This window comes from Oceanobacillus sp. NCCP-135 (genome assembly GCF_059698015.1).
In genome coordinates this window covers 1-57,671 of the sequence record NZ_BAAKSZ010000001.1, presented here as the reverse complement: position 1 = coordinate 57,671, position 57,671 = coordinate 1, and the positions used below count along the sequence as shown (strand labels likewise).

Sequence of the window (57,671 nt, the reverse complement as noted above, 5' to 3'; positions counted from 1 at the left end):
TACATTTTATTCACACCCGCTTCTGTCGCCTCAAAATCATATGCACTCTCCATTTTTATTCCAATACTACTTGCTTCCTTTACTGCATCCATGTTTGCACCTAAAAATATAAATTCCCAATTGTGTTTTTCCTGTTGATTGATGATGAGTGTTTTTACTTTTTCATAGGTGAACTCCTTACTCGCATTTTCCAGGCCATCTGTTGTAATTACAACTATTATCTTGCCAGGTCTTAGTGCTTCAACTGTTTCACTTAATCTATTTCCAACAGCCACAATCGTTTTTCCCACTGCATCCAATAGTGCCGTATATCCTCTTACATAATATTCTTTCTCTGTCAGTTTTGTAGTTTTCACATCCATTCCACTCCACAATATTTCATACTCATGATCAAAAAGCACCGTTGTTAACAGTGTATCCCCTGGCTGATTGGCTTGGTTTTCAATCATCGAATTAAAACCACCAATTGTATCCTTTTCAAGCCCTGCCATTGAACCACTTCTATCCAGCAAAAATATAATTTCCGTCAGTTCCTTATTCATCAAAATCATCCTTCCATTATAATTATGCTATAATTATAATAGTAGTTTTCCATCAATCGGTCGCCTGCAAAGGGACATTTAGGGAGGTGCTGACATTGCTGAATCAGAAACTCTTTAATGAGCTGGAAGCTTACATACAATTGCATTTGGAAGAAGACCATGTATTATACAATAAAGCTAGTGAAGAAATCGAAAGTGACCTCGATATACAGGAAAATAAATTGGATGATTACATAAAAAATAACCGGCAGCCCACAGTGCAGCAAGTATTATTTGACTTCATTGATCAATCAGGGCTTAGCGAACCTGAAGTTTATCATAAAGCTGGAATTGATCGTAGGCATTTTTCCAAAATAAGGAGCAACGCAAACTACCTTCCAAGGAAAAACAGTCTAATTGCTCTTGCCCTTGCACTTGAGTTAAATAAAGAAGAAACAGATAGACTCCTAAGTTCTGCTGGCTATTCCTTATCTAAAAGTAATGAAAAAGATTTGATCCTGCAATTCTGTCTTGAGAAAAAAATGTATAATATCCATGATGTGAATATGGCTCTGGATCATTATGGTTTGGAGCCATTATTGGGGTAGGACTTTTGTGTAGTAAGCAAAAAAGAATGACTGCAACCGGAAATTGTTACAGTCATTCTTTTCATTCCTATTTTACTTTCAAACACGCTCATTCTTCGCCATCAATTCAACCTACTTTACAACCATACCATCTTTCGCAAAAGGTGATAGCCGTATTTTTTAAGCAATCCACTATAGTAAATATCGACCGTTATGTACGAAATCTGATCTAAGAATCATTGGTTATTAAGCTATTCTGAGATAAAAGTCTCTCTGGACATTAGACAATATCAATCGTAAATGTGTATTTTTCATAAATTTGATCGATTTTCTCTTCATCATCCTCTAAGATAAGATAGTAATTTTTTCGTTTATCATAATAGGTTGATTTGAACACAAATTTCACACGAAATGCTCGCTCTGTTGCCTGGGATGAGAAACTATCTGCAATTAATCTATTTTCATTCGACACCCTCTTGCCAACTTCATCAACAAAATAGGCGACTAAATATCTTGGTCGATTTTTATTCTCCACTTTAGCAGTTTGGAAAAATTCCAAGTAAGTAATGGGATTTGTAATTTTCCTTGTTGGTGTTGTTAATTTTACATCCACTTTCACAGACGCATTAACGGATGATTTGCTTCGATCATTTTTAAAGGTAATAACTGGAACCACAATCTCCTGAAGCATGGCACCACCATGAACATAATTTGCACCAGCTCCTTGAATGGCAAATCGGTTAATCCCTTTTGGAATGGTAACAAACAGGTTCTTTTCCTGCTTCAAAATATATTCCATGGAATACGTTAACGTTCCCTCCACTTCTGCCTGTTTATCCGATACAGAAAATCTCCGCTTCGTTAGGATCGTATCTTCCATGTTATTTGGCAGCTTTTGACTCTCAGCAATCGGCTTACGTTGATAAATAAAGCCATGATCTGCTGTAATTAATATATTGGAAGCACTCGTATCCACGACTAACCGATTTACAAGCAAACGAATGTCTTTTATGGCATCTTCAGCTGCTGCAAAAACTTCCATCTCTGTTGCAGCATTATCCCCTTTTGCATCAATCGTATTATGATAAATATAGACGACCTTTTTCCCTTGAATGGTTTGTCGAAAGGCTGCTCGATTCATTCCTGCAATATCACTAAATTTTACTGCCAACGAATCCTGTCTATTTTGCTCTACTATCTGATTCCGATTGATGATACCAGAAGAATTCACACCATTGATGGAAATCTTTCCATCATCCGTAAATTCCATCTGTTTGTATGGCAATAAGGCGGCCATTCCAAGAGCAGTATATGATGGCAGTACACTTTGAATTGCAGCAATTTCTGTCGTTGCTTTACGTTCATTATTTAATACATTCATTAGTTCTTTTGCTGCTTCATATCTTAATGCATCTGAAATAATCACAAATACTCGTTCATCATTTGATTGAAAGCCCTGAACCCAATCACGATAAAAATCTTTCTGTTGAAGGGTACCGGGGATCGGCCATCCTTTATCCTCTGTTCTCTCCAAGCTTTCGCCCCATTTCAGTGCCAGTTCCTCAATAAAGCGATTCGCATACAGGTTCTCAACCTTTTCACATAAGACAAATATTCGCTCATTTTCTTCTATCTGGTCATAGGCTACATAAAATTTCCGATAAGCCATATCTATCTTATAATAATCATTAACATATGCCTTGAACAGCTGACTTGCAGATTGTTCTGGAATAAAAGAATCGATGTCATGCATGCGACGGATTATTTCTGATGCATGATAAATTGCTTCATATTCATGTTCGTATTCCGGGTACCAATGTAGTCTGCGTCGTTCAGCTATAATCTCAGCATAGTAATCAAAATGAGTTAAGTTATTCGTCAATTGGTCAACAAGATACATGATTATCTTTTCATCAAAATTCCTAAATGCATCCATGTGAATCATGTCATTTATATCCCATTGACTAATGTAATCAGCTGCTTGAATTGTTTCTGCAACCCGATTTGACAGTTGATTATATACTTGACGTTCATCACGATGGTTCATCCACTGATCCATAAATACAATGACATTTGCTGGTCGAATACTTATATAATTTTGCCAGTGTTCTGGAAACTCCACTGCTTGATTTTGTTGCGAAAGATACGTAATGATTAAAAAAGTCAGAAGTGAATCGATTGATTTTTCAGGAAGAGAATAACCATAATATTTCTCCATCAACTGCCAGAACTTCACTTCCCCCCCATACTTATGGATGTTTTCCCAAACAGTTTGATCGCCGGCCTTTTGTTTACGCAGCAATGCTTTCAAAATATCATCCATCGTGTTTGTCGTGCTTTTACTTAATGCTGCCAGTACGTTTAAATCAACCGCTTCTTCGGTATATGTATTTACAGGAAACTTACGAAAGGCTTGAAATCGAGACTTATTATTAAAAAAATGTTTATATGCTTTAAACGTTTCTCTGAGGCTGTCATCGGTTATATCCAATTCACGCATAATGACAGTTATTTTATCCGTAGCAAATTCATAACCTAATTTATATAAATCATACAACCAATCTTCACGTGGGTTTGGCTTTGGCATGTTCGCATAAAGCAGAAAGTGGCTTTTTGTATCCTTCTTTTCCAGCTCGTATTTCGTAGCAAATAAATTATCTGTGGTTACTTTCCACACTCTAATATTATCCAACTGGATCCAGTCGATATCATCAATGAATTCACCTTCTTCGTCGTACCAAAATACAATATGACGCTTCCTTCCATTCGTTAATTCTTTTTGATACATATCATTTAATACACGATGTATTTCTTTTAAATTCATATCCAACCCTGCCTTTGTAACAGAAGTCGGAGGATAGAGGTTGGAAGTCAAATAAAAAAACTCGACCATCCCCTACTCTCCTTGTCAGTAACCTCTGAATGAATTCTTTCATATCTAATTCGGTTTTATATTTTAGCAAGTACATTTGCCTTTAGCGATGTCTTGCCTTCACCACGCGGAATCTCTACACCTTGAAATTTGCCATAATTCACTTTCACACCATCATCCAGATCTAAATTGAGCTTTTGATTTGCTACATGAGCGATAACCTGATCATAGCTTTGACATTCCAATAATTGCGTTTGTAGTTTTTCTTTTTGCTTCTTTGCTCTCGTTTTCTCTTGTTTGGAAACATCTGCTTCAAGCATGATATCCATTCGGTTCATTTCTTCTTCATATTTCCTTTGCTGTGCATGTAAATACTCTGTTCTTACCCGAGCAACCAACCCTGGCTCATAGCGATGTAAGTAGACAAGTGCTTTAAAGCCATCCTGCTTTCCACTGTCAAATAACCAGTAAATCGGCCGCTTTTGGTAGGTTTGCACGTGGTCTTTGTAAAATTCTTTTAGGAAATAGCGACGAATCCGCTGTCTGGACGTTTCGCTAGCTCTTTTGGTCAAAGTGTCTGCAATGAAATCCAAATTTTCTTCCAGGTTTTCTTGTCCAAAAATTGTTTTCATGATTGTAATAAAACGGGAAACAATATCATCTTCAAAGTAAGCATCATCTGTAATTGGGATAACATTGTCTGCGTCAACCTTAAAGGATTTGTATTTATCCAGGTCGAATTCACCACCTGCAAATGCGAGACCCTCTTCGTCCAGGGAATAACGTCCAAGCATTAAACCAACTGCATAGGATAGGAAGGTTTTCACATCACGCAGCTGATCCGCACGTCTAACTGTGACCTCTTTCTCTTCCACTTCTGATGTAAGCTCATCCTGCAAGCCGTATAGATCAATAAATATCCGGTTTAGTTCTTCTTCATTGGCTTTTAATGTTTGAAAACGTTGTTCTGCTTCTTGCTGCCAGTTTGAGTATGCTTCAGCAATTTTGGTTCCACCCATTTTAAATTCGATGAATGGATGGGTTTTGAAATCCCAGGATGTTTCGAATGAGTCCCAGTCGGATTTTGAGATTGAGATACAATCTATTACTAATAAATCTATTTCTTTTTCAATGCTATCTATATAAATAAAAGGTATATTTCCAATATCTCTTACATTAAAGTTTAATGTAGGTGATAATACCTCTAACAACTTTATACTAACTTTAGAATTTAGCAATCCCTGAATATAATGCTTATTTTCACTTTCAAACATACAAAAACCAGCATTAGAAAAAAGAAATCCTGCTTTAAAGTCTCTAACACTTAATGAACCACTAGTTATCGCTGTCCAAGTCAACCCTTCCTTAAAGTAAAATTCGATATTAGTAATTGTCCTTGTTACAGAATTGTATTTTTCCATAGCCAGTTGTTTCATCTCATATCCATCATTCTCCCAATTAACAACTGATTCATTGTTACCATAATATTTTCTAAATTCACCACCGTGGTTAATTGGAAACCATTTCTTATTTGACTTATTTGCGGATTCAAGACTATTAGAATCGAAACTAATAAAATTTCTATTTACTTCAGACCAGTTCTTAATAAATTTGTTATTATTTAAGGTTTTCATACCTTGCCTTGGTTTTGATACAGAGCTTATCCTTCTATTATTATAGAAAGCACTTCTTAAACTATCACTTGCCCAGTACGCAATTGGCGAACCAGGAATATCTGAAAACCCATCTTGAGTTCTATTATAGTGCAAATTATTATTATAAAATGCTTTTTTCTTTACTTCTGCATCATGAATTTCAGTAAGACGGACAAAAGTAGCTATAAAATCAGTAATTTTTCCCTTTTTCAAAACAAAAGATGTTGTTTGCACTACTTCTCCACCAATTTCAGAAAAAGCTTTAGTACCCAAATGAATCATAGAAAGAATTTGCTGATCACTTAAAATGTTTTTCCTTAAGTCCTCAAATGATGATAGAAACATCCATGAATGTTGATTGACAATCCCTATTAGTCCATTTTCTTTAGCAAAATGGATAGCGACTTCAATAAATACAGCATAAAGATCAGCACTGGATTCTTTATGTTTTTCCCTAACGAATTTTAAAAGCTCTACGTTCATCCCTCTTTGACCCATATAAGGCGGATTCGTCACAACTACATCATATTTCGTTGCAAGAATTGCAGCCTGGTCAATTAATCGTTGAATAACCGGCAGCGAATGATCCTTAAAATCCATTTCAAACATATCATCAAACTCATTTTCTTTTAACGCAGTAATGCGTTCCTTCAAAGCTACTAAATTGACCTCTGGAACTTCAATAATTGAACCTAATAATTTTCCATCCTTGAATGTATCAATTAGCACTTCGACATCATCTTGAAGATCTGTATCTCCTGCAAATATATCTACATCCTCATCAGACACCACGTCGCTTTCTTCAATCCAATGAAGATTACTTGCTATTTGTGTATCAAACAAACGATAATTATAGCTTCTTGCTTTCATCATCACAGAAAAATGTGCCAGTTGCACTGCACGTGGATCGATATCCAATCCAAACAGGTTATTTTCGATAATTAATTTTGGTATATCCTGTTCCCGATATCCTTGTGATTTATAAAGTTCATAGAAAACTTCAAATGCATAGACCAGAATATGACCGGAACCCATACATGGATCGAAAAATGTAATGGTTTCAGGCTTTAAATTAGCATTCTTTAATTGATTCAAATGTCGGGCAACACTCTCTGGTTGCTCAGCAGCTTCTAAATAATATGGGAGCTTCTCCTGAAGAGCATGATCAGGATGAGATTCTAACCATAAACGACCAAGAGAATTATCTACCATGTATTGTACAATCCATCTTGGTGTAAATAATTCCGTTGCTGCAGGGATATTTTCCTTACTAATTTTTTTGTTTTTCTTCAAATCAGCAAAAACTTCGGTCTTTTTCTCGGAAATATAGTATTGATAAAGCCAGCCGATAATCTCTACTTCTTCTGTCCAATCTTCTTCTGGAATCAGTGTGACCAGATCATAAACAACAGAAGTCTCTGCTAATAATTGATTGGGAATAAGAAGTTCCGTATAATCTTGAATTTCTTCAAACATCATCGGCATAATCTCGCCCAACTTATTACACTGCTTAATCAAAATGTATTTAAACAAATCCTCGGTCTCATTTGCGTCCTGCAGTTCGTACACTTTTTGCTCATCAAGATCTAACTCATCAACAAGCATAAGCACTTCTGTCAATACATCCGGTTCTTTTTTACCATCTTCAATCGAAGAAAACACTCGAATACCAGTCGGCAGGTAGTCATTTGCTTCCATAAATCTGAGTGCAATAAACCGATTAAACCAAGTGTATGCTGCTTCTTCAATTACCTGTTCATAGCCTTTTTGTCTCATTTCACGGATCAGTTTTTCCCGTTGCTTAATTTCATATTTCTTATAAAATTTTTGATTGATTAAGAAGCCGTCCTGATAGATCTCCGCATGCTTTATCGCAGCCTCCGTAATCCCTAATTCAAAAGCTTTTTGGGCAACTGCTTCCATTAACTTATTTCTTGCAGTGACGGCAAACTTCTTGATTGCACCTTTATCCATGGCTATCCTCCAATATCATTAACAATTCATAATATATTAACCGAGAATGTACTTTGGAAATCGATTTTCACTCTTAATAAATTCATTCGTTTTCTTTAAACGTTCCCTCGGTTTTATATTATTTTTAACTGCATTTTCATACACGTCTTTCCAATCTTCTACACGTTGCCAATACATTATTAATTCTAACAAAATATACAATTTCACTTCTTCAATTCTTTGAATAGCATGCCTTTTGTAAAAATCCACTGCTAGTTTGTATTCACCTAACATACTTTGTGTCATAAAGATCATTTCAACCAAATCGTTAATATATTTTTCATCATAGTAATCAATTGATTTTTTGTTTAACTTGCCGGCTTTTTTTAGGCTCGTTTGTTTTTCCTTGAGAAGCTTTTCAGCAATCTTCACCATTCTTTCTTTCAGCGGGGCATTGTTTAAGGTTTCCAGCAAAGAAACCCATAAAGAACTTGTTAAGGTATCACGGTCCACTCCATTTTCCAGCACAAGTTTCAGTGAGTCAGTGATCCATTTGTCAGGTTCATCTACACCCTTCTTCAACAATACAACTCGTTTCAGAAAATCCTCTTGAGGTATTTTCAGCGTATAGAAAGGTTCATCACTCGCAAATACATAATGTCCGGAAGCATAACAGAACAGTTTGTATAATTCTTCCATAAGTAATGCACAAGCTTCTTGATGTTCAGGTTGCCCTGAGAGTGCAGTTACCTGATCAATTAATTTTTTCGCAGTAAACCGCCAACCCGATCGTTCCTTTTTTGAGATAACCCGATTTGGAGCAAAATAATTCTGTGCACGGGCATTTTCTAAAAAAATATGCACCTCATGTTCTACAGAGTCAAAGTCCACGTTTGATACAGTTCGTGTAGTATTTTTCCTAATTTTTTTTAAGCTCTCCGGATTTTCAATTAATTGATCGATTTCCTTTGCTTCACGCATTTTTTTCGGAAATTGCTTATACATTTCCACTATCAACTGCTGCAACTCGTCCTTCTTTCGATTCTTGATCATCCCTCGCAATTCATTTACTTTCATAGCTTTTACAATCTCCTTTGTTTCACACTAAATTAATCGTTGTATCTTCTTCTAGTTCATTAAGAAGCTTCGTTCTAAGCTCTTCCACCAAACTATCAATATCTTCTTCTGATTTAAGCATTTTCGTTCCTTTTAAAATCCTATTTTTGCTTAATGTTTTTGTTTTTCTTGGACGAATAGATGGTTTTTCATCCTCCTCATCAGGGTCACCATCTGGATTTATTGGTGGAATGACGCTCGCTTTTTCTCGTTCAATCTCATCCAAACAACGCACCTTCAACCGATCACTTTCCACTTGCATGGCTACTGCTTCATAGAGATTGTTCGTATGATCAAGTCTCTCTTCCAATGTTTGGAACCGAATCCTGAAAGTTCTCAGGAAGATTGCATTCATTTTTTCGTCTTTCTCCAGTTCATCCAAAACCTCCTGCAAATCTTCTCTGATTGCCGCTTTCACAGGTTTACATTCTTCTTCTAATAACTCAACAAAATGTTCATCAAACGTTTGATATAATCCAGGCAATTCCTGAATCATATCAAATGGTTCTGCCTGATGGATAATTTTATCTATCCTTTCTACCGTTTCATTAATCCCCTTATCCGTCACATAGGTACGATTATTTTCAAAGATAGTAAGCCGTTTCATTGCTTCATCGAATTTATCTCGCTGATTTTCAAAAAACCCTTTTATTTCTTTCACATTATTCGCATATTCCTTTAACGCACGACGGACTTCCAGGATTTTTTTATAATACGTTGCGGTATCCTTTATATTTAATAACGATTCAATGATTTGTTTACCTTCTTTTATTACTTCTTCACCTGGATAATATTTATTTCGATAGTTTGCCAGCAAATCGACGAGCTTGTCCTTTTCCTGATGAAGCAGTTCATTAAATCGGTGCTTAAGTCCATCTTCATCTGTTGGCAATGCAGAAACACCAAATAACTCTTTACTTAAATTGCGAACATTTTTCAGTAAAATTGGCGTGATCCGTTCTCTTTTATTAACAACAACCCGATCCACATAATCCCGTTTTGTCATATAATTGATTAAACTGATCTCTTCTAGCTGCAACTGTCTCCCAGCTAATTGTAATTTGATTTCCTGTGCTTTAAACAAATGCAACAAAAGGGCTGTCGTATCCATTTCCAGCCAGCCATAGGGTTGTTTGGCAAAGGTTGTTGTGATACTTTTTATCGTCATTTGCTGATTTCTAGCGGTTAAACGAGCCACATAATTATCTACTTCTTTGATTGCCAGGTGATTTGACTCATTATTATTATCCATGGACAGCTGTTCCGATGAAGTGATTATCGATTGTAAATCTTTTGGAGTATCAACAAATTCAGTAATGTAATCCAGTTTATTGTACAGTGATTTGATTAGTGTTCGAAATGCATCATTGATTCGATCTGCAGGACTTTTTTTATTAATGTCCATCTGCTGTGAGTTTACAAAAACTTCCCCCTTTTTTAATGCTTCTGTTAAGTAGGTGGTAATTCGCTCACGACGGGTGGTTACTTCCCTTGTCTTTCGGGTTTTAATATCTTCAACCGCCTGTGACACAGAAGCACCACTTTTTATTTTTAAATAGGCCCCGATTTTTAAAATTTCTTCCATTTCCTCCAGATAAGATGTATCCTGCGGCAGTTTTAAGATTACGTTATTTTCCCTTATTGATAACATTTTCAATTCGGATGCATTATAATCTATGGAAGCATCTGCATAAGGGGTCAGAACTCTTACCCCAATATCATTGGATTGTGTACGAATAGGGCGATCATCAATAAATGCATTAAATGCAAAATGATGTTTCGCTGAATAGCGATACTTTCTATCTTTATATATTCCTTCAAAAATTTCTTCGCCTATCTTCTGAATAACTTCCGATGTTTCCACATGCATACTTTTAATTTCACGGTTTACATCCTGTTCATCATTTGTCAGGAAAATATATTCATCGCCATTTTTCTGGATTAATGTTTGACCAATCAGACGTGATAAGGATTTTTCAATGTCTTTTTTTAGTTCAAGTTTATCTACATCCATATGATCCACCATTAATGTAGCGATATTTTCCAGATTTGCTGGCAGTTCTTTTACATATTTAATGAGGAACAGAAGTTTAAGTAATTTCACATCAAATGTATCCAGCTTCGAATTCGTACGCGCATGTATAATTACACTACGAATACTATGATCTAAAAAAGATTCAATTGTTTCGTAAAATGCTGCAAATGGTACAAGTGTCCCTTCCTCCCTATCAGCAAAATGAATGGCTGACTCCTGAAAGGCACTTAATAAGGAACGTTCCCCTTCTGCTAAATGACGGCCAGAGGCTCCATGAATTCGCACACCAGCAAATACCTTTTGCAGTAAATTAAACTGATATGGGATAAATGGGTATACATCAATAAAGTCATGTTCATTCGTATATTTTTTCATTTCCGCACTGTTATCCGTGAAGGTTAATAAGTTATGTAAAATCGCACTATTTTTCCGATATACTTCTTCTAATGTTTGCTTTCCAGCTTCATTTTTCATTAAGATACGCTTTTTAATAACCTCATCAACAAATGCACTGGACAAACTTAGCTTCGTATCAAAGCGACCCTGGATTTTGGAAAAGTCATTGCCTTTGACACTTAATACCGAGTCGATATCTTCTTGACTTGTTACGGCAATCCATGCCCTCCCCTTACACTGGCGGCCAAGTTCATGTACGATCGTTTGTAAATTAAGCATCGCATTGGAATTATCCCCGATATATTGACCAACTTCATCAATTAAAAAAGCAATGTGATGATTTTCTCCTTTGGATTCAATATATTCTTTAACACGTTTAACAAACCGCTCAATGCTGATGGTGTAATCCTGCTCTGCGCGCTCAAACCAATTTCTGGCGGCTTCTTCACTCATTTGTGTTGTTTTCGAAAGTGCTTCAATGATTGCATCCTCTTCGTAGTAAAAATCTTCCCGAGCCTCTTCCCACTGATTTCCGGAAATGTCTCTGAATGTAGCCTTAAAGCCTTCATAGGTTCCGTCATTATGCATATTTCGCTCAATTTCAGCAATCCACGGAATAGCACCACAGAAGCCCTGCATTTCATTAAATACTTTATTTAACACTTTTACAATCGAATCCTTATCTGCCATGGAATCCGATTCACTTTTTGCGTCAATATCAAAAAGAACAACATCTGTTGTAATGTTGCCTGCTTTTTTTAAATCTTCCAGAATCTCTGGATCCTGAATTTTATCATCAAAGAAGTCAACTGCATGTGTATCATGAATCATTCGATTTTCTATTAAATAGGATAGTATTTTTAAAAAGTGTGATTTACCAGATCCGAAGAACCCGGAAATCCATACACCAATCTTATCTGTCGGGCTGTCAATCCCTTTTCTATATGCTGCGAAGAAATCGCCAATGTGTTTATGTAGTTCATTTGTTACAACATACTCCTCAAGCTCCTGATAGATATTCTGATCATCATCTTGTCCAACCTTAACGACACCTTTAATGTCACGATCGATTCTACGATCAAACATTTTCTTTATCTGCATGATAGCTCCCCCTTTAATAATCCACTAGCTGAAATGCTCGGTAGTAATTATCATCTTTTATTTCACCGAAAAGCCGAAGTTCCTGGCCATTATATCGACCTGGGAAAAACAGTATGACGGGAATCTGCCCAACTGCTTTATATAAATTATTTAATATAACGTGGGATCGAATGATTGGAAATGCCTTGCCAATTCCTGTGATAAATATAATGTCATTTCTCTGAACCTGTTTTGCTATGTAATTGATAACTAAATCATTGTTCAATGTTAACCTGAGTGATTTTCGGGTTGCATTAAGTACATGCTGACTTCCTTTTTTCTGTTCCATTTGGAAATTCTTCTGTAAATATCCCTTACCATCTAAAATTTCAAGAATGACTTCATATAAATCAAATTCAATTATTCGTTTCATTGATGACTCTTTGTTTACTTGTTCCTTCAAAAAGGCCACATGATTTCTAACGATCATCTCGTATTCCGGCTGATAATCAAAAATATGGTAGCCGACTTCATTTCCCAGTCCCTTATTTTCTTTAAAGGAAGGGTTCATGATCTTTGGCAGTATTTCATCAAGTCGTTCATGAATTGTTTTCATTACTTTGATTCACCCCCAACAATTACATTTATTAACCTTGGTTCATCTGTAGTACGAATATAATCCAAAATATCGGGATCCATGATTGGCTGCACAATTTCCCTGTTTTTTTTCTGATTTGTTAACAATCCTGCTTCAACAAGGATTCTGATGTATACCTGCTGTAATTTATAAAAGGTATTATCTTTCCAGTGAGCAACCGTTTGACTTTGTTGCCGTTTGGCTTCAAAGAACCGATTAAAATCACTGTCTGTAATGACTAAATCACGATAAGTGAATTTTTCAAAATATACTTCATTTATAAATTCATAAAATAGCCTATCCGTTTTGAGTATGGAAAAAAGTACAATAATTTTACTTGTGTTTATACCGCTTGTTGTAATTTTTGTAATCAAGTACATATCCAGGACTTTTAATCGTTTGAGGATGGTTGAAGCAATTTCTCTTTTTCGAGCTTCTGATTTTACCTGGAATATATTCTGATCAATTACTTGTTTCTTTATCTCCATTTCGCTTAACCCTTGTAATATTAGCTCTGCAAGCTTTTTTGTTTCTATATAGAAAAAAGCTCGAGATTTTATTGTCGACCGATAAGCTAATTTGTTTTCCATTTTTATACATTCCTTGGTTCGGTATTTAGTTCTATTTTATCATGTTGTGTGTTGTGATTCTACATATAAAATATGGGCGGGATTTATTTTTCTGATTAATTTGATATTTTATTATTTTTTAAGTAATGTGTTATAAAATTATGATACGAATTACATTCAATTTTTTATACAAATTTCAGTTGGAAAAACATTATTATTGATGTTTGCCCCTGACGGCTTAACAGTTAGCCATAATTCCCCTGTGAACCTTGATGTGATATGATTCTAACAAAGATAATGACTCATCAAATGCGGCCATAATTCCCCTGTGAACCTTGATGTGATATGATTACCCGTTTAAGTCAATCTTACCGCTGTAGCCATAATTCCCCTGTGAACCTTGATGTGATATGATTTTTGCCAGGATGCTGTGGAGTTCATTGTAGCCATAATTCCCCTGTGAACCTTGATGTGATATGATAGCATTCTCCTCACTTAATCTAGCAATCTGGCCATAATTCCCCTGTGAACCTTGATGTGATATGATTCAGTAGTAGAGGAGGCCTAAAACATGCGAGCCATAATTCCCCTGTGAACCTTGATGTGATATGATCATACGTGTCTTTTGTTTGATTCCATCTAAGCCATAATTCCCCTGTGAACCTTGATGTGATATGATACCACTACATTCCGTGATGTCTTTGAAACGGCCATAATTCCCCTGTGAACCTTGATGTGATATGATAACTCTTCAAATACAGCCGGAACAGGGAGTGCCATAATTCCCCTGTGAACCTTGATGTGATATGATCATTATTGATGGTTTCCAAGGTGCGGGCGGGCCATAATTCCCCTGTGAACCTTGATGTGATATGATGATTGATAGTGTCATGACAGCGCATGGGAAGCCATAATTCCCCTGTGAACCTTGATGTGATATGATTGTAGCATCTGCTACTCCTGTACCGCCGGAGCCATAATTCCCCTGTGAACCTTGATGTGATATGATGGAGGCATAATTCATCCCAATTCTTAATGGGCCATAATTCCCCTGTGAACCTTGATGTGATATGATATAAGAGTATAAAGACCTGGTTCATTCACGCCATAATTCCCCTGTGAACCTTGATGTGATATGATGGTTCTGATGAGTGAACGGTCGGAAGAGATGCCATAATTCCCCTGTGAACCTTGATGTGATATGATAGTTTATTTATTGGTAAGAATTGTGAGAAAGCCATAATTCCCCTGTGAACCTTGATGTGATATGATGCTGTCTGTGATGGGGATTCTCCCAAATAGGCCATAATTCCCCTGTGAACCTTGATGTGATATGATGTTGCGTGTGAGGCGCAGGGTATGAACGCAGCCATAATTCCCCTGTGAACCTTGATGTGATATGATGGGGAAATTAAAAGAAGCCTGTTCGAAAACGCCATAATTCCCCTGTGAACCTTGATGTGATATGATTCTTTCCAATTCCTCCACACGCTTTGCCTGGCCATAATTCCCCTGTGAACCTTGATGTGATATGATGGTTCAAGAGGGGACACCTCGATAACCGCGCCATAATTCCCCTGTGAACCTTGATGTGATATGATTGCAGGATTAGCAGGAACAGGATTATTTGAGCCATAATTCCCCTGTGAACCTTGATGTGATATGATATTATTTGCCAGTCTTACAGAAACACTAGCGCCATAATTCCCCTGTGAACCTTGATGTGATATGATCTTTCCCCAACCAATAGCATCAGTTTTTAAGCCATAATTCCCCTGTGAACCTTGATGTGATATGATTTCTAATAAATTAAACTGAGTAACCTCGTAGCCATAATTCCCCTGTGAACCTTGATGTGATATGATAGAAAATGTGAGAACTCTTGAACTGGAGGTGCCATAATTCCCCTGTGAACCTTGATGTGATATGATAGAAGCAAGGAAAGATAAACTATATTATGAGCCATAATTCCCCTGTGAACCTTGATGTGATATGATTGATGACGGACTTACACCTGCTTGGGATGTGCCATAATTCCCCTGTGAACCTTGATGTGATATGATGTTTGATAAGTCTGTATGGGAGATGGATGAGCCATAATTCCCCTGTGAACCTTGATGTGATATGATGGGGAGTTTGTATATGTCTGAGAAACTAGAGCCATAATTCCCCTGTGAACCTTGATGTGATATGATTGGACAGTCGGTCAAGAGATAGGCTTTGAAGCCATAATTCCCCTGTGAACCTTGATGTGATATGATAAGACTTATTTATAACATCATCCCGCCTGAGCCATAATTCCCCTGTGAACCTTGATGTGATATGATTTGCAAGCTCGTGTTCAAGAGGAAGAGTCGCCATAATTCCCCTGTGAACCTTGATGTGATATGATCTCGGGTATGATGCAGAATGGCAAGTGCTTGCCATAATTCCCCTGTGAACCTTGATGTGATATGATTAACAAAAACTATTCGCATTATCCCCAGCGCCATAATTCCCCTGTGAACCTTGATGTGATATGATCCGGACTTCGGTAATAAGCACTTGTGTAATGCCATAATTCCCCTGTGAACCTTGATGTGATATGATGTTTATGAATGGGAAGTATATGCCGTCTTTGCCATAATTCCCCTGTGAACCTTGATGTGATATGATCGAGCCGAAAAAGAAAAACGTAAATTCATAGCCATAATTCCCCTGTGAACCTTGATGTGATATGATAAGCAAACGAAACATTAGAGCAACACAACGGCCATAATTCCCCTGTGAACCTTGATGTGATATGATATTTTTGAAAAGAACTTTAAGGCAAAAGCAGCCATAATTCCCCTGTGAACCTTGATGTGATATGATTTTTATTTGGTTTAACAGGTGCTTGCTCCGGCCATAATTCCCCTGTGAACCTTGATGTGATATGATTCAATTCGTTTTGGCGCAACACGTGGTGGAGCCATAATTCCCCTGTGAACCTTGATGTGATATGATATCCGTATTCGTGCATACGACGGTACTTCTGCCATAATTCCCCTGTGAACCTTGATGTGATATGATGTAACTATAACGGACAACCTCGCCAAAATTGCCATAATTCCCCTGTGAACCTTGATGTGATATGATAAAAGCAAAGATACAGTTTTAGCATGGAGCGCCATAATTCCCCTGTGAACCTTGATGTGATATGATAGCGAGTAATTGATTACTATCTAGCCCATCGCCATAATTCCCCTGTGAACCTTGATGTGATATGATCGGTACTTGGGTACACCTGTTGATGGTGTGGCCATAATTCCCCTGTGAACCTTGATGTGATATGATACATGGCGCTAAAACCCTTGATTCTTCCCCGTTTCAAGGGTTTCTTTCTATTAAAAATGGTAATAGATTTGACTGAAAGTGATCATTAATTTTATTTTTTCAATAAAATAACAACAAAAAAATACCTGCAAATTATTTTGCAAGTATTTTTTTAAAAGAAATCTATTTTATTTGAACCTAATTCTTCTTCGGCTGTCGATGTCCCCAGTAAAATTTCCATATTTTCAAATTGTTTTTCTGTAATCTTCATTGCACGGATTGCTCCATTTACAGGTGGAAGATTTTCGTGTAATCTTTTCATATGCTTTTGAACCCCATCATTCCCATTGCAAATTCTTGTGTAAACAGAAAACTGAAGCATTGTATACCCATCTTCCAATAAAAACCTGCGAAATCGTGCATATGCCCTTCTTTCTCTTTTTAATACCACCGGCAAATCAAAAAAAACTATTATTCTCATGAATCTACTCATATGCGTGGGTAGCTAAATTAGTTAATTCGGGAAGTAATAATAAGTTTGCATCCTGCTGCCGGCAAGCTGAAACAAAACTCTTTATCATATTATCAACTCCATGCGTAACACTTAATCTTTCTTCTTTCCAAATTGCTTCAATATCTAGCACTTGAAAAAGCATTTTACGGATTGCTGGTGACCATTCCAATTCATCAGTAACATTAATTGCAATTATTACATCTACAAATGGTCTCAATACTTCCATAAAATCATCAGCTAAATTAAAAGCATTGGTCTGGCTGTCATGGAATACCCCAAAGCTAGGAGTAAATCCATATCTAATAAGTGCCCTTGCTACCAGTGAGCGAATAATGCTGTATCCATAATTCAACGAAATATTATAAACATTCTCTTCCCTTCGCTGGAATCCATCACCGAATAATGCTTCAAAATATAACTTTGCCCCATATGCTTCACGATTTGTACGATCGCCAGAATCCACACTTCGACTGATAGCATATAACTTCTGTGCTTCTTCGCCTTTATGTATTAATTCTAAACACCTTGCTTGATTCTCTAGTTTTCGAATAACAATTTTTTGCCAGATCCGCTTTCTAAATGGTTTCCCTATAGCTAGTTGCATTTCCAATACGGATTTTTGCCTGGAATGCCTGTGAAAAGGTTGTATAATTCCACTAGGCATTCGCTTTTTGTCACAAATGATAAGTTCAACATGATATTCGGTACACTTACTCAAAAGTACATTTGTTATAGTAATTGCAGGATCTTCTAGTGTTATTGTTACTATATCCTCTAAAGGTATTTTAATAGATTCTTCCTGTTTAATGACCAATTGCTCATGAACTGTCGATAATTTTGCTGGATTTCGTATTATAAGATGTCTAAACGCCATAACGTTTTTCCTTATGAACTCTAGTCAAATCACCTAGAGGGCTAGTTTGGTATTTTTCTAGCATTTGCATTCCTTTAGATCCAATAGCATCCTTATAACTGTTCATATGATCAATAATGTTAATTTGGGCTGTTCCGGTATGGACTCCTTTATAATAAAAGATTCCTTCAGTCCAAACTATAATTTCACCATTATTTAATTTTGAAGTTTTTTCCCTAGGCATTCTTAGTCTTATTATATCGTTAGGGAATAAATTGAATAGAAACTCATAATCTGATGTTATCATATCCCACTCATTGTAAGGTTTTAACGCAGTAATAAATCTATCAGGTACTCTCTTAGATAAAACATCACTCACATAAACCGGAGCCAAATAAAACTTTCCATTTACCTTATGCCTAAACACTTCCGTCCTAGCAATACTCGCATTTTCCGCAACCGTTTTATCATCCAAATGAAACACCTGATTAGCGGTTGTTTCAATCTTTACACTGCGAATAATCGGGGCATTTTCAGGTTTCTTAGACGGTTTATAAAGTACTGTACTGAATGCTTTGGATGCATCTTTTTCACTTTCTAAATATCTATTTTTAATTGCTTGATATGTTTTAGGATCTGATTTTCTTCCATACATTGGAAAATCGCCATTTTTATCAAATTTAATATCTGCTAAAGCATACTTCTTCACCATTAGATTTAAACCTTTTTCAGTAAACCCACGGTGCCTTCTAATTGTCTCTTCATGTATCTGACCCTTTACAGACCGCTTTGGCATCCTGGAAACAAATATAGGCTTTACACTATTAATAAATTCCTCATCATAACTAGCTAGCGATAGACTCTCTAATGCTAACTTCAATCTTTCCGGATCTTGTAGCATTCTGGCTTCCAATTCTTTGGTAAACCCTTCCCACGGTTCCGGGAATCTCTCCCCTTTTCGTTTCAATAATTGTGAAGCATGAATTTCACTATGCTTGAAATAATTACTAACCCGGTGTTGGAATGGCAGACTTACAGCAACTAATGCAGCATCTAAAGCATGATGAAGATCATTCTCTACCCGATCCTTATTAAAGCCCCAACGTTTCCTCATAAGAGAGGTGTAAGCACCATTTACAGTATATACATACTGTTTGCGCCCTTCTTCTTCTCTAAATTGTAAATTATCTTCAATAAATCCTTTCAAAAATCGAGTAATATATCTTGTATCATTTAAATGTCTTGATTTGAAGGTCTCCGCTTGTTCCTCATCAAAATTTTTCTTCAGTAACAAATCTTTTTTCTTTTTGCGAACCTTTAATGAATTGACGTAAGATATATACTGATCCCATCTCACCACATCACTTCCATACCATTCAAATGGCGTTCTGTTTTTCTTGTTTTGGTTTTCTTTTGACAAAACCAGTACTTTATTTGCATTACTATCATCAAAACTGCGGCTATATGGAATAATATGATCGACTTCCGCAAATCCGTAATCAAATAAACGATCCATTGGAATTTCCTGAAGCGAATAAGCACAACGGCCATCTTGTTCTTGCCATAATTTATATTTCAAGATATCATGTCCTCGCGGAACACTAAATTCCGGGTGAAGTTCTTGAATCCGATCTTTGGCCTTTTCATTTATTTTGCGATTTTTATTATATTGTTTTTCAATCTCTTTTCTCTCTGTATAATGACGCCCCATCTCCCTAGCCATTTCGATATAAATATAAGATGGAGAACCATATCGTTTAATAATCGCATTGAGAATTTTTCTGGTTTGGGATATTGAACGAATCACAACCGGATTTGCAATATCATCTGCAGGTATGACTGGCAACAACTTTTTCTTCTCCGTTCCTATTTTTTGATTAAAATTATATCCTACCTTTTCACATGCTTCATGATAAAGACAGCCATCTTCTAAATATGGGATGAGTTTATTTAATGCTTTTAAAGATAAATGGCCAAATTTTGAAAATGATAGATTTAAAAGTTCCTCAATCAATTCTTTACTGTAAGGTCGATTGGCAAGATTATTAATTCTTCTTCCGTTTTCATTCACATATTCATTCAGCAAATAGTCACGTGTATCAATATCATCTTTATAAACAGTTATTGCATAGGCGAATGTATCATAATCAATCGGACGATACGATTCAGCCAATGTCTTTCCTTCTACATCTTTCACAATCTTTTTCAGTTGATAATATCCATCGAGTGATAGAAACTTTTTATTTTCATTCTTCTCATTTGATTCACTTGGATCATAAAATAGCTCATTAAATCTTTCATGATCCTGTAATTGAAGTTTATTACGAAGATCCTTATATTTTACTTCCTTTTTATTCAGCAAGCTCTCCAAAACTACTTGTCGTTCCTCTGTTGTAAGTCGGCGTTGAGGAGTTTTATCGGAAATAATACGCAAACGATTAATTTTATCCAGTCCTCGAAATTTTTCAAATGTATAGGTGAACTTAGGTGCCCGTTTTTCATTTGGTTCGAAGGTACACTTTCCAATTCGTTTTGAGATATCCTCTTGCGTTGAAAACGGACGTTGAGAACTCCAAATTCTTATGTATTCTTCCTCATTTTCTTTCCTGGCAAAGTGGTGACCTAATTCACGTTGTTTTTCAAATACATCCCGTATTTCCTTTTCTATTTCTCCTCTTGCCAGAACATGGGAGTAGTCTCCACCTTTATTACGTTTCAAACCCCTGAACTTTTCATCTAAAATTAACATTTCAGCAACAGTTCGGTATCCTTTCTCCTGCATTAGATTTGCATTCTCTTTTACTGCCTTTAAGAGAACACCACCCTCTCCATCTTTTGTCTCACTTTTGCGATTGGATTTAAATCCTCTATTTTTTGCATAATGAATTAAAATACGCGCAAATTCACGGTTCGTTAATTTTCGTTCTACACCATTTACCCTGATCAGCCAAATATCCAAGTCTTCGTCTTTCCATTCATACAGATGATTAGCTTCCACTTCAGATAACAGACCTTGATTTATTATTAAATTACGCACTCGCCCTACACGATAACGGCGTCGTCTCAGTCTTTTTCTTGCTGATCTTGCTTCCCTTCTTGGTGCTGCCAAGGAAGAACCATTTTTAGGATTTTCAGCTGCATCAAACATGCGGGAATTCAAATCTTCAATTCGTTCCTTATCTAAATTAATTACAGCCCAACCAACAGATGAAATCCCAATATCAAGTCCAATACTGTATTTCACTAGAATCACCCTATATTATGTATTTTTAGTTCGATATGCCTGTTTTAGGTATAAAAAAAAATGACTAAAAGCATTTAGTCATAGTTGTTGTGGGGAACTCCGCAGATATTGCGGAGCTAGGCGATCCCCAACGCCACGGCATAATGCCTTACCATAATAACTTACCTGTGAACCTTGATGTGACATGATTCTACGACCTACCCCTAGGTCGTTAATACCATATTACAAAATATATCCAATTATGTCAATATATATTGTGATTTTATGAAATTTTCTATTTTTATTTTTTCGCTTTCCTTTAGATTTCAACAGAAGTTTTGTTATGACATAGAGGAGTTGTTATCGAATAGGTTACATTTTTTGGATATTACATATTCAATATATAAAACATCCTGTATTTTCAAACCTACTGCATTTAAACTGGTAAAGCTTTTACATATTTGGCTGATGAAAAATCTTAACTTTTCATCTGGAATTTATAAAAATAAAATAAATATTTGTAAAGGAAAATAAAAAAGCCATCTTCATATATTCATGAAATGGCTTAAACTTATGAGCCGTACAGGATTTGAACCTGTGACCCCTTCCCTGTCAAGGAAGTATTCTCCCGCTGAACTAACGGCTCGTAATAATAGTAACGCTTATTGTAAATAAACGTTCAAGGTAAATTTACAATTTCGTATGTGAATATCGATAAGCTTACTATATCGAAGGTGTCAATCTCTGTCAATATAAAATTTTTCCTGATCGATTAAATCATCCAGTCAAACTGTTTGTGTCAGATCAAATCAAGCTTTCGTCCGGTTATGCTAGCCAATCCATCCAGCCAAAAGCTAAAGCACAATAAGTTCTGTATGGCATTGCAGCTTATCTCTGTATATATTCAGCCTAAAACCGCTTTCATTAGGTCTCAGGTTATTATTATCCAATCCAATCAGCGATTTATCCAGCCTACAAGGTAAATTTGTTAAGCCCCAGCATAATCATCCATTAACCTCCACATCCAATCTCCTCACCACACCCAATTCCCCACCTCCCTCCATCAAAAAAACTTCGTAACCCGAAACAAATACTGGATAAAACTCCATGTTACAATTATAATAATAGAAAATTATATTTATATATTACTTACGGAGGGTCAACGTGAGAAACGTTTTTTCGTTTTTGAAACCATATAAACTACCTATTATAATCGCATATTGCTTAACATTTGTTGAACTGGCGGTGGAGCTGCTGCTTCCTTTCTTTCTTGGACTAATGATCAATGATGGCGTAATCAATCAGGATTTAAATAATATCATCATGTGGGGTAGCATCATGATTGGTCTTGCCTTTATCGGATTTATAGCCGGGATTATTAATTCCTTTTATTCATCACATGTGAGTTTTGCGTTTGGCTATGATATTCGTCAGCGGTTATTTGGAAAGATTCAAGCGTTTTCCTTTAAAAACTTGAATCAATACCCTACTTCTGGGCTTGTTACAAGATTTACCAATGATATCAGACAAATCCAGAATACCATTTTCATGGCACTTCGGATTATGGCTAAAGCTCCGCTAATCGTTGTTGGTGGGGTACTCATGGCGTTTGTGGTGAATGCTAGGCTTGCACTTATCTTTCTCATTACTGTGCCGCTGCTCATCTTATTCCTATTGTGGGTACTAAAAGTTGCGAGTAAAATGTTTGATAAGGTGCAGCGTAATGTCGATAATGTGAACCGCGTGATGCAGGAAAACCTTGCAGGAATGAGACTTATTAAAGCTTTTCTGCGTCGTAATCATGAAGAAAGTCGTTTCACAAAGGCAAATGGAGACTTGGCAAACATTACACGCACAACATTTCGCTTTGTAGAAGCGTCCATGCCGATTCTTTTATTTATCATGAATTTAAGCTTGATTTTCATTATTTGGTTTGGAAATGTGCAGTCCATTGCCGGCGAAACTTCTGTTGGTGAAGTTGTTACCATCGTCAATTATGCACTTCGAGTATCAATGGCTATTTCCATGTTCACCTTTATTATTCTGGCATTTTCTCGTACAAAGGCTTCTGCTAGCAGGGTTAGTGAGGTACTTACATTGGATATTGATTTAATAGATCATCAGGATGCAGATAAGCAAGCCAAAGTGACATACGGTAAGATTGCATATAAAGATGTGTCGTTTGCTTATCCAGGTACAAATGAAACAGTTTTAAAGGGAATTTCCTTCAACGTGAATGCTGGTGAAAAGCTCGCAATTATTGGTACGACAGGAACTGGAAAAACATCTTTATTTCAGCTAATTCCACGTCTATATGATGTAACTCAGGGCGAAATTTTAATTGATTCTAAACCTATTTCTTCTTATACACTGGATCAGCTTAGGGGAAGTATTGGCTATGTACCGCAAAGTCCTCTTCTGTTTACAGGATCAATCACCAATAATATTGCCTGGGGTAAAAATGGTGCGACAACAGACGAAATTATTCAGGCAGCAAAGGATGCACAGATTCATGACACAATCATGGAATTATCACATCAATATGACACAAAGGTCGGCCAAAAAGGGGTTAACCTGTCTGGGGGACAAAAGCAGCGTATTTCGATTGCCCGTGCATTGATTCGCAAACCGAAGATTTTAATGCTCGACGATAGTACGAGTGCACTTGATCTAGCAACAGAATCACTCCTTTTAAAGGCAATCCAGGATTATGATTGCACAACATTAATTATTACACAGAAAATATCCACAGCCAGTAGTGCTGATCGAATTTTACTGATGGATGATGGAAAAGTACTCGCTATTGGAACACATGAAGAACTGTTGAAGAATTCCGGGCTATACCAGAAAATTGTGAAATCACAATTTGGAAAGGAGTATGCATATGCCAAATAACCAGCTGAAGAAGCCTTTTCAATATGAAAGGATAGCCATTGATAATATTGAAGCAAATAAGAAAAAGAAAGCGAAAAATACTGTCGGAACTATTAAACGAATCTGGTCCTATTTAGCTCGTGAAAAAGCTAAGCTGACACTCGTTATTTTAATGGTACTGATTAGTTCAGGATTAAGCCTGCTTGGGCCATTTATGATCGGGATGGCAATTGATGATTTTATTGTTACGAAGGAAAGTGCTGGTCTTGGCATTCTCCTTGTATGGTTGGTCATCATTTACTTATTCCATTCTGTATCGATTTTCATGCAAAACTTTTGGATGGTAGGAATTGCACAAAACACAGTATATGCACTGCGTTCTGATTTATTTCATCAGTTCCATCGCCTGCCTATTTCCTATTTTGATGAACGACAGCATGGGGAATTGATGAGCCGTGTAACAAATGATATTGATAATGTGAATAATACATTGAACCAATCTGTTATTCAGATATTTGCCAGCGTGCTAACACTTGTTGGTACGGTTACTGTCATGCTTTACCTTAGTCCGATTTTAACTGCTGTAACAATGTCGATTATTCCATTAATGTTTTTAGGAATGAAGTGGATCACAAAACGGACGGGTCCATTATATAAACTGCAGCAAAATGATCTTGGTGAAGTAAATGGCTATGTGGAAGAAATTGTGTCAGGTCAGCATATTGTGAAAACCTTCTCCCAAGAAGACAGGGTTATTCGTGAATTTAAAGAACGAAATAATAAGTTGAAAAATACAGGCTTCTGGGCATTGACGATTTCCGGTTTCATCCCAAAAGTAATGAATATGCTGAACTTCCTGGGCTTTGGTCTGATTGCCCTCGTTGGTGGTATTCTTGCCATTAATGGTACAGGACTAGTTACAGTTGGTGTCATTGTTATTTTCACCGAATATGCGCGGCAGTTTACCAGACCATTAAATGAACTTTCCAACCAGTTTAATATTCTGCTTTCTGCTGTAGCTGGAGCTGAACGTGTATTTAACGTCATTGATGAAAAACAGGAAGAAACAGATGAGAATCACGCAAAAGAACTTACCTCAACAAACGGACATATAACTTTTGAGGATGTATCCTTCGCTTATGAAGAGACACCTATTTTAAAAAACATCAGTTTTGAAGCAAGGTCTGGTGAGACTGTAGCCTTTGTTGGTCATACAGGTGCAGGGAAAACCACAATCATCAATCTTATTTCACGTTTTTATAATTATGACAGTGGAAAAATTTCATTAGATGGAATCGATTTAAAGGATATGAAACGGTCAAACCTTCGCAAGCATATGGCATTTGTTCTTCAGGATTCCTTTTTATTCCATGATTCAATTAGGGAAAATATCCGCTATGGTCGTTTGGATGCAACAGATGAAGAAGTTATTCTTGCAGCAAAAGATGCCAATGCACATGATTTCATAAAAAAGCTTCCAGGCGGCTATGATACGATTTTAGATCAGGATGGCAGTGGAATCAGTCAGGGACAGAAGCAGCTGTTAACCATAGCTCGAGCCCTTCTTGCTAAACCAGCCATACTTGTACTTGATGAAGCGACAAGTAATATTGATACGATTACAGAATTGAAAATTCAAGATGCATTAAAACGTCTGATGAAAGATCGCACAAGCTTTGTGATTGCCCATCGACTAAATACGATTCAGGAGGCAGATAAAATTATCATGCTGGAGCATGGCGAAATCGTTGAACAAGGAAGCCATGAGGAACTTCTAGACCTTCAGGGTAGTTACTACAAATTATTCAAAGAGCAATTGTTAGAAAAAGTGAACTGATCTAGCTATAATAAACATAGCTTGTTTATCGTACTATTATTCGTGTATATATAGTTAATTGAGGTGTTTATATGGGTAGAAAAGGTTCTTTTACAGAAAAAGTATTTGAAAGCAGCTATTTAAATGAAGAAATGCACTTGAAAATATACCAGCCTGAAAGCTTCTCTCCATTATATAAATATAATATTTGTATCATGCAGGATGGGAATGATTATTTTCAAATGGGGAGAATTGCGACATTAAGTGATAGGCTGCATGCGGCACAGGAAATTACGAATACCGTATTTGCCGGCATTCACTACAGGGATAAATTTGATCGCCGGAAAAAATATCATCCATCAGGGGAACAAAATGCAGCCTACATAAAATTTTTGGTCCATGAGGTTGTTCCACTGCTTGATCATGAGCTTCCCACCTATCATATGGGACAGTCCCGGGCACTGATGGGTGATTCACTTGCAGGCACATTAGCTTTGATGACTGCGCTTAAATATCCACATACATTTGGCAAGGTTATTATGCAATCACCATATGTTGATCAAACGGTGCTCGACACAGTGACAAACGCAAAAGACATTCATTCAGTCGATATATATCATACAATCGGAACAGCTGAAACCGAAGTGGACACTACAGACGGTAATACATCTGACTTTATTACACCAAATCGTGAATTAAATGATCTTTTAAAAACAAAAGGTGTCAGCTATCATTATAATGAATTAGAGGATGGAAAGCATACATGGAAGTATTGGCAGAAGGATATGAAGCGTGTTCTTACTACAATGTTTAATTAGTATTTACAATTATATGAAAATAACCCTCTTATTTCTGATGAATCTTTGTTATAATAATAGATAATGGATAGAAACCTTGGCATTCGTTAAAAGAATTCTTGAAGGGATATTTCGCTTCTGGAGCGCATGCATCCTGTGCTAATCTTTAGTTCAGGCGAAAAACACTTTTCGTCTGCGGTCGATTGCTCCGAAGTATTAATCATGGCAATGATGCAGAAATAAATATGGAAATACTTTCTGGTGCCAATAAAAAAGATATACTGATCCATCATATGTAGTACTTTAAAAATGATAAAATATAATAGGAGGTTTTTAATGATGAAATATGGTATCGCTATTTTTCCATCAAAAGCAATTCAGGATGAGGCAAACTCATACAGAAAGCGTTATGATCCACATTATGCTTTGATTCCACCACATATTACATTGAAGGAATCCTTTGAAGTAGACGAAGTAACAATTGATGAGATAGTAACAAAACTGAAACACATTGCAAATGATACAGATCCTTTTACGATTAATATAAATAAAGTCAGCACATTTGCACCTGTTACAAATACGATTTATTTAAAAGTCGAGCCAATTCAGGAACTGATTGATTTATATGAAAAAATGCATTCAGGCACGTTTCCTGATAACAGACAGTATTCCTTCGTCCCGCATATAACTGTTGCACAGAAGCTATTGGAAGATGAGTATTCTGATGTGTTTGGAAGTATGAAAATGAAGAACTTCCAGATTGAAGATAAAATCGATCGCTTCCAGCTGCTTTACCAATTGGAAAATGGCGCTTGGACCGTGTTCGAATCATTTGTGTTTGGAAAGGAACATGTGTGAATATTAAGTTAGTCGAAACACATGAAGAGCTAGAACAGGCTTACAACGTTCGAATGGTTGTTTTTGTTGAAGAACAAAAGGTACCAGCTGAAGAGGAACTTGACGAGCATGATCAAACTGCTATTCACTTCATCGGTTATCAGAACGGGGAACCCATTGCGGCTAGTCGTCTCCGTTTCGTGGACAACTATGGTAAGCTTGAACGCATATGTGTATTGAAAAAGTATCGTGGAAAATCACATGGAACACAAATAATCAACGCAATGGAAGAAATCATTTCAGAAAAAGGCTACACAAAAGTCAAACTAAACGCACAAACACATGCTCAAAAGTTTTATCAATATCTTGGGTACGAAACAGTTTCAGGAGAATTTATGGATGCAGGCATCCCACATGTAACAATGATTAAAGAATTATAATTGATGGGGCACTCCGATTTAAAAGGGGCGCCCTTTTTATTATGAATGATGCTTTATCCCCTTACAAGGATTGTTTCCCCCTCCTTCCCTCGTGAATTAATTCAAAAATTCCGGGTAACACTAAACTGTAAATGCTTTAGAGAGGGGAATGATCACATTGTCGAATTTTTTACCGATGTTATTTGAAACTCTTTTTGGTTTTTTTGCCTTATTTATTTTAACTAAAATACTAGGAAAAACACAAATTAGCCAATTAACTGCTTTCGATTTTATTTCCGCTTTAATTTTAGGTGAGCTTGTTGGAAATGCATTATTTGACGCTAAGGCTGGGGTGCCTGAAATAGCATTCGTGATTACATTATGGGGTGGATTATTATACGTCACCGAAATTATCTCACAAAAATTCAAAAGAACCCGAGCACTCTTGGAGGGAAGCCCTTCCATCGTCATTTATAAGGGGAAGTTAGTCCGTGATACAATGAAAAAAAACAAGCTTGATATCGATCAGCTGCAAAACCTGCTAAGGGGAAAGGATGTTTTCTCAATTCAAGAGGTTGAATATGCTATTTTAGAGACAAATGGTACTGTTTCTGTCCTAAAAAAGTCCCCTTTTCAAACTCCAACAAAAAGCGATATGAAAGTATCACCACAAGATGTGTCACTGTCTACAACATTAATAAATGATGGTGAAATTATTTATGATAATCTAAAGGAAAAGAATCTAACTGAAGAATGGCTGCAAGAACAATTAAGAGAGCAAGAATACGATAAAGTTGAAGATGTGTTCTACGCTGAATATATGAAAGGGAAAAAGCTATTTATCCTTCCGTTTGTAAATAGAAATCATGAAAGGTATGAAAACTAATCGCCTAGTACGATTAGTACTCATACCTTTTTATTTTGAAATATAATCTACCTTATTTTTAGGAATAATTTTGTAATAGCTATACATTCGCATTAAATTTCTGTCCTTTTCCTGTTATTTCTCCATAATACTTCTCTGTATTCGGCTTCTCAAATCTAACAGGGTACCGATAGCTGTCAGAAATTCCATTTAATCGATCAAACTCGTTTATTATTTCCTGATGCTGTTTTTCCAATATTACTTTGAATGGCCGTTCAATAAAATGAGGATTGCGTTTCTCTTGTGTGATACGTTTTTGATAATCATTATATTGATAATGCTCAATCGGTAAAATATATCCCATCGCAATATTCCTCCTTATTTTAACTGACTATTTATAATAATATTCGTAACATTACTAATTTTTATGTCCCTTTTCACTTACCTATACCCTTTTTTTATAAAAATATGCTTTCCATTATTCTTCCAATCGTTTTTCAAGTTCGGTTATTGCACTTTCTACTTTTGAAATCAGTTGCAAAAATTCATCATTCCAGTCTGCCATTTCTTTTTCAAATTCCTGTATTTTCTTCACCGGTTGTTGAAAGATCTTTTCATTTTTTTCTAAATGTTTCTCAATGGCTCGTAAATGTTTTAATCCTGGAATCTCCGGTTTTTTCATTCTAACCCTCCAAACGGTAAATGAAAGGCAGCTAACAGATAGCCGCCTTAATGTTTAGTCTATTTAATTTAAAACCAGGAAAACGGCCTTCCTCTATTTTCATCATCACTGCTTTTATCGTGATGATGTCTTGAACTTGATGATTCTGGACTTTCCTCATCATTGTCTCCCCGTGTAAACCAGGAGAATGGGTCACGTGATTGTTGATGCTCTGATGAATCAGATGAACTTTCTTCATCATCCCGACCTCGATCTGAACCAAAGAATGGCTCATGACGTCCAGCTCGTTCTGATGATTCCGGACTTTCCTCGTCATTACGATCCTGATTCGATCCGAAGAATGGATCATGTTTGTCACGACGCAAACGTTCTATTGTAACATTATCAGCTTTAATCACCAGATCTTTCACATGGATAACTTGTTTCTTTCCAGACATCCTTCCTTCACCCCTTTTTAATTTTGGTCTTTATTAGCATATGTAGAAATTGATATCAAGTATAGTCATCAGCCCTTTATTACAGAATATCCTATGAAAATTATCTAAAGGATTCCTGATGAATGCCCACACAATCTGTGTACTAACACATATTCTATTAAAGACAACTGAGTCAATTATATTTTGAAAGGAGTAATATTTCATGGGTTGTGGAAAAGAGTTTGACACAGGTAATTGTGTATGTGATGTTCTAAAGGAAATTGCAGATGCTCAAAATGATGTTGTAGAAAATTGTTGTGATAGCAGCTGTGATCAGTCTATTAATGATTTGCTAGGCGAAAGAGACGACGGAAACGGTTTGGATACAGTTCCTGTACTTCTATATTGTAAAGGTAATTGTAAACCATTTAAAGGTTTCGGTGCACATCCAAGAAGAATCCGCGATGTAGAAGGCAGCTTCTATTTCAGAGTTAAGAAAGTAACGGATGATTGCTGTGCAATTCTTGAGTTACTAAGAGACAGAGAAGACGATAAAGACAATCCGGATAACCCTGTTGAACAGCACACAGGACGTCTTCGTGCTACAGGAATCTGTATAACCGTTGATTTAAACTGCTTCTGCCACGTTACTTGCTTACCGGCAATTGATGCATTTAAGTAATTGAAAATGGGTGAAATTAAAATACACCATTGAGAAGAGGTTCATCCCTCTTTTCCCTGGTGTATTTTTTTTGGTATGGGAAAAGGCTTTTTCTCAAAGCCAATGATACAACCAGCTAAGTTCATCTAGAATTAGAATCAATCCTAGTTTCTTTGCACCTTTAAGGGATTTTCCGCTAATAAAGTAAACCATTTCCTAGTATCAATCATCCTATTTGGGAATAAACTTAATAAAATAGTGATTACAACTTGATCAATACTGTCTGAATTAGTTGTACCTAAAACCCTAGCATTCGAATATTATTTATTTTATCCATTGGAATTTGTGTACTTGAGGATCTTTTTCCTACACGTATAAACACATCATTTTCTTTGTAATCCGTAATGATTCCACGATATGTTTTTTCTTCTGTCTTAATCTCACATCTCATTTTTGGCGTATAGCTTGGTTTATTTACAAAATATGCAACCTTTTCCTCCAGCGTCATTTCTTTGAATTTCATTGACCCCACAGTAGTCGATGGTTTATCTATATCTTTATCTGATGCTGCTTCTAGTTCACCTTGGTCGTCCTTACTGTGTTGGCCGTTTTGCTCATCTGTGTCTTCAGGATTCCCCTGTACATCTGCTTCATTTTTATAATCACTGTATTCAGTTCGATTCAATTCCTTATAATAGGCATTACGCTTTACTGGACGCTTTACTGGACGCTTTTCAGCAGAGCCCGTCGATGAATCCTCCTGCCGCTGCTGTTCGGATTCACTTGATTTTTTTGGAGTAACATAATTATACTGCATTGGTGCTTTCGGTGTCTGATTGGTCGGCTGATGAATATAAAGCAGCGGATCCCTTGCAATTTTCTTCTTTCCCATGTATGAATCTCCCCTTTATTTAATTCGTCAACCCATTATATGAACCCAGTAAATGAAATGTGTTTAGTGCGGTAATTGTTTTGAGAGTGATGTTCCCGCTCTCGAGCTGATGTTCTCGCTCTCGAGCGACCATCCCGGCCCGAGATTCCCAGCATACATTCCAAATAAAAAACAACACCCTATCAGAATGCTGTTTCCCTTAACATAATCTATATCAATAAACCCATAAATGCTGTTGCCATGCCAAAATAGATTAAAATTGAAATAATATCATTGATTGTAGTGATAAATGGACCGGATGCTACGGCGGGATCGATTTTAAAACGATCCATTAATATTGGTATCAGTGATCCGGCCAGGGTTGCTACAATTAATGTGGCCATAATTGAAATTCCTACAAGTAAGCCTAAAAATACATCGCCCTGCCATAAATAAATAACGACTGTAATGACAATTCCACAGACAGTTCCGGTGATTAAACCTGTACCCGCTTCTCGTATAATCAGTTTTGCTTTACCATGTTTGCCATATTCACCTGTAGCCAGTCCACGAACAGCAACTGCCAATGCTTGTGTTCCAGTGTTTCCAGCCATCCCGGCAATTAATGGTATAAAGATAGCTAATACTGTCACCTGGTCAAGAGTTTCTTCAAATCGACCAATCAGACTTGCTGTAAACATTCCTAAAAACAGTAAAATAATTAGCCACGGCAAACGTTTTTTTGCTGAAATAAATGCATTATCATTACTACGTTCCTCTTCAGACACACCTGCCAATCTAGAATAATCCTCACTCGCTTCTTCTTCCATAACATCCATGATATCATCGACTGTAATAATTCCTAATAAATGCTGTTGAAAATCAACAACCGGAAGTGCAAGAAAGTCATAATCCCGCATCATTTGCGCAATTTCTTCCTGGTCTTTCGCAACGGATACTGTAACAACTTTTTCACTCATAATCTCTTGAATATGCAAATTCTCATCAGCTATAATTAAATCCCGTAAAGAAAGCACACCTACTAATCGTTTATCTTCATCAAGAATATATAAATAATAAATAGTCTCTGCATCTGGTGCTTTCGCTTTTAGCTGCTGCATTGCTTCTTTAGCGGTTTGCGTTTGATACAATGCAACAAATTCAGTTGTCATTATACTACCGGCAGTTTTTTCTTCATAATGAAGTAATTGTTTAATTTCATCTGCCGCTTCTTTATCCATAATCGTTAAAAAACTGATTACCTGATCTTTATCCAGTTCATTTAAGATATCTACTGCATTATCTACTGCCATTTCTGCCAGAACCATGGATGCGAAACGAGGATCCATTTCTGCAAAGAAGACCTCGATATCTTCCAGTTCAATATTTTCCATTAATTCCCCAATTTCTTCAGGGGATAAATAAGAATATATCTGCAAGCGAGAATCTTTTGGCTGTTCCAAAAAAAACATCGCTTGATCATATGGATGCAAATCAAGGAAATCTAATCGAAAATGTTCCATTTGTTCATTATTTAAGGCAGCTCTCAGTTTCTTCCAATGTTCTTCGTATTTTTCTTCATAATTACTTTCAACTTTACTATAAGCTTCCATTTAAACACATCCTCTCTTACCCACTATCCATATGTAGGTTGTTCGAAAAGTCCGATAAAACTGACACATCTTAGGGGATATTATACTCAGTACCAACACGTCTGGGACTGCGCCAAGGTTCGCACCACCGAAAAATCATTGTGTTGAACGCAGAAGTCACCACATTACACGAGAAGCTCGTTCACTTGCTTTTTCGCCTCAAACTTCTCGAACTTCTCGGCCCTTTCATCCTTCTTTTTGAACACGCACGTATTGTAAATATTTCCCGGCTTTTCTATATATGAAACAATAACAAATTGTAGCAGTCTACGCTATACTTGTTATAGATTTGTTAAAAATGGATAATCTATTAGTTATCCATTTTTAACAAATCCATGCAAAATATAATAATTGAATTTAACTAATAAAGCAAATAGCAAGGTGGTTTTAGTATGAAAATTGATGTCATTGGTGATGTACATGGCTGTCTGGAAGAATTACGAGAACTATTTTCCGCACTTGGCTATCAAAGGCAACATAACATATATATTCATCCCGATCACAGAATACCTGTATTCTTAGGAGATATTACCGATAGAGGTCCAGCATCTCTTGGTGTAATTCAGCTTGCTTATGAAATGGTTATTGTTCACGGTAAAGCAAAATATGTACCAGGAAATCATTGTAATAAGTTATATCGTTATTTTCTCGGTAATAAAGTTTATGAACGCCATGGATTAGAAACAACTATAGCAGAATATAAAGCTTTACCTGAAGAAAAACAAAAAATATTGTCCAATCAATTTATAACATTGTATGAGGGTGCCCCACTTTATTTACAGCTGCCAGAAGCTAAAGCAATTGTTGCACATGCCGGAATGAAAGAAACCTATATTGGTCGGACTGATAAAAAGGTAAAAACATTCGTCCTTTATGGTGATATCACTGGAGAATTCCTAGAGGATGGCCGACCGATTCGCAGGGACTGGGCACAGCATTATCATGGGGACCATTGGATTATTTACGGACATACTCCTGTTAAACAACCGCGTAAAATAAATAAAACAATTAACATTGATACAGGCTGCGTGTTTGGAAATGCATTAACAGCCTTTCGTCTCCCTGAAGAGACAACAATCAGCGTTCCATCAAAACAGCAATTTATTGCGGAAAAATTCACCAATTTTTAATAGATCCTAGAAATTAGCTGTTGCATATCGTCTGGCAGTTCAGACGTAAACACCAGCTTCTCCTTCGTTAACGGATGTTCAAAGCTTAATTCAAAACAATGTAGTGCCTGCCGATTAATCTGTGCAGTTGAAGCCCCATATAAATCGTCACCAGCTATGGGGTGACCGATGAATGAGAAATGTACCCGGATTTGATGTGTCCTACCAGTTTTAAGATCAATTTCTAATAGGGAATGACTTGTTAATTCATCCATAACCTTATAATCAGTAATCGCTCTTTTTCCCGTATCTATGACTGTACGTTCAATAATGGAGCCAGCCTTTCTACCGATTGGAGCATCGATTGTCCCCTGTTTTTTTATCAAATGACCTTCAATAATTGCTTTATATTTCCGTTTTACCTTACCATTTTTTTGTAATACTGAAAGCAAAGAATGACTGTATTGATGTTTAGCTATCAAAACTATTCCGGAAGTATCCCGATCCAATCTTGTAACGATATGTACAGTGTGTGGAATATTATTTTTTTCATAATAACCTAAAAGCCCATTAGCAATAGTTCCTACTGGATGATTTAAAGAGGGTATCGTTACCATTTGAGGTGGCTTGTCCATCACAATAATAGTATCATCCTCATAAATAATAGACAGTTCCATTTCCTCTGGTCGCATACCACTTGGTATCATTTCGGGAGGAAACTTAATTTCCAGAAGGTCTCCTGTTTTTAAGGAATACCTTACTCCTTCCTGGGTACCATTAACGCGTATGTCTCCACCCTCATACTTCACTCTTTTAATTAATCTTCTCGAAAAACCATGGACTTTTTGCAAATAATCACGAATGATCATACTATCATGTTGGTTAGGTATCGTCCATTTCATTCCCACTCTACTCCACTATATTTTATTTTCGCCCTCACTTATAAAGGCATCACGTACTCTATTCCAAAAAGGAAATGGCTTAAATCTGGCAAAACGAATTTTTTCATCCGCAACTCGGCATTGAATTGATTTTACATTTGTATAATTCGTTGTAAAATGATCAATTGCAATTAAAAAGCTACGATTTACCATAGGCTTTAAAAGACATGTATGATGCTTTGGTAATATTAATGGCGAACCGATTGTACGGAAAACACGATTATTAATAGAAGCCATTTCTGTAAGCTGGATTGCCTCAAGCGAAGGATGAATAATACCCCCACCCAGTGCTTTATTATATGCTGTACTTCCAGAGGGAGTGGAAACACATAATCCATCTCCACGAAATGTTTCAAAATGCTCTCCCTTTATTTCTACATCAAAAACAACAGATCCATCTGCTGTTTTTATCATTGCTTCATTTAACGCAAGGAAGCGATCTTCTTTACCACCAGATTCAGCACGTATGGTTACTTCAAGCAAAGGATATTCTACCACTTGAAATGGTGTTTTTGCAATTTCAATGATTAATTTCTCCACTTCATCCGGTGTCCAATCTGCGTAAAACCCTAAATGCCCAGTATGAACACCGATAAATGCAGTGTCTTTCAATCGATTTACATAGCTATGAAATGCTTCAAGAAATGTTCCATCCCCTCCGACTGAAATCACGAGATCCGGAGTATCTTTATCATATACCAAATCAAATTCAGTTAAATATTGTTTCATAGTAGCTTTCATTCGATTAGAACGTTCATCGCCTCTTGACACAATTTTAAATTTCACTTTAGATTATCTCCCTTATGATAAAATCATTCTTTTTACTTTATAAAGGATGTTCAAAAAGTCTGGTAAAAATAACACTTCAATGTTTCTGGTTGGCTTGCTTTTTTGTTGCTTGAAAGAGAAAAAATACTTTTCCTACGTACAAGAACATTTGTTCACGAATTAATTGCATACGTTCCGCTCTACAAAGCTAAACCGCCTCAAACTTCGATGCACAGAACACGCTATGTGATTCTTACGCATAAAACGATCTGCTAATATGATTACGATACTAATTCTTGGAAAATGATGCAGTAGACACATATCGTAAAATGCGCAAGAGTCCGCTATGTCATCACCTGCTATAAGTAGGCTTGCGTACTTAGCCGATTTTACTTTTTTAATCCTTTTTGAACAAGCTTATAAAACTATAAAAATCTATCATCTATTTAACTTAACTGTAAAAAAAGCTATGTCAAGTCCTTAGCACCTTAGGCCCTTTATGTAATCATTTTCTATGAAAAATCCGCTGTGCCTCCTGGATCTCATGTTTTATTTTAGACATTTCCTCATCCAATTTAAATGCAGCTTCTGCCGCACGTTGCAGTCTCTTTTTAATTTCTGTTGGAATACTTCCTTTATATTTATAATTAAGGGAATGCTCATTGATTGCCCAGAAGTTCATTGCAAATGTCCGTATTTGAATTTCAGCAATGACTTTTTTAAATCCATCGATCGTTTCAACCGGGTATTCAATTATCATATGAAATGACCTGTAGCCACTTTCTTTCTTTCTAGAGATATAATCCTTTTCTTCGATTATTTCAAAGTCTTTACGTGTACGAAGCATTTCAACAACCGTGTATATATCATCAACAAATTGACAAACTACTCGAACTCCTGCTATGTCTGGAATAGCTCTTTCAATATTTTCTAAAGGGATTTGTTTGGTTTCGATCTTTTGTAAAATACTCGGAATTGGTTTCACTCTTCCAGTTATAAATTCGATTGGGGAATGTCTAGAATCATACTTGAATTGTTTTCTGATGCCCTTCAGTTTCACTTTAAGCTCCTCAACGACCTGTGCATAAGGTGCAAGTATTGCTTCCCAATTCATAGTCAACACCACCTATATTCATCTTAGAAAAATCGGCTTTCGTTTGAGGGAATCTTCTACGTTTATTAGCTCTCAAAGAAACCCTATACTCTAGTGTAAAAGCTTTAGTAACTATACTGATTTCCTTATAAACTCATACTTACAATGCGTATCATAAAGTATGTTGAATTCTTCCTTTTGAACTGGCACTTAGAGATGTCAATACTATTTTATCATAATTTCCGTGAATGGCTAATCTTTGCATATTCTATAAGAATTAGCCATAATCAATTGTAACCTATTTTTAGATATGGGGGTTTTTACATGACACAGGAAATAGAAATCGAATATAAAAATTTATTATCAAAGGAAGAGTTTGACCGTTTGTCGGATAATCTTCCTTTTCCTGAATATAGTGAAACACAAACGAACTATTATTTTGAAACAAAAGACTTTTCTCTAAAAAGGAATGGCTGTGCATTAAGAATTAGAGAGAAGAATGGAAAATATACATTAACATTAAAGGAACCACACCCACAAGGATTACTAGAAACTCATGATATGTTAACGAAAGAGGAAGCACATTCCTGGTTGGATGGAAATATAAAAGAAAAATGGAATACAACCAAACAACTGACAGCAAAAGGAATTTCATTAGCAAGCTTAATTTATTTCGGAAGCTTAACGACCAAACGACGTGAAGTAAAATATAACGAGGTATTACTCGTACTTGATTACAGTACGTATAATGGGTACGCAGACTATGAGTTAGAGCTAGAAGCACCAACCAAAAATATTGGCTTGGAAACATTCAACTTCCTACTAATGAAATATCATATCCAAAAAAGGGAAACACCAAATAAAATTAAACGATTTTTTTCAACCTTTGATAAATAGGTAATTTATACTAAATGAAAATCAGATTATTTGCCCGCATTTCGTTCCATTGCTACAATATAATATACGATATTAAATAAATGTTAATGTTGAAGTGTATAAAGTAAGGAGATAGATATATGATGCGCCCGGGAACAATATTTGAGGCAATTGGCGGATTTGATCCGATAGATAGACTTGTTACTGCATTCTACAAGCGAGTAGGTCAACATCCAAAGCTTATCCCTATTTTTCCTAAAGACTTAACTGAAACAGCGAGAAAACAACGCTTATTTTTAACACAGTTCTTTGGTGGGCCTAAATTATATCAAGAAGACCGTGGGCATCCAATGCTTAGAAGGAGACACTTACCATTCCCAATCACTCCAGAACGAAGGGATGCGTGGTTGGAATGCATGGCTGAAGCACTAATGGAAGCAGAAATCGAAGAACCGTATCGCACAGCTATATTTGAAAAATTAACAATGACCGCAAACCACATGATGAACACATCAGAATAATAGAAAGGAGAATCGATGTGAGTTGGAATCAAACTGAGTATAAAAGCTCAACACATACAAACACATCGGATAAATATAGCTTTTTTGATTTTGTGCAAAAACCGATTGAAATTTATGTTTTTGTTGATCCCCTTTGTCCCGAATGTTGGTCACTGGAGCCTTATTTAAAGAAGCTTTCCATTGAGTATGGACGTTTTTTTACGATACGCCCAATTGTAAGTGGTCATTTAAATACATTGAATAATGATCAATTTGATAAACCGAGAAAAATCAAAGATATATGGGAAAAAACCGCAAAAAGAACGGGTATGAGCTGTGATGGTGACTTATGGGTTGAAAATCCTGTTTCCTTGCCATGGCTTGCATCGTTAGCTATAAAAGCTGCAGAGTTACAAGGTAAAAAAGCCGGAAGAGTTTTTTTACGAAAAGTACAGGAAAACGTCTTTTTGAATAAACAAAACATTTCTGATGAACAAGTATTAATTAAATGCGCAACGGAAGCGAATCTTGATATATTCGAATTTAAAAATGACCTTTACTCTGATTCAGCTAAAAAAGCATTTCAATGTGATTTAAAATTAACACATGAAATGGAGGTCGACTACATTCCTACCATCGTGTTTTTCAATCAGATGATAGAAGAACAAGGGATTAAAATTTCCGGATTATATCCGTATGACATTTATGTTCATGTTTTACAAGAAATCCTGCAAAAAAGTCCTATCCCTTCTGAAAAACCGCCACTCGAAGACTTTCTGGCATTTTATAAAGTTGTTGGTGGTAAAGAAGTTTCCGTAGTATATGATTGGACATTCGCTAAAACAGAAAAGGAAATGAAAAAGTTACAATTAAAGCAAAAGGTACAGAGGATACCCGTTAAATATGGGTCTTTTTGGAAATATATCGTATAAAAACCGGGTTTAATATTAAAAAAATTGGTATTCGGTACAGTAATTCCTGAAGCATACTTTGCTTTTTAGAAACCTTTTAATTCTGGATGCATACTTCTTGAGTGATATCAGACGATAAGTACTTTTCGTCTGCAACCTAAATTTGCTCCGACGTATTACTTATCCACTTCTGCAGAAAAAAAGATGGATAGATTCTGTTTTTTAAGAGGTAAGAAAGGATATACGAAATTGGCCCTTTCGCTGATTTCTTCAAATCTGACTTCTAGCCTCTGAATTCTAGAAAGATGCTTTAGCGTTTTTTTACCAAAAATAAAGGATATACGGGGCAGCGTATATCCTTTATCTCTCTTTGTATATAAAAACAAAGGGGGATGGGAGAAAGTTTCATGATCAAACAAAGGGGTTTTGTTTGTTTTATCTTACATACTTACTATACCAAGTAATTATTTTAGAATCAATAAGTATGTGCATATTTTCACAAAAATGTCACTTCTACTTCACAAAAAATTAACATATCATCTAATATACTTGCTATTAGGAAAGGCGTGAATAAATATGAAGGAAGGTCATCTCCCATTTCTTTTTCTCCTACTGACTCTCTTTGCTTTCTTTTTGAATATGTTAGGACTAATGTCGCTAATCCCGCTATATTTTACTCTGCCACTATTATTTATTTCGATTTATTTAACCATCTATTCCTTCTCGCACAGACGTGTATATCGGGGAAGAATGAGATAAAAGAGGATGATCGCTATAATCATCCTCTTTTTATTTTTTGTTCTCGCTAAAATATAAATTTTGGTTGTTTATATTTTGATATTACTATAATCAATAATCGATATTCATCTCCTGCAACTAGCGTGACTTTCATCAACCACCGTATGATAAAAAAGAGAGCTAGTCGCACTTATACCCTTGTTGGGATAGTTAACATCGAAACGACCATCATTCTATTGATCCCCAGTCCGTACGTTGTTGCTATACGGGCGCCCTTCGTCTTTGCGCTTCATTCTAAAGTAACTTTTCCATTTCATTCAATTTAGTTTCAAATACATCTAACGCATCTAAAATCGGCTGTTTTGTGGTCATATCCACTCCTGCCTTTTTTAGAACCTCCATCGGATAATCACTGCTTCCTGCCTTTAGGAAGTTTATATAACGCATTACTGCTCCATCAGTTCCATCAAGAATCTCTTTGGCAAGTGCAGTAGCTGCGGAATATCCTGTCGCATATTGATACACATAGTAATTGTAGTAGAAATGAGGAATCCTCGCCCATTCCAAACCGATTTCTTCATCGGAGACAACCGCTTCACCAAAGTATTTCTTATTTAAATTATAGTAAAGCTCCGTTAGTTTGTCCGCTGTCAAAGCCTCCCCATTTTGCAATCTAACATGGATATCATGTTCAAATTCAGCAAACATTGTCTGACGGAATACTGTTCCACGGAAACCTTCCAGAAAATGATTTAACAGGTATAGCTTTTGTTTTTCATCATCCAGGTTTCTTAACAGATAATCATTTAATAATGCTTCATTCGTTGTTGATGCAACCTCTGCAACAAAGATAGAATAATTACCATAACGAAATGGCTGTGATTTTCTTGTATAATAACTATGCACGGAATGGCCCAGCTCATGTGCCAGTGTAAATGTATCATTTACATTACTCTGCCAGTTTAATAAAATATATGGATTTGTACCATAGGCACCCGAAGAATATGCCCCACTGCGCTTTCCTTTATTTTCTTCCACATCTATCCAGCGATTCTGAAATCCCTCTTTTAGAATATCGATATATTCACTTCCAAGTGGTTCTAAACCAGCGAGCACATACTCTTTAGCTTTATCATATGGGATCTCCATGTCCACGTCTTTCACAAGTGGCGTGAACAAATCATACATATGCAATTCTTCAAGTCCTAATATTTTTTTCCGTAATTTTGTATAGCGATGGAGCACTGGTAATTTTTCGTTTACTGCTGCAACTAAATTATCATACACTTGCTCGGGAATATTGTTATTATCCAACGCCGCCTGTCTTGCAGTTTCATAATTGCGGATCTTTGCATTGAAGTTATCTGACTTAACGTTTCCACTTAATGTTGATGCGAATGTATTTTTGAATTTTCCATACGTATCATACATTCCTTTGAATGCTTCTTCACGAACACGGCGATCTTTAGACTCTAGGAATTTGATATATCTTCCATGTGTTAGATCTACTTCTTCCCCAGCTTCATTTATAATTTCAGGAAATGTTAAATCAGCATTATTAAGCATTCCAAATGTTTGTGCTGAACTGGATAAAGCTTCAGATGCTTCAGCCAATAACACTTCTTCTTTTTGGCTCAATACATGTGGACGCTGACGTGTAATTTCATCCAATGTTTTTTTATACAATTGTAATTCTTCTTTTTCTTCCAGAAATCCATTTAGTTTAGCCTCATCCATTGCAAGAATCTCCGGAACAATAAAGCTCATTGAACTTGATGCCTGTGTCAGCACATTTTCAGCTTGTGCATTTAAGCCTTGGTAAAAAGAATTTGTTGTATCCTGATCATAACGCATATGCGAATATGTATACAGCCTGCCTAAACGTTCGGAAATTTCATCCTGGAGCTTCAATAGTTCATATAAGTTTTGTGCTGAATCGGCCAGTTTTCCCTGATATTTCTCCACCTGGGGAATATCTGCTTGTAATTTTTTAAATTCTTCCTGCCATGCTTCATCTGTTTCAAAAATATCCTCTAATCTCCATGTCAACTCTTCTGGTATTTCATTGCGCTTTTGTAATTCTTTTGTCGCTTTCGCCACTATAATTCCTCCTCGTTATATCCATACTTTATAGTAATTCTAGATTTTTTTAAAAATACCTTTAAAAATCTCTATTTATTTAGTATAACGAATCATTACAAATTCATGCTTGTATTTTGTTTTGAAGGACGTTCATTAATTTCTCGTCTCCTGCTAGTGCCGCTTCGATGTTTTTGTAAAACGAGAGGGTACTTATTTTTTGATAATAATTTAGAGAAAGCTTTTGGATGATGTTTAAATGAATCAATACTTGAAGATAGTTTTCAATGGGATCATCTTCTGAAGAAATCAGCGGGAAATCCTGTGGCTGTTGTATATGTTTTCTTAAAAGATACTTACACGAACTTAAGGAAAACTCCTGTCCAACTGGGAGCTGCTCCAGTACATCCAAACATAGTCGGCTTTGCCAGTTCCATGCCGGAGTTTTCATCAGATAGCCCGAAACTACAGGTAGGTAAATAATCGAAGGTAAATAATCCAAATGAGTTCCTTTTAAATATAGCCACTGATGCCAGGCCAGTTCACTCCCGTAAAGGTTCCTTCTTACTCGTAAACGAAACTGCTGTTTTTCATTTTTCCACAATTGATAGAGTTCATTTGGAAGGAGTGAGTTCTGGATAAAAATATCTGTAAAGCTAAGATGGTTTAATTTAATAGATATTATTTTACCAATCGCCTGTCCTGCACTCGTTAAATAAATATTTTGTATGACAATAAATTCTAATGTTAGTGGGCAGAAGTAAAATAATGTAAGCGGATGTTCAGATGTAAATTGGTGGATAAACTGAAGTGTGAACTGATCGATCTTGAAGTGATTTCCCGTCTGACGTTTGAAGCGTTTAGCTCCCAAGATCCATATGGGCGTTATCCCAGCATTCTTATAGCCATCATTTCGCTGTTTTATCTGTTCCGTTGGTATGCGTGCACATTGGTATTCTATCGCTATCCTTTTATTGTTGATCGTTAACAATAAATCCGGGCGTTGATGAATCTCTTTAAGATGGGTTTCCAAGTTTACACTTATGTTCTGGCTTTTTAGCCATTGGTATAACAGAAGCTTTCCTTGCTCATGATAGGATCCTTCCCCTCCTTCATATGATGGGCAATTAATAGTGGACGTATGGGCAAAGTGGGGAATCATTTTTGACCCAGCTTTTATGATTACTTCATGATTGCAGGTAGGACAGAAAAATTTCCATTTCTTTTGTTTCATTTGTTCAATTTCTTTTCTTCTTAATGTAGCAAGCGTTACAAGCTTTCCGTCATTTGATTTTGCTTGCAGCACTAAATCACCTCCTAATACAATATTCGACAAAGCTAATCATAATCCTGCTACAAAATTAGAAAACTTGTTTTACTAGCTTTTAAGAGGATAAAAGATTTTTTAATAAAAAACCGCATACACTACTGTAAGTTATACTTAAGTCTTAAAACCTTTCTATGTGAGATCCTTCCCAGCTAAGAATCTATACTTTCTAACGAGGAACGAAAAAATAGACACTCTTTAATAGGAGTGCCTATACCTGTACTGGAAAATAAGATCTGACCTGAGCAAATGTGTCTGTATCAAAGACCTTTTTCCCATACTCTTCCAGATAATGAACGGTTACATCAGTATCATCTGCAAATTCAAAAACCTGACTGATAATGTTCTCCTGAAGATGATCATCCAGTGAGTCCTGTGAGAACTCCAGATATAAATAATACTTATCCTTATAATGGTAAAGTGTTTCTTCTGCGTTCTCCATATTGTCATCAAAATAATGACTTAACTGAATTACATCTTCAAATTCATTGAAGCTTACAATGATCCACAGATTATCTTCATCAAGGGTAGATTCTTCATCATCTAATTCTTCTTCCGCTTTTCCAAATTTATCATCTAAAATATTTTCTATTTTTTTATCGACAGGAAAATCGACTGTATTGCCATCTTCTGTCTGAAGCTCAAGACTTTCTCCATTTTTAGATACATGTGCTTTCGTAACAATAATCTCTAAACCTTTTTCCATTGCTTGAACTTGGATCCATAAAGGACCTTCAACATTGAAATCTTCTTTATAATTTACTTCATCCATCATCTGCCAAAATAATTGCTCGCTTCGTTCGCGATTATACCAGATTTCTTCACGTTCAAAGCCCCGATCCTCAATATCGATATAGGAAATATAAAATTTGACTGTATTCTCATTTATTCTTTCGATTTCCATTATTAAATTCTCTCCTTTCCGTAAAATAGTCAGGTAGAAGAGACCGCTTCACCTTAATCTATATTGTAATATTATTTATTATTCATTACCCTGTAATACATATCTCTAACCATACATTTATCAGTGCTCGTATTGTGTACTGTTTTTCAGAAAATATTTTTGGAACAGAGGATAAGAATATCTATTACCATTGTATGATATTGTGCTATGTTTTGGAAATTTATCTGCCTATATTTTGAAACTTATTTTACACAGGATTTTCTTGAATTGTTAATATCATATTTTAAACTATTTTAGTTTATTTGTCACTAAAAAATTAAAACGCAGATCCTATTAAAGTAATCTGCGTTTCACTCTATTCTTCTTCAATTCTTTATCTAACTTAATTAACCATCCGTTGAGCTTCACGTAATTGAAAGGTACGTACCGTTCTCGGTAAAAATCGGCGAATCTCATCTTCGTTATAGCCCACTTGCAGACGTTTCTCATCTAAAATAATTGGTCTTCTCAACAGACCAGGGTTCTTTTGGATCAAATTGAATAAATTTTTCATTGGTAATTGTTCAATATTGACATCCAATTTTTGAAAGACCTTTGAGCGTGTTGAGATGATCTCATCAGTTCCATCTTCCGTCATTCGCAATATTTCCTTGATCTCATCCAATGATAATGGTTCTGAGAATATATTACGCTCTTTAAACGAAATATCATGTTCTTCCAACCATGCTTTTGCTTTTCTGCAAGATGTACAACTTGGTGAGGTATAAAGTGTTACCATAAAACTTCACTCCTCGTTCTAAAATGGGGATTTTCATAAACATTGAATAACTTATTAGATTAAAATAAGTTTAATTAACCCTATATGTAAATTATACTACAAATGTCAAGCAAAAGGTAGAGGGTAAACAGGAAAAAATAGGTTAAATTCAAATGTTCACGAATTGTATTCATTTATTTGTAACATACCCCATTTCATTTTCAATTAAACATGTTATATGAAAATATTATTATAAAAATAAAAAACACTTACTTGTATATTTCATGAAAAATTGTCGTAATATCTGGAAAGCGTGCAATTGCAAACTGTCACAGACAACCTGTCTATGGGGAAATGGGTCAGATCATAAGTATGAGAATCCGAATATGAAACAACCTATTCACTTAACCAAAACGAGCCTCTTTTCAAACATATTAAGAGACTCGCATGAGTAATTCTTATGATTTTTCAACTGAATTTAAGCTTTCCAGAATATCCTCCGTATCTCGATCTTCGTCATAAACTAATACTTCATCAACCGATTGATATGCTTTTCCATATAATTCTTTATCTTTATACGTATGAATATCTTCATACATTTTTTTCATTTGTTCAAAAATCATTTCTTCTGATTCATCATTGGGAGACCAATATAATATATCCATAGCATTTTCCTCATTTGTTGCTAGAGATCGCCGATTATATCCAATGGATTGTGCGTGGGTAAACCCTTCTTTTTGATAAAAATGAAGTCGTTTTTCTGTATCCGTATCATCATAATCGACTGGTTCTACTTCCAAAATGATCGGCTTATTATTCTTTTTAAGTTTGTCAATTAATTGATGTCCAATACCCTGTCCTCTTGTTTCTGATGAGACCCATACATAATCGATAAAAATAAATGTATCAAATTCAGCATACATCATTACATGCTGGGGACTTTCGTCTTTATAATAAACATCTCCCTTTTCATCTAAAAGCATTTCCATATGCTCTTTTGATTTCATCTCTTCTACCGGAAAGTACTTGTTTAGCTTTTCATACCAGTTCATTGATCTACTCCTTATCTTTTCGTAGTCTTGTTTAGTATAGCGAAAAAAAGATGATTTGTTAAATGCTTCCAGAAAAATAGACTATATTTAGTATATAATTCTTGTTGATTTTTATTCTGGATTTTCGACTGGTGTTCCTGCACTCTTCACTAATTTTTAACCAAAAAGAACTTTATTACTGATTCTCTTCATTAAATGCCGGCAACTGATGAGCGTGCTGTTACAGACATAAAACTAGGGATACAAATCGTAATGTTAGTTGTACCCCTAATTCGTATTATTAATTATAACATCTAAAACTATGCTACTTTATGCCGATTTTGTAATCAACATTATCTGTGTATACATTGCCTGCATTCCATAGAAGAAATTCATTAATTCCATTTTCATAAAGTGCTTTAATTTGGGCTTCTATTTCAGCTTTGCCATATTGCTTTGTGACCCCACTATATAGCCAAGGAGCTTCAAAATCCTGAATCCACGGTCGTGAAATAGGTGGATCATCCAATGCACTTAATACTTTATTTTCCACTTTGGCATATTCTGTTACCAGTTTATATGGTTCGGTATCCGGTTTTGCAATCCCGAAATAAGATGTCCAATGGCTTGGATAAATCATCGATGAAATAACATCTACATTAGCTGAGATTTTTGAAAAGTTCTGTCCAATGCCTGGCGTTTCTTCAATGGTTGCAGCATAACCGAATATATCAACAGCTACATCAACACCGTAATATTCCAATTCCTCTCTGGCATATTGAACAAAGTCTGTTACTGCTTCAACACGTCTTTTAATATTATTCTGTTCAGAGTTTTCATAATCGCCTAAAGTGTAATCCAGTTCTTTATCTTTATTTTCAAATCCTTCTGGGAATCGTACGTAATCAAACTGAATTTCTTGGAAGCCCATTTCTGCAGCCAGCTTGGCAATTTCCACATTATATTCCCAAACCTCTTTTTGGAACGGACTTACAAACGCCTCACCCTTATTATTTACCCACACTTCCCCATTTTTAGTAAAAGATAAATCCGGTCGTTTTTTTGCAAGTACAGAATCCTTGAAAACTACTATTCTGGCAATGGGATAGATCCCTTTTTCTTCAAGAATCTGCATCATGCCTTCCGGGTCGCTTATGTAATTCATGGCGATGTCTTCATAGGCTGAACCTTCTTCAGGTTGAAAGGTTAAGTTACCATGATCTTCTTTAATATCTATTACCACTGCATTTAAATCGGTTTTTTCAACAAGATCAAGCAGTGTTTCAAAGCGACTTCCACCTGCTGAATTACCCGTCACATAAACTCCTCTTACTGCATCCGGATATGCAAAATTATAGCCTGAATCATATGTAAAACGTTTCATATTTTGCCGTGTATCAATTAATTTTAAGTTTGTTTGCCTTTCTTTATGTAAGCTCATCCTTTGTACTTCTTCTCCACTACTAGATATTGGTATCAAAATAGAGAGCAGGAGAACACTTATGACTGTAAAAATTGAATACTGCTTTTTCCCCATATACTATCAATCTCCTAAATTCACTTTAAGAGGTTATTCAAAAAGTCCGGTGAAAATAACACTTCTTAAGGTATCTTCTACCAAGTACCGACACGTCCTGGTGCTGCGCCAAGGCTCGTCCACCGAAAACCATGATGTCGAACGTAGAAGTCACCACATCACTCATAAAGCTCGTTGGCTTGCTTTTTTTGCAGCTTCGAAAGGAAAGGCACTTTTCCTGCATGCGATGTGATTTGAGGAAAGTTTTCCTTGTGCTCAAAGCTTCACCGTCTCGAACTTCTCGATCCTTTTCATCCTCCTTTTGAACAGCCACTTTAATCTAGTATAAATGAAAAAGATATATAAATGAATGGGTAAAATGAAATATTTTGTCGAAATTTTTGGTTGGTATGCAAAAATAGCTTGTGGGGCAGTTAAAGTTGAAGTTAATTAATAACTGCCCTTATACTAGCCGAGTAATTTTAGCCTAATGTTCATGAGCTGATGATTCTTGATCATTTTGACACATTAGCGAATCTTCATGGGGGTGTTCATTGTTTTCCATCTGAATCGTTACATGACCAATACCTTTATGTTCCAATTCCTGTTCAATTGTTCGTAAAAGGGTTTGGCTATCCTGAATGGTCAAGCCCCCATCTATCACAGCATGACAAGAAAGTGCGTTCTGTCCACTCGTAATACTCCATACATGCAGATCATGTATCTTCATAATTCCCTGGACATTTTCTAACGTATGAATAACTGCCTGTAAATCAATATTTTTTGGTGTACCTTCCATCAACACATGAATAGCATCTTTGGTGACTCTCCATCCACTAATTAACACTAAAACAGCCACAAATACACTCGCTAACGGATCTGCCCAGCCCCAACCAAAAAACATGATCAACAAAGCGGCAGTTACTGCCCCAACAGAACCAAGTAAATCACCTAATACATGGAGAAAAGCCGCTCGCAGATTTAAATTTTCCTCCGTATCCCCTCGCATTAATATCCATGCAACAAAGATGTTTACTAATAAACCGATGGAAGCGATAATTAACATTCCTGTTGAAGCTACTTCCGGTGGATCTTGGAAACGCTGAAATGCCTCATAAAATATATAAATTGAAATTAACAATAGCGTAACCCCATTAAAAACAGCGGCCAATATCTCAAATCGTTTATATCCATAAGTTTTGCTATAGTTTGCAACTTTTTCCCCTAATGTAAATGCTAATAATCCAATTCCCAAAGCTACAGAGTCACTCAGCATATGTCCTGCATCAGATAATAAAGCAAGACTATTGGTAAGAAACCCTCCAATCGCTTCAACAATCATATAAACAGTGATAATACTAAAGCTGATCATCAATGCCTTTTTGTTGGCACCGTGCGTATGGTTATGTCCATGATCATGTCCCAATTGTAAAACCTCCCTCATATATTGCACAATAAATCTGTTGCATGCTAATAATGAAATTTTTTTATTGTAAATTATTTATTCGCTCCAAGTATTTTTACTAGTTATGACATGCGTGATCTATCGTTTGCTTCAACACATTTATGACATGTTCATCATCATGAGAATAAAAAAGTGTTGTTCCCTCTCGACGGAATTTTACCAATCGTAAATTCTTTAAAAAACGCAATTGATGAGAAACAGTCGACTGTCGGAGGTGTAATGCTTCTGAAATTCCATTTACAGCGTATTCCCGATGAAACAGCAAATGAAGAATCCGGATTCTTGTTGGATCACCTAATGCTTTAAATGTTTGCGATACAACAAACAATGTTTCTTCATCCAAGTCTTCATTCGTTTTAATTTCTTTATTTTCATTGGGTTCTACCATTATAATTTCCTCACTTTCCATTTTGATTCAAAGGTTTGAGAAGTAAACCTAGAATTTATATGACTATATTAATATATATTCATATATTAACATAGTGTGAGTCATTGTCAATCCAAATCAAAAGTTTTTACTGAATTTTTCAATTCTTTATTACATTCGTTGTGAACCACCCGTTAAACTTAAATTGATGGTTAGTGGATCGTCAATTTTTCATCTGATCAAGCAATAGCTTAAGAAGCAATTAAACAAGCTTCTACTTAAATCCCATCTACTCAAACAGCAGTAAGCCAAGTTCAAAGCGCCAATCTAACTCAGCAAGCACAGGCTGAACATAAAAAGATAATTCTCATACCAAGTATGGTATGAGAATTATCTATTAGGGATCGACAAACGCTCATCATTAAGAACGGGTTATTAATGATGAATTTAGTAACAATAAAAGTTCAATCTTTTTGTGAGCTTTTGTCATATGTTTTTTATAGTAATAATAAAAACGGAATGCACTATCCGTTAGATTACATTTTAATTTCCATTCTCATGACTATTCTAGTTATTTTGCTTATTCTTTGATGCAGCTTTTTCCATACTTAAATAATTGGCAACTACATACCCCACTGATTTGGCTGCAACTAAAATCGCATCTTCATCTAAATCAAATTTAGGGTGATGGTTGAAATATGGCTCTTTTACTTCCTTTGGTGTACAACCAATATAAAAATAAGAACCAGGAATCTTCTCTGTATAGTACGCAAAGTCATCGGATGGTGCCAATTTAGGAAATTCTGTGACTTCCTTAATGTCAATATCCTCAACTTCCTTCAACGTATCCGCTACAAATGAAGTCAATTCTGGATCATTATATAACGGTGGATAGTCAGGTTTAAAATAGAGTTCACATATTACCCCAAATAATTCTTCGGTTCCCTTCACAATACGATGAATTTCCTTGTCAATAATTTCCTTGGTATCATTATTTGAATAGCGAATATCCCCTTCAATTTCAATACTATCTTTGATCACATTAAAACTTCCTTTACCATCAAAGGAACCAATCGTCACTACACCTGCATTCAACGGATCCACTCTGCGACTAACAATAGTCTGCACAGTTGTTACAAAATAAGCTCCGGCAACAATCGCATCATTTGCCCTATGTGGAGAAGAACCATGCCCTCCACTTGCCTGTAGACGAAGTTTAAAATAGGCTCGACCATTAAAGGCATAACCACTATGATAACCAATAGTACCAGCAGATGCCATCGGTAAAACATGAATGCCAAAGATCGCATTTACATCATCCAGAAATCCTGCTTCCACTATGCTCCTAGCTCCGCCTGGGGGTACTTCTTCGGCATGTTGATGAATAATTTTTACTATTCCATGGATCTTTTCTTTTAATTGGATAAGACAATCAGCTAAAACTAGTAAGTAAGCTGTATGGGCATCATGACCACAAGCATGCATCACACCTTCATTTTTTGACTTAAAAGAAACATCCAATTCTTCTGTGATAGGAAGTGCATCAAAATCAGCCCGAAGTGCGACAGTTTTACCTGGTTTATCGCCTTTTATAGTTACAACAATTCCGTATCCATTTCCAGCATTTGTCACTAAATCAACATCTTTTCCTTTGTAAAAATCAGCAATATAGGTTGCTGTATTATTTTCATTGAAAGAAAGCTCCGGATTCTCATGTAAATAGCGGCGAATTTCAATCATCTCATCTTCTCGTTCTTCCAACATTTTCATTAATTGTTCATTCATCAATATTATCCCCTTTCATACTTGAAAGCCCCATTGATTGTTAGTTAAGCTGAATCGATAGTTACATATGGGATACACATATTGCAATCCCTACTTTTCGTTAAGACAATTTTAACTGTGATATTCTATATTTTTTAAAACTGCATCTTATTCTATTTATTCCCTATAAGTGCGTGTTCAAAAAGGAGGATGAAAAGGACCGAGAAGTTCGAGGCGGGGCAGCTTTGAGGACCGGAACGTATGCAATTAAATACGTGAGGACCGGGCTTGCACAGGATGTGCTGACTTCTACGTTGCCCACAGGACGTGGGCGGTCTTAGTAGAAGATCCACTATCGCCAACGAAGAAATTCGAAGTGTCATTTTCACCGGACTTTTTGAACATCCTCTATAAAATAAAGGTTTACACTTGTTTATTTCATCATAACTAGCAATGAATACCGTAATTATTATTGTTATGGAAAAAAACATGCTCTTCTGAGGAGCCTAATCATCATAAAATAATTAAATTATGAGCAGAGTAGATCCTATTCCAATACCATTCAATTATTACTCAAGCAAATTGGTATACGGAACTTTTCTTAACGGTTATAATAATAAAATTGCGATTTTATTATAGGAGAGAATAAAAAATATGTTGAAAGCTTATTCTTGGCTAACTTTTTGCGTAGTCGTATGGGGCAGTAATTTCGTGTTTGGAAAGATTTTAGTGCAAGATTTTTCCCCAACTCTATTAACATCATTAAGGCTTTTCTTTATTCTGTTATTTTTGGTTGGATTATCAGCTTTTAAGAAACATGAAACAATTTTAAATAAAACAGATTTACTTGCCATTACTTTTCTTGGGATTGTTGGTGTATTTATCAATCAATGGACTTTTTTTGTAGGATTAGAAACCGCTGATCCTACAACATCTGCATTAATTCTGGCAACAACTCCTATTTTAACTGGCTTTTTGGCAACCATTTTCTTAAAAGAAAGATTGACAGTTCGCATGTTGCTGGGATCGGTGCTTGCAATCATTGGTATTTATTTTGTTGTAGCAAAGGGAAGTTTATCCACTTTACACATTGATAAAGGGCTATTATGGATTGTTGTTACGATGATAACATTCGCCATCATGATTATTATGACAAGGGTGCTTTCACGTAGAGTTGATTCACTTACAATTACCTTATATTCGAATATGGTGGGCTTTATTGTTTCAGTCCCCTTTGCTTTTGTAGCAGACAATCCTTTAAGGGTAAGTTTTGATGTTCCTGGCTGGGCTTTTCTAATTGGAACGGCAATTGTTGTACACGGTATCGCTACCCTTATTTGGAATAACAACATTCGGCATGTCAATGCTTCGAATGCATCAATATTATCTAACTTAGAACCTTTTGTAGCTATGATTATGGGACTAATTTTATTGTACAAGCCGATTACAAGCGTGGAGATAGTAGGTTCCTTATTTATTGTGGGAGGCGTCATCCTTTCTACTTATCATAAGAAGGTCCATACAATTGAGCAAGATCTGGTGGATAAACAGAAGAAATGAAGCTAGTTTTTTTCGAACTATAAAGCTTGAACTAATTTTCACCAAATCTTTACAATCCTATAATATAATTAAAATAAGGCTATAAAATTTGAAATGACCATGTTGATACCAAGTAGCCTAAAATTTAACCATGACACGTTGGCCAAAGTGGTCTGATAATTTAATGATATCACCTTCTAACGTCTGAGGTTGGAAGTCTGGAGCAATATCTCCTACATTTAACCCAACATTTGCTTTCGTTATAATCTCGTTCATTTCATTAACTGCTCCATTGTCATTCGCCTGTGTGCTATTATAATTAGTTCCCCCTTGTTCATTCGCTTCATTCTTAGAACTTGCTGAATCAATCTCTTGGAGTACCAGATCAACAGCTAGCGTAGTAACACTAATACTATAAAATGGAAGCTCTTTTAATCTGTTATTGCATTATCCTTCTCGTTTCCTCTTTCTCAGTAGTCGAATTTGATTTCATCCGCATTTTTTATTCTTTCATTACCATATGTAGCAATTGACTGCAATACTATTTTTGGCAGTATCAACTTTTTTTGAGAAATGGGAATTCAACTCCAAGCATTTTTAGTTCAGCTATTTCTTTTAATTCCATTACTACATTTAGCTTATTTACATTAATATACATATTTTTATTCTCACTCTTGTAATTCTTTGATTTTAACTCGTTGATTAATCAAGTACTATTTTAAGATCTGTAATAATTTGTTCTATCGACTCAGAATCGACACCTTTGTAATTTTTAACGATGACCCCTTCTGGATTTACTAAATAGAATCTAGTACCATGCATTACTTGATCAGAACCTTCCGGCGGCTTTTCCAAAGCGGACTGAAATGATTGTACCGATAGCTCTTTTATCGTTTGGAAATCATAACCTGTCAAAAACGTCCAATTATCTAAATCTGCCTGATAACTTTCTGCATATTCTTTTAAAACTTCAGGTGTGTCATATTCAGGATCAACACTGAATGAAATAAGTTGGGCATCCAAATTTTCTTCCTTCATTTTATCTTGGATTTTAGACATGTTAGATGTCATTGGTAAACAGACAGTTGTACAGTTTGTAAATATAAAATCTGCAATCCACCATTTGCCATTCAATTCTTTTAAGGATAGCGCTTCCTTATCTTGTGTTGTAAACTCAAAGTCCATTACTTCTTTCGACATATTTGTTTCAAGCTCTTCACCACAAGCAACTAAAAAAATAGTAAGAACAATCATTAGAACTTGCAAGTGTTTCAATACATTCCCATCCTTTCCTTATAATAATTCAAGTTATACCTTACCATAAGCTAATGCTTAATATTATTTTTCTGTTCAGTTGTAACTCCTCTGTCGTGTCCCCTCCTATCAATTTGGTTATTTTCAACCATAACTTTTAACAAAATGTATCAGCATTAGGTTAATTAATCAATGGTTTTCATGTGAAAGGTTTGTGAAAATACTTCTAACTACATTAATTTTCACTAAATGTTTAAAAAGATTCAGTATGAAGTTTACCTCTTGCATTTCTACAAAAGGATATATATAATGATAAAAACTCGATATATTAGCAATGAAAAAGGCGTAGTACTTTTGCCCATTGATATTTAGAGAGCTTGTGGCTGGTGAAAACAAGCATCAAGGTAAATAGGAATTGGACTTTCGAGCTATTATTAATGAAGTGATCTTAAAGTTTTAAGATAAATAGGGTGGCAACGCGGGGCATGTGTCATGAAACCACAAACTATTTTAATTAAAGAAGATAGTCTGGAGTACATTATTATAGAGTTTACGATTAGAAGCGGGTGATTATTCACCGCTTTTTTTGATGATAAAACTCTACTATTAGCAATTACAGTACAGTTTAGAAAGAAAAAACAATTTTTAAACTATAGGAACTCTAATTATAGAGGTAAATTAGGTCGTTCTAAAACAGCAAACAAAAACGCCCAGAAAAATCTGAGCGTCCTTATCTAATGATTTTTATCTACCACATTCTCAGGAATATAAATTTCAATTTTTTTAGATAGTTTAATGGTAAACTTTTCCTATTTAACTCACATTGGAAACAACGGAGTAAGTATTCTTCTGAAATTCTGATTGATTTTATCCTCGGTTTGTAATTTTGATATACCCCAGAGAGTTGATAAATATTCAACAACTAATGAAACATTATATGGCTCAGCTGGAAGACCATTAACTTTTATAAAAGGACCATCAGACTCTGTTAAAATCCTTGTTGGAGGAATTCTTTTAACTATTTTCAAACCAGATTTAGAATTTATCATAGCAGTATTAATAGAAAAATAGTGCCCTTCATTTAGGATATCCTCAATTAAAGATAATGGTCCAGTATACCAATGAAAAACCACTGGTGATGTCTCATGTTCTTTTAAGATATCAAGTACATTCTTTTCTGCCTTACGAGAATGAATTGTGATAAATCGGGGACGATTTTTAATTTTTTCTAAAACAAAGTTAAAGCTATCAATTTGTATCTGTTTATTTTTTAAATGTTGCTTTGAAAAATCTAGTCCTATTTCACCTATATAAGAGGTTTTGTCTACTAATTCTTTAAATAAGCGTAATTCACTTTTATGATGACTTCCAGCCATAAGTGGATGTAGACCTAGTGCCAAACGCACTTTTTTGTAATCTTTAAGATGAGGATATCCCATTTTAAAGTGACTAGGCAAATTTGTTACTGCGATTGTTTTAATATTTCTATTCTCAGCTCTTTTAGCCACCTCATGTGGGTTACTAAACAAATCTACATGACAGTGAGTATCTATCATATTTTTACCCGCCTATAATTCCAGACTTTTCTTTTAAAGCATCATTCCCTTTATCTGTGATCAATTTTTTAACTTCTTCTACAGACCTTACAACTAAATGAGAGTAAATTAATAATTCTTCATCAGGAATTTTGCCACTTGCAACAAGTAATCTTGCAATCTCCATATTAGAGTACCCTTTTTTTATAAATGAAGTGTACGCACGTAGGTCTGCAGGAGTTTGCAAATTCGAATCTAATACAAATTGATTGGAGCAAAAATCTATGCCATACATTTCATTATCCCATTCTAACTTATGCATAGAAGCCCTTCTATAAATGCATGGAATACAAACACCACAACTTTTTGCATTTCGATTTTCCCAATTTCGTGTATGTCCCCTTTTCCCACATGAAACAGTCAGTGGTGCTATCTTCTCAATTAAAAAACGGTTTTTACAATTACCTAATGCCTCGCCCTTTGTTTGGTATTTTAACGGATTATCTATTTCATTTTTAACACCAAGACCGACTAGTACATCCTGAAAAGATTTTATGAAATATGGATGAGTAGTGCGCGTACTACAAGATCCTCTCCTCGATGGTGTTAAAGGAGGATTTAATGAAATCACTCCGTTTTCAGGTATTAGTAAAGGTGTATCAGGACTGACATTATTCGCAGCAAAAATACCTAGTCCCAAAAATAGTAGTGATCTACTTCTAAACGTTGTCTCATCACCACTCTGATCTTGACCAACTTTTATTTGAAAAAAATCTACTCGATCTCCATAAGTGTTTTTAAGATTATTAAAAACACTATTCTGATCTGATTTTGGCCCTGAAACATGTGGATCGTAATGACCTACTAATAGTAAATTATTTTCTAGATTATTTTCTAAATAATCTATTACCCCTATAAGTGAATCTAAGCCTCCAGAGAATAATGATACTGCACCATAATGCTTATGGGTATAATCACCTTCTTCTCGGGAATGACATACTTCACCAGTATGTTGCCTAAAGCTAATAGTCCAATTATCCCCTGTTAAAAAGGATAGACATGAAACTAGTTTTTGATTAATACTTTCCCACAATAAAGGGTTATTAACAGGAATTTGTAAACTTAAGTCTCTTGTCCAACAATCAGAAGCATGATTTTCTCTTGAGATCATTTTATCAACTATGTAAATAACTGATGTAAATAAAATTAAATCAGGTGTTATTGTGTTTTGACCGTTATACATAGAAACAAGTTCACGATAATTTATATTTAGGCTGCATAAGTGCCCTAGTTCATGATTCAAACCAATTTTTACAAAGCCAGTATCTTCCTGTATATTTCCAATTTGTACATCTAATTGCATTTTTATTCCCCTCCAAAGATATAGAGAGTTTCCTCTAAAATTTCCGAAGCCACTTTTTGTCCTTCAGTACCTGTCCAATCCACCTGTGCAATATCCTTTTCTAACTGGAATGAATCTACACGTGACACTAAGAATTCTTTAATACCAGATAGAAATGAATCTGCTTGCGCCTCTCCAACTCTAGTTACCAAACGTTCATAAAAGACTCGACAAAATTGTTCATATAAATAGTAAGAAAAGAATTTCGAAAAAAGATTCTTCAAATCACTAGTGGTAAACTTTTTATCAAATACATCTTCAATAACTTCAGTATCATCAGTAATTCCCTCAGTATATTCCCATAAAAGGGTTGTTAGAGCGTTCCTTGAATCTACATCATCTATAGTACTTGAAGATTCGCTAAAAAAGTCAATTAATCTATTAGTAACTTCGAATACATTCTTTCCTTCTAAGTTTCCTAGTTCAAGGAATTTGTATGCTTCACGGAAACCCATCTGATCAATCAGCGAAGCAAAGCGTCCCATATTTCGTACAACATTTACCGCAGATTTCCCACCAATTGCTCCTCATCGATTTAGTTCCCTATAATATGTTAACGATTATGTCTATCATCAATAGTTGACATATTATTTTAATCTA

Annotated in this window: 47 protein-coding genes, 1 tRNA gene and 1 CRISPR repeat array (1 of these 49 running past the window's edge); of the genes, 15 read left to right on the top strand and 33 right to left on the bottom strand. The window is 35.7% G+C overall.

Annotated features, from left to right (window positions below):
* A protein-coding gene (locus AC6HVZ_RS00240) for a vWA domain-containing protein (RefSeq protein ID WP_497556116.1) crosses the window boundary here: on the bottom strand, positions 1 to 542 show its 5' portion. It extends 49 nt beyond the left edge of the window; 542 of the gene's 591 nt are visible here — the first part of the coding sequence; its start codon is at positions 540 to 542; its stop codon lies off the left edge, out of view.
* Positions 543 to 628: 86 nt separating this feature from the next.
* Between AC6HVZ_RS00240 and AC6HVZ_RS00235 the strand changes: the two genes are divergently transcribed.
* Positions 629 to 1,129 (top strand): hypothetical protein, encoded by a 501-nt coding sequence (locus tag AC6HVZ_RS00235; RefSeq protein WP_497556115.1) that lies wholly within the window; start codon positions 629 to 631, stop codon positions 1,127 to 1,129.
* A 259-nt stretch (positions 1,130 to 1,388) separates the two neighbouring features.
* Here the strand turns inward: AC6HVZ_RS00235 and pglZ are convergent, their stop codons facing one another.
* From pglZ to AC6HVZ_RS00185, 10 genes are all read right to left on the bottom strand, one after another.
* A complete protein-coding gene (gene pglZ, locus AC6HVZ_RS00230) occupies positions 1,389 to 4,001 on the bottom strand; it encodes a BREX-1 system phosphatase PglZ type A (RefSeq protein ID WP_497556114.1) in 2,613 nt (870 codons plus the stop codon).
* A gap of 56 nt (positions 4,002 to 4,057) precedes the next feature.
* Entirely contained in the window at positions 4,058 to 7,609 is a 3,552-nt protein-coding gene (gene pglX / locus AC6HVZ_RS00225; protein WP_497556113.1) for a BREX-1 system adenine-specific DNA-methyltransferase PglX, read from the bottom strand.
* Between the two features lie 36 nt (positions 7,610 to 7,645).
* Entirely contained in the window at positions 7,646 to 8,665 is a 1,020-nt protein-coding gene (locus tag AC6HVZ_RS00220; protein WP_497556112.1) for a hypothetical protein, read from the bottom strand.
* A 22-nt stretch (positions 8,666 to 8,687) separates the two neighbouring features.
* Positions 8,688 to 12,236 carry a BREX system P-loop protein BrxC gene (gene brxC, locus AC6HVZ_RS00215; protein ID WP_497556111.1) on the bottom strand — a complete coding sequence of 1,183 codons (3,549 nt, stop codon included), beginning with the start codon at positions 12,234 to 12,236 and terminating at the stop codon, positions 8,688 to 8,690.
* A gap of 13 nt (positions 12,237 to 12,249) precedes the next feature.
* On the bottom strand, positions 12,250 to 12,831 hold the full coding sequence (locus AC6HVZ_RS00210; RefSeq protein WP_497556110.1) for a DUF1788 domain-containing protein: 582 nt from the start codon (positions 12,829 to 12,831) through the stop codon (positions 12,250 to 12,252).
* Positions 12,831 to 13,442, bottom strand: coding sequence for a DUF1819 family protein (locus AC6HVZ_RS00205; protein WP_497556109.1), 612 nt, complete (start codon positions 13,440 to 13,442; stop codon positions 12,831 to 12,833). Before AC6HVZ_RS00205 ends, AC6HVZ_RS00210 begins: the two co-directional genes overlap by 1 nt.
* A 227-nt stretch (positions 13,443 to 13,669) precedes the next feature.
* Positions 13,670 to 16,736: direct repeats of the CRISPR family, unit length 36 nt; unit sequence GCCATAATTCCCCTGTGAACCTTGATGTGATATGAT.
* 151 nt (positions 16,737 to 16,887) lie between these two features.
* Positions 16,888 to 17,196, bottom strand: a complete 309-nt coding sequence (gene cas2, locus AC6HVZ_RS00200; RefSeq protein WP_497556108.1) for a CRISPR-associated endonuclease Cas2 — start codon at positions 17,194 to 17,196, stop codon at positions 16,888 to 16,890.
* A gap of 4 nt (positions 17,197 to 17,200) precedes the next feature.
* The gene (gene cas1, locus AC6HVZ_RS00195) at positions 17,201 to 18,103 is read right to left on the bottom strand and encodes a type II CRISPR-associated endonuclease Cas1 (protein WP_497556107.1); all 903 of its coding nucleotides are present in this window, start codon (positions 18,101 to 18,103) and stop codon (positions 17,201 to 17,203) included.
* Entirely contained in the window at positions 18,093 to 21,326 is a 3,234-nt protein-coding gene (cas9, locus tag AC6HVZ_RS00190; protein ID WP_497556106.1) for a type II CRISPR RNA-guided endonuclease Cas9, read from the bottom strand. Before cas9 ends, cas1 begins: the two co-directional genes overlap by 11 nt.
* 553 nt (positions 21,327 to 21,879) lie before the next feature.
* Positions 21,880 to 21,951, bottom strand: a tRNA-Val gene (locus AC6HVZ_RS00185).
* A gap of 518 nt (positions 21,952 to 22,469) precedes the next feature.
* Between AC6HVZ_RS00185 and AC6HVZ_RS00180 the strand changes: the two genes are divergently transcribed.
* From AC6HVZ_RS00180 to AC6HVZ_RS00155, 6 genes are all read left to right on the top strand, one after another.
* Positions 22,470 to 24,200: an ABC transporter ATP-binding protein gene (locus AC6HVZ_RS00180; RefSeq protein ID WP_497556105.1), complete on the top strand. Its 1,731-nt coding sequence runs from the start codon at positions 22,470 to 22,472 to the stop codon at positions 24,198 to 24,200.
* The gene (locus AC6HVZ_RS00175) at positions 24,190 to 26,016 is read left to right on the top strand and encodes an ABC transporter ATP-binding protein (RefSeq protein ID WP_497556104.1); all 1,827 of its coding nucleotides are present in this window, start codon (positions 24,190 to 24,192) and stop codon (positions 26,014 to 26,016) included. The genes AC6HVZ_RS00180 and AC6HVZ_RS00175 overlap by 11 nt, the downstream gene beginning before the upstream one ends.
* 71 nt (positions 26,017 to 26,087) lie before the next feature.
* Entirely contained in the window at positions 26,088 to 26,813 is a 726-nt protein-coding gene (locus AC6HVZ_RS00170; protein WP_497556103.1) for an alpha/beta hydrolase, read from the top strand.
* A 318-nt stretch (positions 26,814 to 27,131) separates the two neighbouring features.
* A complete protein-coding gene (locus AC6HVZ_RS00165) occupies positions 27,132 to 27,650 on the top strand; it encodes a YjcG family protein (RefSeq protein ID WP_497556102.1) in 519 nt (172 codons plus the stop codon).
* The gene (locus AC6HVZ_RS00160) at positions 27,647 to 28,069 is read left to right on the top strand and encodes a GNAT family N-acetyltransferase (RefSeq protein ID WP_497556101.1); all 423 of its coding nucleotides are present in this window, start codon (positions 27,647 to 27,649) and stop codon (positions 28,067 to 28,069) included. Before AC6HVZ_RS00165 ends, AC6HVZ_RS00160 begins: the two co-directional genes overlap by 4 nt.
* A 175-nt stretch (positions 28,070 to 28,244) precedes the next feature.
* Complete coding sequence (locus tag AC6HVZ_RS00155; protein WP_497556100.1) at positions 28,245 to 28,934, top strand: DUF421 domain-containing protein; 690 nt, start codon at positions 28,245 to 28,247, stop codon at positions 28,932 to 28,934.
* 79 nt (positions 28,935 to 29,013) lie between these two features.
* Here AC6HVZ_RS00155 and AC6HVZ_RS00150 read toward each other — a convergent pair whose 3' ends face one another.
* The 3 genes from AC6HVZ_RS00150 to AC6HVZ_RS00140 form a co-directional block, all read right to left on the bottom strand.
* Entirely contained in the window at positions 29,014 to 29,277 is a 264-nt protein-coding gene (locus AC6HVZ_RS00150) for a hypothetical protein (RefSeq protein WP_497556099.1), read from the bottom strand.
* A gap of 114 nt (positions 29,278 to 29,391) precedes the next feature.
* The gene (locus AC6HVZ_RS00145) at positions 29,392 to 29,595 is read right to left on the bottom strand and encodes a hypothetical protein (RefSeq protein WP_497556098.1); all 204 of its coding nucleotides are present in this window, start codon (positions 29,593 to 29,595) and stop codon (positions 29,392 to 29,394) included.
* A gap of 68 nt (positions 29,596 to 29,663) precedes the next feature.
* Positions 29,664 to 30,032 (bottom strand): hypothetical protein, encoded by a 369-nt coding sequence (locus AC6HVZ_RS00140; RefSeq protein ID WP_497556097.1) that lies wholly within the window; start codon positions 30,030 to 30,032, stop codon positions 29,664 to 29,666.
* Positions 30,033 to 30,234: 202 nt separating this feature from the next.
* On the opposite strand from AC6HVZ_RS00140, the gene AC6HVZ_RS00135 reads away from it, so the two are divergent.
* Positions 30,235 to 30,693: a CotY/CotZ family spore coat protein gene (locus AC6HVZ_RS00135; RefSeq protein ID WP_497556096.1), complete on the top strand. Its 459-nt coding sequence runs from the start codon at positions 30,235 to 30,237 to the stop codon at positions 30,691 to 30,693.
* A 277-nt stretch (positions 30,694 to 30,970) separates the two neighbouring features.
* On the opposite strand, the gene AC6HVZ_RS00130 is transcribed toward AC6HVZ_RS00135, so the two are convergent.
* Both AC6HVZ_RS00130 and mgtE read right to left on the bottom strand, forming a co-directional pair.
* A complete protein-coding gene (locus AC6HVZ_RS00130) occupies positions 30,971 to 31,564 on the bottom strand; it encodes a CotO family spore coat protein (RefSeq protein WP_497556095.1) in 594 nt (197 codons plus the stop codon).
* A 209-nt stretch (positions 31,565 to 31,773) separates the two neighbouring features.
* Positions 31,774 to 33,156 (bottom strand): magnesium transporter, encoded by a 1,383-nt coding sequence (gene mgtE, locus AC6HVZ_RS00125; RefSeq protein ID WP_497556094.1) that lies wholly within the window; start codon positions 33,154 to 33,156, stop codon positions 31,774 to 31,776.
* Between the two features lie 431 nt (positions 33,157 to 33,587).
* On the opposite strand from mgtE, the gene prpE reads away from it, so the two are divergent.
* Positions 33,588 to 34,325 carry a bis(5'-nucleosyl)-tetraphosphatase PrpE gene (gene prpE, locus AC6HVZ_RS00120; protein WP_497556093.1) on the top strand — a complete coding sequence of 246 codons (738 nt, stop codon included), beginning with the start codon at positions 33,588 to 33,590 and terminating at the stop codon, positions 34,323 to 34,325.
* Here prpE and AC6HVZ_RS00115 read toward each other — a convergent pair.
* From AC6HVZ_RS00115 to yjbM, 3 genes are all read right to left on the bottom strand, one after another.
* A complete protein-coding gene (locus AC6HVZ_RS00115) occupies positions 34,322 to 35,206 on the bottom strand; it encodes an RluA family pseudouridine synthase (protein WP_497556092.1) in 885 nt (294 codons plus the stop codon). The two genes, prpE and AC6HVZ_RS00115, sit on opposite strands and share 4 nt — an antisense overlap.
* Positions 35,207 to 35,221: 15 nt before the next feature.
* A complete protein-coding gene (locus AC6HVZ_RS00110; protein ID WP_497556091.1) occupies positions 35,222 to 36,031 on the bottom strand; it encodes an NAD kinase in 810 nt (269 codons plus the stop codon).
* Positions 36,032 to 36,518: 487 nt separating this feature from the next.
* Complete coding sequence (gene yjbM / locus AC6HVZ_RS00105) at positions 36,519 to 37,127, bottom strand: GTP diphosphokinase (RefSeq protein ID WP_497556090.1); 609 nt, start codon at positions 37,125 to 37,127, stop codon at positions 36,519 to 36,521.
* A gap of 303 nt (positions 37,128 to 37,430) precedes the next feature.
* Here yjbM and AC6HVZ_RS00100 point away from each other — a divergent pair, with 303 nt between their 5' ends.
* From AC6HVZ_RS00100 to AC6HVZ_RS00085, 4 genes are all read left to right on the top strand, one after another.
* Positions 37,431 to 38,003, top strand: a complete 573-nt coding sequence (locus AC6HVZ_RS00100; protein ID WP_497556089.1) for a CYTH domain-containing protein — start codon at positions 37,431 to 37,433, stop codon at positions 38,001 to 38,003.
* A gap of 119 nt (positions 38,004 to 38,122) precedes the next feature.
* Positions 38,123 to 38,503, top strand: a complete 381-nt coding sequence (locus AC6HVZ_RS00095; protein WP_497556088.1) for a globin domain-containing protein — start codon at positions 38,123 to 38,125, stop codon at positions 38,501 to 38,503.
* A gap of 17 nt (positions 38,504 to 38,520) precedes the next feature.
* Entirely contained in the window at positions 38,521 to 39,414 is an 894-nt protein-coding gene (locus tag AC6HVZ_RS00090; RefSeq protein WP_497556087.1) for a ClpXP adapter SpxH family protein, read from the top strand.
* 555 nt (positions 39,415 to 39,969) lie between these two features.
* On the top strand, positions 39,970 to 40,152 hold the full coding sequence (locus tag AC6HVZ_RS00085; RefSeq protein ID WP_497556086.1) for a hypothetical protein: 183 nt from the start codon (positions 39,970 to 39,972) through the stop codon (positions 40,150 to 40,152).
* A 273-nt stretch (positions 40,153 to 40,425) separates the two neighbouring features.
* Here the strand turns inward: AC6HVZ_RS00085 and pepF are convergent, their stop codons facing one another.
* The 6 genes from pepF to AC6HVZ_RS00055 form a co-directional block, all read right to left on the bottom strand.
* Complete coding sequence (pepF, locus tag AC6HVZ_RS00080; RefSeq protein ID WP_497556085.1) at positions 40,426 to 42,231, bottom strand: oligoendopeptidase F; 1,806 nt, start codon at positions 42,229 to 42,231, stop codon at positions 40,426 to 40,428.
* Positions 42,232 to 42,334: 103 nt separating this feature from the next.
* On the bottom strand, positions 42,335 to 43,516 hold the full coding sequence (locus AC6HVZ_RS00075) for a competence protein CoiA (RefSeq protein WP_497556084.1): 1,182 nt from the start codon (positions 43,514 to 43,516) through the stop codon (positions 42,335 to 42,337).
* Between the two features lie 232 nt (positions 43,517 to 43,748).
* Positions 43,749 to 44,441, bottom strand: a complete 693-nt coding sequence (gene mecA, locus AC6HVZ_RS00070) for an adaptor protein MecA (protein WP_497556083.1) — start codon at positions 44,439 to 44,441, stop codon at positions 43,749 to 43,751.
* A 382-nt stretch (positions 44,442 to 44,823) separates the two neighbouring features.
* On the bottom strand, positions 44,824 to 45,219 hold the full coding sequence (gene spxA / locus AC6HVZ_RS00065; protein WP_497556082.1) for a transcriptional regulator SpxA: 396 nt from the start codon (positions 45,217 to 45,219) through the stop codon (positions 44,824 to 44,826).
* A gap of 437 nt (positions 45,220 to 45,656) precedes the next feature.
* Positions 45,657 to 46,250, bottom strand: a complete 594-nt coding sequence (locus tag AC6HVZ_RS00060; RefSeq protein ID WP_497556081.1) for a GNAT family N-acetyltransferase — start codon at positions 46,248 to 46,250, stop codon at positions 45,657 to 45,659.
* A 304-nt stretch (positions 46,251 to 46,554) separates the two neighbouring features.
* Entirely contained in the window at positions 46,555 to 47,670 is a 1,116-nt protein-coding gene (locus AC6HVZ_RS00055; protein ID WP_497556080.1) for a putative glycoside hydrolase, read from the bottom strand.
* A gap of 61 nt (positions 47,671 to 47,731) precedes the next feature.
* Here AC6HVZ_RS00055 and AC6HVZ_RS00050 point away from each other — a divergent pair, with 61 nt between their 5' ends.
* Complete coding sequence (locus tag AC6HVZ_RS00050; protein ID WP_497556079.1) at positions 47,732 to 47,998, top strand: hypothetical protein; 267 nt, start codon at positions 47,732 to 47,734, stop codon at positions 47,996 to 47,998.
* 234 nt (positions 47,999 to 48,232) lie between these two features.
* Here AC6HVZ_RS00050 and AC6HVZ_RS00045 read toward each other — a convergent pair whose 3' ends face one another.
* From AC6HVZ_RS00045 to AC6HVZ_RS00035, 3 genes are all read right to left on the bottom strand, one after another.
* Positions 48,233 to 49,171, bottom strand: a complete 939-nt coding sequence (locus AC6HVZ_RS00045) for a cation diffusion facilitator family transporter (RefSeq protein ID WP_497556078.1) — start codon at positions 49,169 to 49,171, stop codon at positions 48,233 to 48,235.
* 97 nt (positions 49,172 to 49,268) lie between these two features.
* Positions 49,269 to 49,598 carry an ArsR/SmtB family transcription factor gene (locus tag AC6HVZ_RS00040; RefSeq protein WP_497556077.1) on the bottom strand — a complete coding sequence of 110 codons (330 nt, stop codon included), beginning with the start codon at positions 49,596 to 49,598 and terminating at the stop codon, positions 49,269 to 49,271.
* 546 nt (positions 49,599 to 50,144) lie between these two features.
* Positions 50,145 to 51,362 (bottom strand): amidohydrolase, encoded by a 1,218-nt coding sequence (locus AC6HVZ_RS00035; protein ID WP_497556076.1) that lies wholly within the window; start codon positions 51,360 to 51,362, stop codon positions 50,145 to 50,147.
* A 633-nt stretch (positions 51,363 to 51,995) separates the two neighbouring features.
* On the opposite strand from AC6HVZ_RS00035, the gene AC6HVZ_RS00030 reads away from it, so the two are divergent.
* The gene (locus AC6HVZ_RS00030) at positions 51,996 to 52,901 is read left to right on the top strand and encodes a DMT family transporter (protein ID WP_497556075.1); all 906 of its coding nucleotides are present in this window, start codon (positions 51,996 to 51,998) and stop codon (positions 52,899 to 52,901) included.
* Between the two features lie 117 nt (positions 52,902 to 53,018).
* On the opposite strand, the gene AC6HVZ_RS00025 is transcribed toward AC6HVZ_RS00030, so the two are convergent.
* From AC6HVZ_RS00025 to AC6HVZ_RS00005, 5 genes are all read right to left on the bottom strand, one after another.
* Positions 53,019 to 53,156, bottom strand: coding sequence for a hypothetical protein (locus AC6HVZ_RS00025; protein ID WP_497556074.1), 138 nt, complete (start codon positions 53,154 to 53,156; stop codon positions 53,019 to 53,021).
* A gap of 426 nt (positions 53,157 to 53,582) precedes the next feature.
* Positions 53,583 to 54,155 carry an SCO family protein gene (locus AC6HVZ_RS00020; protein WP_497556073.1) on the bottom strand — a complete coding sequence of 191 codons (573 nt, stop codon included), beginning with the start codon at positions 54,153 to 54,155 and terminating at the stop codon, positions 53,583 to 53,585.
* Positions 54,156 to 54,952: 797 nt separating this feature from the next.
* Positions 54,953 to 55,690 carry a Qat anti-phage system TatD family nuclease QatD gene (gene qatD, locus AC6HVZ_RS00015; RefSeq protein WP_497556072.1) on the bottom strand — a complete coding sequence of 246 codons (738 nt, stop codon included), beginning with the start codon at positions 55,688 to 55,690 and terminating at the stop codon, positions 54,953 to 54,955.
* 4 nt (positions 55,691 to 55,694) lie between these two features.
* Positions 55,695 to 57,032, bottom strand: a complete 1,338-nt coding sequence (gene qatC, locus AC6HVZ_RS00010) for a Qat anti-phage system QueC-like protein QatC (protein ID WP_497556071.1) — start codon at positions 57,030 to 57,032, stop codon at positions 55,695 to 55,697.
* A 2-nt stretch (positions 57,033 to 57,034) separates the two neighbouring features.
* Complete coding sequence (locus AC6HVZ_RS00005) at positions 57,035 to 57,592, bottom strand: Qat anti-phage system associated protein QatB (RefSeq protein ID WP_497556386.1); 558 nt, start codon at positions 57,590 to 57,592, stop codon at positions 57,035 to 57,037.
* Positions 57,593 to 57,671: the final 79 nt, after the last annotated feature.

Bases quoted from the DNA above. Each gene is read 5' to 3' on its own strand.
- mecA (WP_497556083.1), bottom strand. From the start codon at position 44,441: ATGGAAATCGAAAGAATAAATGAGAATACAGTCAAATTTTATATTTCC.
- AC6HVZ_RS00135 (WP_497556096.1), top strand. From the start codon at position 30,235: ATGGGTTGTGGAAAAGAGTTTGACACAGGTAATTGTGTATGTGATGTT.
- prpE (WP_497556093.1), top strand. From the start codon at position 33,588: ATGAAAATTGATGTCATTGGTGATGTACATGGCTGTCTGGAAGAATTA.
- AC6HVZ_RS00115 (WP_497556092.1), bottom strand. From the start codon at position 35,206: ATGAAATGGACGATACCTAACCAACATGATAGTATGATCATTCGTGAT.
- AC6HVZ_RS00055 (WP_497556080.1), bottom strand. From the start codon at position 47,670: ATGAGCTTACATAAAGAAAGGCAAACAAACTTAAAATTAATTGATACA.
- spxA (WP_497556082.1), bottom strand. From the start codon at position 45,219: ATGGTAACACTTTATACCTCACCAAGTTGTACATCTTGCAGAAAAGCA.
- pglX (WP_497556113.1), bottom strand. From the start codon at position 7,609: ATGGATAAAGGTGCAATCAAGAAGTTTGCCGTCACTGCAAGAAATAAG.
- AC6HVZ_RS00025 (WP_497556074.1), bottom strand. From the start codon at position 53,156: ATGAACGAGATTATAACGAAAGCAAATGTTGGGTTAAATGTAGGAGAT.
- AC6HVZ_RS00145 (WP_497556098.1), bottom strand. From the start codon at position 29,595: ATGAAAAAACCGGAGATTCCAGGATTAAAACATTTACGAGCCATTGAG.
- cas1 (WP_497556107.1), bottom strand. From the start codon at position 18,103: ATGGCGTTTAGACATCTTATAATACGAAATCCAGCAAAATTATCGACA.
- brxC (WP_497556111.1), bottom strand. From the start codon at position 12,236: ATGCAGATAAAGAAAATGTTTGATCGTAGAATCGATCGTGACATTAAA.
- AC6HVZ_RS00100 (WP_497556089.1), top strand. From the start codon at position 37,431: ATGACACAGGAAATAGAAATCGAATATAAAAATTTATTATCAAAGGAA.
- pglZ (WP_497556114.1), bottom strand. From the start codon at position 4,001: ATGGTCGAGTTTTTTTATTTGACTTCCAACCTCTATCCTCCGACTTCT.
- AC6HVZ_RS00030 (WP_497556075.1), top strand. From the start codon at position 51,996: ATGTTGAAAGCTTATTCTTGGCTAACTTTTTGCGTAGTCGTATGGGGC.
- AC6HVZ_RS00210 (WP_497556110.1), bottom strand. From the start codon at position 12,831: ATGAAAACAATTCATGAACGACTTGATGAAATACTGCCAAAGATCATG.
- AC6HVZ_RS00095 (WP_497556088.1), top strand. From the start codon at position 38,123: ATGATGCGCCCGGGAACAATATTTGAGGCAATTGGCGGATTTGATCCG.
- yjbM (WP_497556090.1), bottom strand. From the start codon at position 37,127: ATGAATTGGGAAGCAATACTTGCACCTTATGCACAGGTCGTTGAGGAG.
- AC6HVZ_RS00035 (WP_497556076.1), bottom strand. From the start codon at position 51,362: ATGAATGAACAATTAATGAAAATGTTGGAAGAACGAGAAGATGAGATG.
- mgtE (WP_497556094.1), bottom strand. From the start codon at position 33,156: ATGGAAGCTTATAGTAAAGTTGAAAGTAATTATGAAGAAAAATACGAA.
- AC6HVZ_RS00150 (WP_497556099.1), bottom strand. From the start codon at position 29,277: ATGGGATATATTTTACCGATTGAGCATTATCAATATAATGATTATCAA.
- AC6HVZ_RS00205 (WP_497556109.1), bottom strand. From the start codon at position 13,442: ATGGAAAACAAATTAGCTTATCGGTCGACAATAAAATCTCGAGCTTTT.
- qatD (WP_497556072.1), bottom strand. From the start codon at position 55,690: ATGATAGATACTCACTGTCATGTAGATTTGTTTAGTAACCCACATGAG.
- AC6HVZ_RS00140 (WP_497556097.1), bottom strand. From the start codon at position 30,032: ATGTCTGGAAAGAAACAAGTTATCCATGTGAAAGATCTGGTGATTAAA.
- AC6HVZ_RS00060 (WP_497556081.1), bottom strand. From the start codon at position 46,250: ATGAACTGGTATGAAAAGCTAAACAAGTACTTTCCGGTAGAAGAGATG.
- cas2 (WP_497556108.1), bottom strand. From the start codon at position 17,196: ATGAGAATAATAGTTTTTTTTGATTTGCCGGTGGTATTAAAAAGAGAA.
- AC6HVZ_RS00155 (WP_497556100.1), top strand. From the start codon at position 28,245: ATGTTATTTGAAACTCTTTTTGGTTTTTTTGCCTTATTTATTTTAACT.
- qatC (WP_497556071.1), bottom strand. From the start codon at position 57,032: ATGCAATTAGATGTACAAATTGGAAATATACAGGAAGATACTGGCTTT.
- AC6HVZ_RS00165 (WP_497556102.1), top strand. From the start codon at position 27,132: ATGAAATATGGTATCGCTATTTTTCCATCAAAAGCAATTCAGGATGAG.
- AC6HVZ_RS00085 (WP_497556086.1), top strand. From the start codon at position 39,970: ATGAAGGAAGGTCATCTCCCATTTCTTTTTCTCCTACTGACTCTCTTT.
- AC6HVZ_RS00040 (WP_497556077.1), bottom strand. From the start codon at position 49,598: ATGGTAGAACCCAATGAAAATAAAGAAATTAAAACGAATGAAGACTTG.
- AC6HVZ_RS00050 (WP_497556079.1), top strand. From the start codon at position 47,732: ATGACTGTAAAAATTGAATACTGCTTTTTCCCCATATACTATCAATCT.
- AC6HVZ_RS00220 (WP_497556112.1), bottom strand. From the start codon at position 8,665: ATGAAAGTAAATGAATTGCGAGGGATGATCAAGAATCGAAAGAAGGAC.
- AC6HVZ_RS00175 (WP_497556104.1), top strand. From the start codon at position 24,190: ATGCCAAATAACCAGCTGAAGAAGCCTTTTCAATATGAAAGGATAGCC.
- AC6HVZ_RS00170 (WP_497556103.1), top strand. From the start codon at position 26,088: ATGGGTAGAAAAGGTTCTTTTACAGAAAAAGTATTTGAAAGCAGCTAT.
- AC6HVZ_RS00130 (WP_497556095.1), bottom strand. From the start codon at position 31,564: ATGGGAAAGAAGAAAATTGCAAGGGATCCGCTGCTTTATATTCATCAG.